This is a genomic window from Streptomyces sp. NPDC052016, assembly GCF_044548445.1.
In the GTDB taxonomy this organism is placed as follows: Bacteria; Actinomycetota; Actinomycetes; order Streptomycetales; family Streptomycetaceae; genus Streptomyces.
This window is the reverse complement of the sequence record NZ_JBIUBX010000001.1, coordinates 280,554-336,139: the sequence shown is the minus strand read 5'-3', so window position 1 is coordinate 336,139 and position 55,586 is coordinate 280,554. Positions and strand designations below refer to the sequence as shown.

Annotated in this window: 52 protein-coding genes and 3 pseudogenes (1 of these 55 only partly in view); 34 read left to right on the top strand and 21 right to left on the bottom strand. The window is 70.5% G+C overall.

The window, feature by feature from the left end:
• The first annotated feature begins 94 nt into the window (after positions 1 to 94).
• The 3 genes from ACIHAR_RS01525 to ACIHAR_RS01515 all read left to right on the top strand — a co-directional run bounded on the left by ACIHAR_RS01525 (position 95) and on the right by ACIHAR_RS01515 (position 2,910).
• Positions 95 to 997, top strand: a complete 903-nt coding sequence (locus ACIHAR_RS01525; RefSeq protein ID WP_400015832.1) for an NAD-dependent protein deacetylase — start codon at positions 95 to 97, stop codon at positions 995 to 997.
• Between the two features lie 232 nt (positions 998 to 1,229).
• Complete coding sequence (locus tag ACIHAR_RS01520; RefSeq protein WP_400015830.1) at positions 1,230 to 2,438, top strand: phosphatidylserine/phosphatidylglycerophosphate/cardiolipin synthase family protein; 1,209 nt, start codon at positions 1,230 to 1,232, stop codon at positions 2,436 to 2,438.
• Positions 2,439 to 2,781: 343 nt separating this feature from the next.
• Positions 2,782 to 2,910 (top strand): hypothetical protein, encoded by a 129-nt coding sequence (locus ACIHAR_RS01515; RefSeq protein ID WP_400015829.1) that lies wholly within the window; start codon positions 2,782 to 2,784, stop codon positions 2,908 to 2,910.
• A gap of 9 nt (positions 2,911 to 2,919) precedes the next feature.
• Here ACIHAR_RS01515 and ACIHAR_RS01510 read toward each other — a convergent pair whose 3' ends face one another.
• From ACIHAR_RS01510 to ACIHAR_RS01495, 4 genes are all read right to left on the bottom strand, one after another.
• Positions 2,920 to 3,687 (bottom strand): hypothetical protein, encoded by a 768-nt coding sequence (locus ACIHAR_RS01510; protein ID WP_400015827.1) that lies wholly within the window; start codon positions 3,685 to 3,687, stop codon positions 2,920 to 2,922.
• A gap of 126 nt (positions 3,688 to 3,813) precedes the next feature.
• Positions 3,814 to 4,707: an amidohydrolase family protein gene (locus ACIHAR_RS01505; RefSeq protein WP_400015825.1), complete on the bottom strand. Its 894-nt coding sequence runs from the start codon at positions 4,705 to 4,707 to the stop codon at positions 3,814 to 3,816.
• Between the two features lie 344 nt (positions 4,708 to 5,051).
• On the bottom strand, positions 5,052 to 6,980 hold the full coding sequence (locus tag ACIHAR_RS01500) for a lectin (RefSeq protein WP_400015824.1): 1,929 nt from the start codon (positions 6,978 to 6,980) through the stop codon (positions 5,052 to 5,054).
• Between the two features lie 340 nt (positions 6,981 to 7,320).
• The gene (locus tag ACIHAR_RS01495) at positions 7,321 to 7,842 is read right to left on the bottom strand and encodes a GNAT family N-acetyltransferase (RefSeq protein ID WP_400015823.1); all 522 of its coding nucleotides are present in this window, start codon (positions 7,840 to 7,842) and stop codon (positions 7,321 to 7,323) included.
• On the opposite strand from ACIHAR_RS01495, the gene ACIHAR_RS01490 reads away from it, so the two are divergent.
• From ACIHAR_RS01490 to ACIHAR_RS01480, 3 genes and pseudogenes are all read left to right on the top strand, one after another.
• Complete coding sequence (locus ACIHAR_RS01490) at positions 7,841 to 8,443, top strand: helix-turn-helix domain-containing protein (protein ID WP_400015821.1); 603 nt, start codon at positions 7,841 to 7,843, stop codon at positions 8,441 to 8,443. The two genes, ACIHAR_RS01495 and ACIHAR_RS01490, sit on opposite strands and share 2 nt — an antisense overlap.
• Positions 8,440 to 9,660, top strand: coding sequence for an MFS transporter (locus ACIHAR_RS01485; RefSeq protein ID WP_400015819.1), 1,221 nt, complete (start codon positions 8,440 to 8,442; stop codon positions 9,658 to 9,660). Before ACIHAR_RS01490 ends, ACIHAR_RS01485 begins: the two co-directional genes overlap by 4 nt.
• Positions 9,661 to 9,911: 251 nt before the next feature.
• Positions 9,912 to 10,142 (top strand): annotated as a pseudogene (locus ACIHAR_RS01480) (WhiB family transcriptional regulator); the annotation flags it as partial.
• A gap of 164 nt (positions 10,143 to 10,306) precedes the next feature.
• Here the strand turns inward: ACIHAR_RS01480 and ACIHAR_RS01475 are convergent.
• Entirely contained in the window at positions 10,307 to 11,176 is an 870-nt protein-coding gene (locus ACIHAR_RS01475) for a family 1 glycosylhydrolase (protein WP_400015817.1), read from the bottom strand.
• On the opposite strand from ACIHAR_RS01475, the pseudogene ACIHAR_RS01470 reads away from it, so the two are divergent.
• The 3 genes and pseudogenes from ACIHAR_RS01470 to ppk2 form a co-directional block, all read left to right on the top strand.
• Positions 11,085 to 11,675, top strand: a pseudogene (locus tag ACIHAR_RS01470) (MFS transporter); the annotation flags it as partial. The gene ACIHAR_RS01475 and the pseudogene ACIHAR_RS01470 sit on opposite strands and share 92 nt — an antisense overlap.
• A 166-nt stretch (positions 11,676 to 11,841) precedes the next feature.
• Positions 11,842 to 12,435, top strand: coding sequence for an MFS transporter (locus ACIHAR_RS01465; protein ID WP_400015815.1), 594 nt, complete (start codon positions 11,842 to 11,844; stop codon positions 12,433 to 12,435).
• A 154-nt stretch (positions 12,436 to 12,589) separates the two neighbouring features.
• Positions 12,590 to 13,579, top strand: a complete 990-nt coding sequence (gene ppk2 / locus ACIHAR_RS01460) for a polyphosphate kinase 2 (RefSeq protein ID WP_400015814.1) — start codon at positions 12,590 to 12,592, stop codon at positions 13,577 to 13,579.
• A 155-nt stretch (positions 13,580 to 13,734) separates the two neighbouring features.
• Here the strand turns inward: ppk2 and ACIHAR_RS01455 are convergent, their stop codons facing one another.
• Positions 13,735 to 14,271 (bottom strand): isochorismatase family cysteine hydrolase, encoded by a 537-nt coding sequence (locus tag ACIHAR_RS01455; RefSeq protein ID WP_365469132.1) that lies wholly within the window; start codon positions 14,269 to 14,271, stop codon positions 13,735 to 13,737.
• A 135-nt stretch (positions 14,272 to 14,406) separates the two neighbouring features.
• On the opposite strand from ACIHAR_RS01455, the gene ACIHAR_RS01450 reads away from it, so the two are divergent.
• From ACIHAR_RS01450 to ACIHAR_RS01440, 3 genes are all read left to right on the top strand, one after another.
• Positions 14,407 to 14,649, top strand: coding sequence for a DUF6411 family protein (locus ACIHAR_RS01450; protein ID WP_365469129.1), 243 nt, complete (start codon positions 14,407 to 14,409; stop codon positions 14,647 to 14,649).
• A 273-nt stretch (positions 14,650 to 14,922) separates the two neighbouring features.
• Positions 14,923 to 15,540 (top strand): ABC transporter ATP-binding protein, encoded by a 618-nt coding sequence (locus ACIHAR_RS01445; RefSeq protein WP_365469126.1) that lies wholly within the window; start codon positions 14,923 to 14,925, stop codon positions 15,538 to 15,540.
• Positions 15,537 to 16,307, top strand: a complete 771-nt coding sequence (locus ACIHAR_RS01440) for a hypothetical protein (protein WP_365469123.1) — start codon at positions 15,537 to 15,539, stop codon at positions 16,305 to 16,307. Before ACIHAR_RS01445 ends, ACIHAR_RS01440 begins: the two co-directional genes overlap by 4 nt.
• A 240-nt stretch (positions 16,308 to 16,547) precedes the next feature.
• On the opposite strand, the gene ACIHAR_RS01435 is transcribed toward ACIHAR_RS01440, so the two are convergent.
• Entirely contained in the window at positions 16,548 to 18,152 is a 1,605-nt protein-coding gene (locus tag ACIHAR_RS01435; RefSeq protein WP_400015810.1) for an FAD-binding oxidoreductase, read from the bottom strand.
• A gap of 69 nt (positions 18,153 to 18,221) precedes the next feature.
• Between ACIHAR_RS01435 and ACIHAR_RS01430 the strand changes: the two genes are divergently transcribed.
• Positions 18,222 to 18,857: a TetR/AcrR family transcriptional regulator gene (locus ACIHAR_RS01430; protein ID WP_400015808.1), complete on the top strand. Its 636-nt coding sequence runs from the start codon at positions 18,222 to 18,224 to the stop codon at positions 18,855 to 18,857.
• A 98-nt stretch (positions 18,858 to 18,955) separates the two neighbouring features.
• Here the strand turns inward: ACIHAR_RS01430 and ACIHAR_RS01425 are convergent, their stop codons facing one another.
• Positions 18,956 to 19,474: a cupin domain-containing protein gene (locus tag ACIHAR_RS01425; RefSeq protein WP_400015806.1), complete on the bottom strand. Its 519-nt coding sequence runs from the start codon at positions 19,472 to 19,474 to the stop codon at positions 18,956 to 18,958.
• A gap of 398 nt (positions 19,475 to 19,872) precedes the next feature.
• Positions 19,873 to 20,373: a PP2C family protein-serine/threonine phosphatase gene (locus ACIHAR_RS01420; protein WP_400015804.1), complete on the bottom strand. Its 501-nt coding sequence runs from the start codon at positions 20,371 to 20,373 to the stop codon at positions 19,873 to 19,875.
• Between ACIHAR_RS01420 and ACIHAR_RS01415 the strand changes: the two genes are divergently transcribed.
• The 4 genes from ACIHAR_RS01415 to ACIHAR_RS01400 all read left to right on the top strand — a co-directional run bounded on the left by ACIHAR_RS01415 (position 20,372) and on the right by ACIHAR_RS01400 (position 23,725).
• Positions 20,372 to 21,193, top strand: coding sequence for a VOC family protein (locus tag ACIHAR_RS01415; RefSeq protein ID WP_400015802.1), 822 nt, complete (start codon positions 20,372 to 20,374; stop codon positions 21,191 to 21,193). The genes ACIHAR_RS01420 and ACIHAR_RS01415 overlap by 2 nt on opposite strands.
• A 90-nt stretch (positions 21,194 to 21,283) precedes the next feature.
• Complete coding sequence (locus ACIHAR_RS01410) at positions 21,284 to 22,495, top strand: MFS transporter (RefSeq protein ID WP_400015801.1); 1,212 nt, start codon at positions 21,284 to 21,286, stop codon at positions 22,493 to 22,495.
• A gap of 80 nt (positions 22,496 to 22,575) precedes the next feature.
• Positions 22,576 to 23,157: a sugar O-acetyltransferase gene (locus ACIHAR_RS01405; RefSeq protein ID WP_400015799.1), complete on the top strand. Its 582-nt coding sequence runs from the start codon at positions 22,576 to 22,578 to the stop codon at positions 23,155 to 23,157.
• Between the two features lie 10 nt (positions 23,158 to 23,167).
• Positions 23,168 to 23,725: a TetR/AcrR family transcriptional regulator gene (locus ACIHAR_RS01400; RefSeq protein ID WP_400015797.1), complete on the top strand. Its 558-nt coding sequence runs from the start codon at positions 23,168 to 23,170 to the stop codon at positions 23,723 to 23,725.
• 163 nt (positions 23,726 to 23,888) lie between these two features.
• On the opposite strand, the gene ACIHAR_RS01395 is transcribed toward ACIHAR_RS01400, so the two are convergent.
• Complete coding sequence (locus ACIHAR_RS01395; protein ID WP_400016361.1) at positions 23,889 to 24,140, bottom strand: hypothetical protein; 252 nt, start codon at positions 24,138 to 24,140, stop codon at positions 23,889 to 23,891.
• Between the two features lie 9 nt (positions 24,141 to 24,149).
• Here ACIHAR_RS01395 and ACIHAR_RS01390 point away from each other — a divergent pair, with 9 nt between their 5' ends.
• Positions 24,150 to 25,394: a DUF4132 domain-containing protein gene (locus ACIHAR_RS01390; RefSeq protein WP_400015795.1), complete on the top strand. Its 1,245-nt coding sequence runs from the start codon at positions 24,150 to 24,152 to the stop codon at positions 25,392 to 25,394.
• 130 nt (positions 25,395 to 25,524) lie between these two features.
• On the opposite strand, the gene ACIHAR_RS01385 is transcribed toward ACIHAR_RS01390, so the two are convergent.
• On the bottom strand, positions 25,525 to 26,088 hold the full coding sequence (locus ACIHAR_RS01385) for a snapalysin family zinc-dependent metalloprotease (protein ID WP_400015793.1): 564 nt from the start codon (positions 26,086 to 26,088) through the stop codon (positions 25,525 to 25,527).
• 313 nt (positions 26,089 to 26,401) lie between these two features.
• Between ACIHAR_RS01385 and ACIHAR_RS01380 the strand changes: the two genes are divergently transcribed.
• Entirely contained in the window at positions 26,402 to 26,830 is a 429-nt protein-coding gene (locus tag ACIHAR_RS01380) for a DUF2267 domain-containing protein (RefSeq protein WP_400015792.1), read from the top strand.
• Positions 26,831 to 26,934: 104 nt separating this feature from the next.
• Here ACIHAR_RS01380 and ACIHAR_RS01375 read toward each other — a convergent pair whose 3' ends face one another.
• Entirely contained in the window at positions 26,935 to 27,417 is a 483-nt protein-coding gene (locus ACIHAR_RS01375; RefSeq protein WP_400015790.1) for an AAA family ATPase, read from the bottom strand.
• Positions 27,418 to 27,779: 362 nt separating this feature from the next.
• Between ACIHAR_RS01375 and ACIHAR_RS01370 the strand changes: the two genes are divergently transcribed.
• The 6 genes from ACIHAR_RS01370 to fmdA all read left to right on the top strand — a co-directional run bounded on the left by ACIHAR_RS01370 (position 27,780) and on the right by fmdA (position 33,816).
• Positions 27,780 to 29,192 (top strand): amino acid permease, encoded by a 1,413-nt coding sequence (locus ACIHAR_RS01370; protein ID WP_365469093.1) that lies wholly within the window; start codon positions 27,780 to 27,782, stop codon positions 29,190 to 29,192.
• Positions 29,193 to 29,420: 228 nt separating this feature from the next.
• The gene (locus tag ACIHAR_RS01365) at positions 29,421 to 30,122 is read left to right on the top strand and encodes a CPBP family intramembrane glutamic endopeptidase (RefSeq protein ID WP_365469090.1); all 702 of its coding nucleotides are present in this window, start codon (positions 29,421 to 29,423) and stop codon (positions 30,120 to 30,122) included.
• A 390-nt stretch (positions 30,123 to 30,512) separates the two neighbouring features.
• Positions 30,513 to 30,941 (top strand): hypothetical protein, encoded by a 429-nt coding sequence (locus ACIHAR_RS01360; protein WP_365469087.1) that lies wholly within the window; start codon positions 30,513 to 30,515, stop codon positions 30,939 to 30,941.
• 343 nt (positions 30,942 to 31,284) lie between these two features.
• Complete coding sequence (locus ACIHAR_RS01355) at positions 31,285 to 31,563, top strand: FmdB family zinc ribbon protein (protein ID WP_400015788.1); 279 nt, start codon at positions 31,285 to 31,287, stop codon at positions 31,561 to 31,563.
• A gap of 179 nt (positions 31,564 to 31,742) precedes the next feature.
• The gene (locus ACIHAR_RS01350) at positions 31,743 to 32,405 is read left to right on the top strand and encodes an AmiS/UreI family transporter (protein ID WP_365469082.1); all 663 of its coding nucleotides are present in this window, start codon (positions 31,743 to 31,745) and stop codon (positions 32,403 to 32,405) included.
• 163 nt (positions 32,406 to 32,568) lie between these two features.
• Positions 32,569 to 33,816 carry a formamidase gene (gene fmdA / locus ACIHAR_RS01345; protein WP_384646998.1) on the top strand — a complete coding sequence of 416 codons (1,248 nt, stop codon included), beginning with the start codon at positions 32,569 to 32,571 and terminating at the stop codon, positions 33,814 to 33,816.
• Between the two features lie 267 nt (positions 33,817 to 34,083).
• Here the strand turns inward: fmdA and ACIHAR_RS01340 are convergent, their stop codons facing one another.
• On the bottom strand, positions 34,084 to 36,129 hold the full coding sequence (locus tag ACIHAR_RS01340; RefSeq protein WP_365456164.1) for a spermidine synthase: 2,046 nt from the start codon (positions 36,127 to 36,129) through the stop codon (positions 34,084 to 34,086).
• Positions 36,130 to 36,598: 469 nt separating this feature from the next.
• Between ACIHAR_RS01340 and ACIHAR_RS01335 the strand changes: the two genes are divergently transcribed.
• From ACIHAR_RS01335 to ACIHAR_RS01325, 3 genes are all read left to right on the top strand, one after another.
• On the top strand, positions 36,599 to 37,033 hold the full coding sequence (locus ACIHAR_RS01335; RefSeq protein WP_400015785.1) for a hypothetical protein: 435 nt from the start codon (positions 36,599 to 36,601) through the stop codon (positions 37,031 to 37,033).
• Between the two features lie 318 nt (positions 37,034 to 37,351).
• Positions 37,352 to 40,483, top strand: a complete 3,132-nt coding sequence (locus ACIHAR_RS01330; RefSeq protein ID WP_400015783.1) for a glycosyl hydrolase family 95 catalytic domain-containing protein — start codon at positions 37,352 to 37,354, stop codon at positions 40,481 to 40,483.
• Between the two features lie 326 nt (positions 40,484 to 40,809).
• Complete coding sequence (locus tag ACIHAR_RS01325) at positions 40,810 to 41,283, top strand: hypothetical protein (RefSeq protein WP_400015781.1); 474 nt, start codon at positions 40,810 to 40,812, stop codon at positions 41,281 to 41,283.
• A gap of 108 nt (positions 41,284 to 41,391) precedes the next feature.
• On the opposite strand, the gene ACIHAR_RS01320 is transcribed toward ACIHAR_RS01325, so the two are convergent.
• Positions 41,392 to 42,420, bottom strand: a complete 1,029-nt coding sequence (locus tag ACIHAR_RS01320) for a saccharopine dehydrogenase family protein (protein WP_400015779.1) — start codon at positions 42,418 to 42,420, stop codon at positions 41,392 to 41,394.
• A 110-nt stretch (positions 42,421 to 42,530) separates the two neighbouring features.
• On the opposite strand from ACIHAR_RS01320, the gene ACIHAR_RS01315 reads away from it, so the two are divergent.
• Positions 42,531 to 43,517 (top strand): helix-turn-helix domain-containing protein, encoded by a 987-nt coding sequence (locus ACIHAR_RS01315; protein ID WP_400015777.1) that lies wholly within the window; start codon positions 42,531 to 42,533, stop codon positions 43,515 to 43,517.
• Here the strand turns inward: ACIHAR_RS01315 and ACIHAR_RS01310 are convergent.
• Positions 43,442 to 44,473 (bottom strand): sigma factor, encoded by a 1,032-nt coding sequence (locus tag ACIHAR_RS01310; RefSeq protein WP_400015775.1) that lies wholly within the window; start codon positions 44,471 to 44,473, stop codon positions 43,442 to 43,444. The genes ACIHAR_RS01315 and ACIHAR_RS01310 overlap by 76 nt on opposite strands.
• A gap of 150 nt (positions 44,474 to 44,623) precedes the next feature.
• The gene (locus ACIHAR_RS01305) at positions 44,624 to 47,437 is read right to left on the bottom strand and encodes an AAA family ATPase (protein ID WP_400015774.1); all 2,814 of its coding nucleotides are present in this window, start codon (positions 47,435 to 47,437) and stop codon (positions 44,624 to 44,626) included.
• 214 nt (positions 47,438 to 47,651) lie between these two features.
• Here ACIHAR_RS01305 and ACIHAR_RS01300 point away from each other — a divergent pair, with 214 nt between their 5' ends.
• The gene (locus tag ACIHAR_RS01300; RefSeq protein WP_400015772.1) at positions 47,652 to 49,385 is read left to right on the top strand and encodes an FAD-binding protein; all 1,734 of its coding nucleotides are present in this window, start codon (positions 47,652 to 47,654) and stop codon (positions 49,383 to 49,385) included.
• Positions 49,386 to 49,540: 155 nt separating this feature from the next.
• Here the strand turns inward: ACIHAR_RS01300 and ACIHAR_RS01295 are convergent, their stop codons facing one another.
• From ACIHAR_RS01295 to ACIHAR_RS01285, 3 genes are all read right to left on the bottom strand, one after another.
• Positions 49,541 to 49,792, bottom strand: a complete 252-nt coding sequence (locus ACIHAR_RS01295; protein WP_400015770.1) for a hypothetical protein — start codon at positions 49,790 to 49,792, stop codon at positions 49,541 to 49,543.
• A gap of 264 nt (positions 49,793 to 50,056) precedes the next feature.
• Positions 50,057 to 50,332 carry a hypothetical protein gene (locus ACIHAR_RS01290; RefSeq protein WP_400015768.1) on the bottom strand — a complete coding sequence of 92 codons (276 nt, stop codon included), beginning with the start codon at positions 50,330 to 50,332 and terminating at the stop codon, positions 50,057 to 50,059.
• A complete protein-coding gene (locus ACIHAR_RS01285; RefSeq protein WP_400015767.1) occupies positions 50,329 to 50,526 on the bottom strand; it encodes a hypothetical protein in 198 nt (65 codons plus the stop codon). Before ACIHAR_RS01285 ends, ACIHAR_RS01290 begins: the two co-directional genes overlap by 4 nt.
• 281 nt (positions 50,527 to 50,807) lie before the next feature.
• Between ACIHAR_RS01285 and ACIHAR_RS01280 the strand changes: the two genes are divergently transcribed.
• Together ACIHAR_RS01280 and ACIHAR_RS01275 are read left to right on the top strand one after the other, a co-directional pair.
• The gene (locus tag ACIHAR_RS01280; RefSeq protein ID WP_400015765.1) at positions 50,808 to 51,704 is read left to right on the top strand and encodes an RNA polymerase sigma-70 factor; all 897 of its coding nucleotides are present in this window, start codon (positions 50,808 to 50,810) and stop codon (positions 51,702 to 51,704) included.
• 185 nt (positions 51,705 to 51,889) lie between these two features.
• Positions 51,890 to 52,387: an Ohr family peroxiredoxin gene (locus ACIHAR_RS01275; protein ID WP_400015763.1), complete on the top strand. Its 498-nt coding sequence runs from the start codon at positions 51,890 to 51,892 to the stop codon at positions 52,385 to 52,387.
• Positions 52,388 to 52,452: 65 nt separating this feature from the next.
• Here ACIHAR_RS01275 and fdxA read toward each other — a convergent pair whose 3' ends face one another.
• Positions 52,453 to 52,839 (bottom strand): ferredoxin, encoded by a 387-nt coding sequence (fdxA, locus tag ACIHAR_RS01270; RefSeq protein WP_400015760.1) that lies wholly within the window; start codon positions 52,837 to 52,839, stop codon positions 52,453 to 52,455.
• A gap of 299 nt (positions 52,840 to 53,138) precedes the next feature.
• Between fdxA and ACIHAR_RS01265 the strand changes: the two are divergent.
• Together ACIHAR_RS01265 and ACIHAR_RS01260 are read left to right on the top strand one after the other, a co-directional pair.
• A pseudogene (locus ACIHAR_RS01265) lies at positions 53,139 to 53,667 on the top strand (SDR family oxidoreductase).
• A 389-nt stretch (positions 53,668 to 54,056) separates the two neighbouring features.
• Complete coding sequence (locus ACIHAR_RS01260; RefSeq protein WP_400015758.1) at positions 54,057 to 54,977, top strand: RNA polymerase sigma-70 factor; 921 nt, start codon at positions 54,057 to 54,059, stop codon at positions 54,975 to 54,977.
• A 17-nt stretch (positions 54,978 to 54,994) separates the two neighbouring features.
• Here ACIHAR_RS01260 and ACIHAR_RS01255 read toward each other — a convergent pair whose 3' ends face one another.
• Positions 54,995 to 55,586, bottom strand: the 3' portion of a protein-coding gene (locus tag ACIHAR_RS01255; RefSeq protein ID WP_400015756.1) for an RNA polymerase subunit sigma. It continues 308 nt past the right edge of the window; 592 of the gene's 900 nt are visible here — the last part of the coding sequence; its start codon lies off the right edge, out of view — the gene reads right to left on this strand; the stop codon is at positions 54,995 to 54,997.

Genomic DNA, 55,586 nt, shown 5'->3' with positions numbered 1-55,586 from the left:
CCGGCGGGCCGGGTCGCCACACCGGCACGGTGCTACCTCCAGCCGGTCGATGAGCCAGCCGACCGGCAGACAGCCTGTTCCGTACCCTTACGGCATGCGCATGCGCCCCACCCTGAGCTGGACCCCCAGTGAGGACCTGCCGCCGGGCACCACGGATCTGGAGCCGATCACCGAAGCGCTGAGCACCGGCGGTGTGCTGGTGCTCAGCGGGGCGGGCATCTCCACGGAGTCGGGCATCCCCGACTACCGGGGCGAGGGCGGGAGCCTGAGCCGGCACACCCCGATGACCTATCAGGACTTCACCGGCAGCGCCCAGGCCCGGCGCCGGTACTGGGCGCGCAGCCACCTCGGCTGGCGCACCTTCGGCCGTGCCCGCCCCAACGCCGGGCACCGGGCCGTGGCCGCGTTCGGGCGGCACGGCCTGCTCTCGGGTGTGATCACCCAGAACGTCGACGGTCTGCACCAGGCCGCGGGCAGCGAAGGCGTCGTGGAACTCCACGGAAGCCTGAACCAGGTCGTCTGCCTTTCCTGCGGCACCTTCAGCCCGCGCCACGAACTCGCCCGCCGGCTGGAGGAGACCAATGTGGGCTTCGAGCCGGTCGCCGCGGGAATCAACCCGGACGGTGACGCCGACCTGACCGACGAACAGGTCGCGGACTTCCGCGTGGTGCCCTGCGCGGTCTGCGGCGGCATCCTCAAACCGGACGTGGTGTTCTTCGGCGAGAACGTTCCGCCGCGGCGGGTCGAGCACTGCCGCACGCTGGTCCGTGAGGCGACCTCGCTGCTGGTCCTGGGCTCCTCGCTGACGGTGATGTCCGGACTCCGGTTCGTCCGCCAGGCGGCCCAGGCCGGGAAGCCGGTGCTGATCGTCAACCGGGACCCGACCCGTGGCGACCGGCACGCCCTCACCCGGGTCGCGCTCCCGCTGGGGACAGCCCTCACCACCGTGGCCGACCGGCTGGACATCCCCCTCGACGGTCGCGCGTCGACGGGGTGAAACGGTCACCGTGGCAGGGCCTCACCAGGGTTCGGCACACACCGGCCCCTCATGTCGATGGGAAACCGGAGGGGATGTCAGGCAGCAAGGGGCGCGTGCAGCGGACATCACACACCTCGGCCCTGTCCGCTTCCGATGCCGGGAGTGAGGCCGTGACTGCCGGGCATCCGCTGATTCGGGCTCGTCCTACGGCCCGTAACGATCTGTCTCTTGGTCCAACGGGAGAATCGGCGTGACCCTCGACGGCATACCGGCGCAGACTGCCTGTCACACGACACCTGACGCACACACCCGCAAGCAGCGCCTGCGTCGCCGCCTGGAGCGGCTGATCGGCGTGGCCGCCACCGAAGGCAATCAGCTCGTGCCCTTGCGCAACGGCGACGAGATCTTCCCCGCCATGCTCGGCGCGATCCGCTCGGCCCGGCACACGATCGACATGATGACCTTCGTGTACTGGCGCGGTCAGATCGCCCGCGACTTCGCCGCCGCCCTCGCCGATCGCGCCCGCGCGGGTGTGCGGGTGCGGCTGCTGCTCGACGGCTTCGGCGCCAAGGAGATCGAGCAACGCCTGCTGGACCTCATGGAGACGGCGGGTGTTCAGGTCGCCTGGTTCCGCAAGCCCGTCTGGCTGTCGCCGTTCAAACAGAACCACCGCTGCCACCGCAAGGCCCTCATCGTCGACGAGGACACCGCGTTCACCGGCGGTGTCGGGATCGCGGAGGAATGGTGCGGCGACGCCCGCGGTCCGGGCGAGTGGCGCGACACGCACGTCCAGGTGCGCGGTCCGGCGGTGGACGGCATCGCGGCGGCGTTCGCGCAGAACTGGGCCGAGTGCCACGACGAACTGTACGACGACCGCGACCGCTTCACCGAGCACCGTCAGGTCGGCTCGGCGGTCGTCCAGGTGGTGCGCGGCTCCGCCAGCATCGGCTGGCAGGACATGCAGACCCTGATCCGGGTCATGCTGACCTCTGCCGAGGAACGGTTCCGCCTCGCCACCGCCTACTTCGCCCCCGACACCTACTTCGTCGACCTGCTGTGCCGGACCGCCCGCCGGGGCGTGCGCGTGGAGATCCTGCTCCCCGGTCCCCATACCGACCAGCGCGCCTGCCAGCTGGCCGGCCAGCACCACTACACGCGTCTGCTGGAGGCGGGCGTGCGGATCCGGCAGTACCAGCCGACGATGATGCACGCCAAGATCATCACGGTGGACTCGGTCGCCGCCCTCATCGGATCCACCAACTTCAACCGCCGCTCCATGGACCACGACGAAGAGGTCATGCTCGCTGTCCTGGACGAGACGTTCACGGCGGCACTCGACCGCGACTACGAGGCGGACCTCGAGGACAGCGTCGACATCGAGCTCTCCCGATGGAGACGGCGAGCCGTGCTCCAGCGCGCCAAGGAGGCCGCCGTCACCCCGATCAGACGCTTCCTGTAGCGCGACCGCCCACGACCGGCTGACACCGCCCTGACTCGCCGGCCGTCCTCCTGGCGCAGGTTCAGGGTCGTCGTCAGGTGGATCCGGGCCGTCACCCCGTGCGGGGCGCCCGGACCAGTGCCGGGTTCGGCGGTCGGCGCGGCTCCCGTTTCTCCTCCGCACGGGGTCGGGTTCTGGCGGAAAACACCTCCTCGCGCTCGGCGAAAGCCACCTGGAATCGTCGCGTCCTGGACACCGCACAGCACAGGAACTCGACCGCCGCCCCGCGTCGTTCACCCCATGGACGGCCTGCCTGTGATGCCGCCGATGGCAGGAGGGAGGCGGCAGACCGGGACGCAAGGTCGTGTACTGGGCGGCTCACGCCCGAACAGACCCGAACCACCCCGCGGTGAACGAGGTCTTGGGCAACCTCCCCGACATCGACCAGGCCGTCCGCGCCGTCGTACGCCACGTCCCCGCCCGCTACTCCTGACGCACTCGGTCACCCGGAAGCCGGAGCACCGTCGGCCGCGTCGGTGGACCGCAGCAGGCGCAGGAACGCCTTCACACCCGCGATGATCTCCTGGTTGTCGGTCAGGCGGTTCACCGTGGACTCGAACTCCCGGCCCAGCGCGGCGATCCTGCGGTCCGCCTCCTCGGTCCGCTCGTGCGTGCTCATGGCGAGTGCGTCCACGGTACGGCGCAGTTCGGCGAGGGCCCGGTACTGTTCCTCCGCCTTCTCCTCCAGGAGCCGCGTCCCGGCCTCGGCACGGTCCAGCCGGGCGTGCAGTTCGACGACGTCGTCCCGCGGATACGTGACGTCCTTGAGCAGGGTGCCCAGACGCCGCCGAAGCTGGCCGAAGTAGGCGCCGGCCGGCCGGAAGAAGGTGCTCAGCAGGAAGAAGGCGCCGAACCAGTAACCTGTGAACTCGTCCGTCGCCCAGGTGAAAGCGCAGACGACCGCCGCTGTCACCACGTGGCCCGCGACCGCCGCCCGAAGCATGGTGCGGGCGATGCGCGCGGCCTCGGCATCGCGAGCCGGGGAGACCTCCATGCCTTTCTCCCGGCTCACCGCGATCTCCGCGAGCACCGCATGCGCGCGGAAGTAGAGGTTCCAGGGCAGCGTGAGCAGGAGCAGCAGCCACAGAAGGCTCAACACGCCCGCCCCGACACCGAACATCACCTCGGGCGGTGCCCCCGCCACGTAGGCGAAGACCAGTGCCGCGGCCGCCACCACCACGGCTGCCACCACCGCCAGAAATCTGCTCATGCCCCCGCCTCCGGCTCCGCCTCCTGGCCGTACGTCGACACGGACCATCGTCACCGGTCCGGTGCGGGTCGGCATGAGTAGGCGTACTCAGTGAAGCGTGGCGGTGCGGTGCGTGACGCAGGACATTCACCGTCCGAACAGCCGGGCCGCGTTGTCGTGGCACACCGCCCGCAGCCACTCCTGTCCGAGATCCAGCCGCTCCAGGGCGTGCAGTTGGTGCACATAGGGATAGGGGATGTTGGGGAAGTCGGAGCCCAGCAGGATGCGATCGCCGAGCGCGGCCAGCCGCGGGAGGGCCCGGAGCGGGAACGGCGTCAGCCGCTCGGTGAAGTCGGTGAACGCCATCGTCGTGTCCAGCCGCACCTCCCCGTACCGCTCGGCGAGGCCGAGGAACTCCTCGTACTCGGGCATCCCCATGTGCGCGATCACCAGCCGCAGCCGAGGGTGGCGCGCCAGCACCCGCGCGATCGGCTCGGGGCCGGTGTGCTTGCCGGGCGCCGGCCCCGAGCCGCAGTGGATCACCACGGGGACGCCGGCCTCGGCCAGCAAGCCCCAGGCCGGCTCCAGGAGTTCGTCGGCCGGGTCGTACGCCCCCACCTGGACATGTGCCTTGAAGACGCGCGCGCCCGCCTCGACCGCCTCCCGGACGTACGCCTCGACGCCCGGCTCGGGATAAAGAGTGGCGGTGTGCAGACAGTCGGGGGTGCGGCGGGCGAAGTCGACCGCCCAGCCGTTCAGCCAGCGGGCCATCCCGGGCTTGTGCGGGTAGAGCATCGCGGTGAAAGCACGTACGCCGAACGCCCGCAGCACCGCCGTGCGTTCCGCCTCCTCCTTCCGGTAGGTGATCGGCCACTCGAGTCCGCCGGTCAGCGGCCCGAGCGCGTCGAAGTAGCCCCAGACCTTGCGCAGGACCCGCTCGGGCATGAAGTGCGTATGGACGTCGACCAGCCCCGGAAGGCCGAGCCGACCCCAGAAACGGCGGACCTCGGCGGCCTCCTCGTCCAGCGGAACGTCACTCATGACCCCTCGCACCCCCCGGGCATCCCCGCTTCGGCGACCCGGCACAGTGCGGGAGACCTGGGCGAAGGACGGGTTCCGCGGGATCGCGGGGCTGGACGGGCGTCATGCGGTGATCGTTCATGTCGCTCACGATCAGCCCTGGTGGGGCGATGGGTCCACTCCCTTGCGGGAGGAAAACGGTGAGGTGTCCGTCACCCGTCCTCTCCGATGGCGCTTCTTTTCGCCGTCACGTCGAAGGGGCGGCTTCCCGAGACCGTCTTACCGGGAACCGGGAACCGGGAACCGGGTTGCCGGGTGCCGGGTTGCCGAGTGCCGGGCCCCGGCAGGGACCCGGGCGGGCGGGATCACGCGGTGTTCAGTGTCCATTTCTGGTTGGCGCCGCCCGTGCAGGTCCAGATCTGGGCGGGGGTGCCGTCGGCGGAATTGTTGCCGGTGATGTCGAGACACTTGTCCGCACCGGTGTTGACCACGTCGTGGGTGGTCGGGTTGTAGGACCACTGCTGCGCCGAGGTGCCGTTGCACGTGTAGAGCTGCACTCTGGCGCCGTCGGCTGTCGAGGCCCCGGCGACGTCCAGGCACTTGCCGAGCGCCCGGATGCTGCCGTCCGAGCCCACGGTCCAGCGCTGGGCCGTCGTGCCGTTGCAGGCGTAGAGCTGGACGGCGGTGCCGTCGGCCGTGCCTGCGCCCGCGACGTCCAGGCACTTCCCCGCGAGTCCGGTGAGACTGCCGGTGGTGCCGCCCGGGTTGCCCGAGGGTGTGCCGGACCAGGTGAAAGTGGCGGTGGTCCGGGCGGGCAGGCTGTAGGTGACGGACTGGCCGCCCCAGTCGATGCGGACCGAGCGGGCGGATGTGCCGCCGTTGTGGGCGATCAGCGCCTTGGAGCCGTCCGGGTTGCGCCAGGCGACGTTGGGCACCGTGGTGCCGGCGGTGGAGGCGATCCGGTGGGCACCGGGCCTGACGAACTTGGTGAGGTGTCCGGTGGTGTAGTACTCGATCGTGTAGTCCACCTGCCCTGCTCGCGGCCCGCCTTCCTGCACGGTGACGAGTCCGGTGCAGGTACCGCAACCGCCGTTGTGCGGGCCCATGTTCTGGTTGAGGGCCAGACTCCACTTGACCAGGCTGCTGCTCCAGTTGCGGGCGTAGTTGACGATGTCGGCCAGGTCTTCGTTGTGCTGGTTGCCGATCCACGTGCCGCCGGAGTGTTCGGTGCTGAACTGCCGGACGGTCGGGTACTGGTCGTGCACCTGACTGCCCACCGCCGGGTCGCCGGCGTAGCCGTGCCAGGCGATGCCGCCGAACAGCGGGTCGTTGCGCACGCCGGCGTCCGCCAGGATCGCCGCGCCCATGCCGGCGTAGTCACCGTAGTTCCAGTCGTGGATGAGGACCTTGGTGTCGATGCCCGCGGCGCGGAAGGCCGGGTAGACGTGGTTCTTCGTGAACTCGATCAGTCCCGAGGAGTTCCAGCTCATCCCCGGGTAGTTCATGGCCGTGGGGTTGCCTGCCTGGCAGCAGTTCGGCTCGTTCTGTACCGAGAGGTAGTCGATGTCCACGCCGGCGTCCTGGTAGCTCTGGATGTACTTGACCAGGTACTGGGCGTACATGGGGTAGTACTCCCACTTCAGCCACCCCATCTGGTCCATGCGGCCGTTGTCCTTCATCCAGCCGGGCGCGCTCCATGGCACGCCCTTGACGCGCAGCGCGGGGTTGAGCTGCTCGGCCTGTGCGGTCAGCAGCCGGACGTTCGTGTCGTAACCGTTGGCGCCGAAGTCGTTCAGGTCGCAGCAGGTGTCGTCCAGGGAGACGTGGCCCGGCCGGGACAGGTCCGAGGCGCCGATCGGGTTGCGGACGAAGGACAGGCCGATGCCGTCGGTCGGTGAGAACAGCCGGCGCATCACGGCGTCACGGGTGGCGGCGCTGACCGCTCCACCACGCAGCAGGTACGCGGTGGTGTCGGTGATCGAGGCACCGCCACCCTCGAACTGCTGGTACGTGGTCGTCTCGTCGACGGTGATGATCTGGTCGGCGGCGCCGCCGGACGCGCCGAAGTTCAGGGGTGCCTGCTGGGCGAGGCCGCGGGTGACGTTGCGGCCGCCGGCGTCGGAGGTGGTGGTGAGCCACACGTCGACGCGCTCCCCCGCCGCCACGGCCTGTGGTGTCGCGGCCGGGGTGACCAGGAACGCGAGGGCGAGGGCGAGCACGGCCGCCAGCGTCGCGGGGAGTCGGCGGGAGGGAGGCGTGCCGCAGAGCAGGGCCGGCCTGCGCGAGGGGGTCATGGCGTGACCTTCCGGTGGGGGGTGTCCTCACCTCCATGGCGTGCGCGCGGGGTGAGGTGAGAGGTGGCGCTCGGAGGAGTCCGGGCGCCGCTCGCGAAGGCGAGGTGCGACCGCCGTGAAGACGCCGCCCGAACGGTGGACCGACTTATCTCAAGCCATGATTGAACTAATAAGTCATGTTCCCGTCAATACACGTGCACGCGGGACCCCGGGGATGCGGTGGGTGTTTCCACTGGTCCGGAATGGCGCCGAGCCAGGTGACGAGGTCACCGTCCGGAGGGAGTGTGCGCAACCCCCGGCCGGATGCCACCGCCGCTCGGCGCGCTGCCGCAGCAGCGGCTCAGCTCAGGGGCAGCCGCATGAGCACCAGGTCGAGCCACCGGCCGAACTTCCTGCCGACCTCCGGCATGGTGCCGACGTACTGGAACCCGAACCGTTCGTGCAGCCGGATCGACGCGGCGTTCCCGGCTTCGATGCCGGCGATCACGACATGGTGGCCCGCGTCGCGCGCCGAGGCGATGAGGGCCGTCAGCAGCGCGGAGCCGATGCCGAGTCCGTGCCGGTCCTCACGGACGTAGACCGAGTCCTCGACCGTGTGGCGGTATCCGTCCAGATGCCGCCAGGGGCCGTGGACCGCGAAGCCGGCCACCTCGCCCTCAGCCTCGGCGACCAGCGCCGAGCCCCTCTCCAGGTGGGCCGCGAGCCAGGCGACTGCCTCCGCGGGTGACTGCGGGGTCTGCGTCCACAGGGCGGTGGTGTGCTCGATCGCGTGGTTGCGGATGGCGCGGATGGCCTCCGCGTCGCCGGGACGGGCTGGGCGCACCGTAACGACAGCACGGCTTCTTTCGTATATTGGATTCATGTCCAATATAGTAGACCCGCTGGTGGGGCAGATCGCCGCGCGCGTGCGCACCGAACGGGAACGGCGCCGGTGGACCCTGGCTCGGCTCGCGGACGTCTCCGGCGTGTCCCAGGCGATGATCAGCAGGATCGAGCGCGGGGAGAGCAGCCCCACCGCCGTCGTCCTGGGCAAGCTGTCGGCCGCGTTCCAGCTGAGCATCGCCTCCTTGCTCACCTCGACCGAGGGGACGCAGGACGACTCACAGGACGACGCGCAGAGCGTCGCGGGCGTGCGCCGCCGGACGGACACGGCCGAGTGGCGCGACCCCGGCACCGGTTACCGGCGCCGCCAGATCACCGGCCCCCACTTCCCCGCGGAGGTCGCCGAGATCCGCCTGCCCGCCGGCGCCCGGGTGCCTTATCCGGCCGCCGCGTTCGCCTTCGTACGACAGGTCGTCTGGGTCCTGGACGGCCGCCTGACCTTCCATGACGGCGACACGGTCCACGAACTCGACGCGGGCGACACCATCGAACTCGGCGAACCCACCGAGCGTGTCTTCGCCAACACCACCGACGCCGAGTGCCGGTACGCGGTCATCCTCACCCGCGGCAACCGGCCATGACCCGCCCCCTTCTCCGAGGCGGCACGTTCCTCCTCGCCTCCATAGCCGGAACGGCGATCGCGAACAACTACGCCATCCAGCCCGCGCTCACAGCGGTCGCCTTCGAGCTGGGCGTTCCCCTCTCCGTGGTCGGTCTCCTCCCGACCGCCGCGCTCGTCGGCTGCGTGATCGGTTTCGCCCTCCTGCTCCCCCTCACCGACCACGTCGCGCCCAACCGGCTGGTGGCCGCGCAGCTCACCACGCTGGCCGCCGCCCTCGGCGTCGCGGCGACCGCGCCCGGCGCGACGGTGCTCCTGGCTGCCTACCTGCTCATCGGCGCGGCCGCCAGTGTCGCCGCCCAGGCCGGCACCATCGCGGGCCGGCACGCCCCGTCCGGACGCCGCGGAACGGGCGTCGCCACCGTGGCCGCCGGCATGTCGGCCGGCATCCTGCTCAGCCGCCTGGCGGGAGGAACACTCACCGACATCCTCGGGTGGCGGCGGATGCTTCTCGTCTTCGCGGCTGTCGCCCTGCTCGGCGCGATCGCCGGCGCCACCCTTCTGCCCCGGCGGCGGCCGCGCTCCGACCACGGTTACCGTGCCGCCCTGACATCACTTCACGCGTTGTCGCGTCAGTTCGCGGAACTGCGCCGTGCGGTGGCCACCGGCGGGTTGTGGTACTTCGCCTTCAACCTCGTCTGGGTCTCGCTCGCGCTCACCCTGGCGAAACCGCCGTACTCCCTCGGCCCGACCGCCATCGGCCTGTACAGCCTGGCCGGGGTCCTCGGCTTCGCGGCGCTCCCCCTCACCGGACGGCTCGCCGACCGGTACACACCGACCACGGTCGTCATCGCCGGCATGCTGGCCGCCGCTGCCGGAACCATGCTGCTGGCCACCGGTCTGCACACCGCGGCGGTCACAGCACTCGGGCTCGCGCTCTTCGACGCCGGCTGTTTCGCCGCCCAGGCCGCCAACCTCAGCGGCGTCATCGCTCTCGACCCGCACCGCTCCGGCAGCCTCACCAGCGTCTACCTCGTCCTGTACTTCACCGTCGGAGCCCTCGGCACCGCCCTTGCCGCGCCCCTGATCAGCGCTGTCGGCTGGCAGGGCACCGCCCTCGCCGCCCTCGCCGCCCTGCTCCTCGCCGCCGTCCTGGCGCATACCAGTTCCCGGCAGCCCCGCCGCGAGCTGACCCACGGCACAGAGCGCCGCCTCGCACCGCGTCCGCGGACCCGGTGATCGGTCCTGCCGCGCTGCGCGGCGCCTCGCAGCGCTGGGGCCGGCGCTGCGAGGCGGCTGTCGGCGCCCGAGGCGCCGTCTCTGTCGAACACCGGCCCTACCCCATGCGACCACAGCCGGAAATCGGATGATTCTGGCGTAAACCGGAATATTTGAATAGGATGCGAAACACCTCTGCCGGGTCTGCAGCACTGTCGCGTGCTGCAGTGACTTTTGGATCACATGCGACGAGGGGCTAGCAGAGGCAGGCGATGACCGACGTTCACACACAAGCGACCAGGTACGACTGGCGCGATCAAGCGGCATGCATCGGCGAGGATCCCGAGATCTTCTTCCCCCTGTCCGATTCGATCGCTCCCGGATCAGAGGCTTCTCTGGCACGGGCGATATGCCGGCGGTGCCCCGTACTCCTTGCCTGCCGTACCTGGGCCATAGAGCACGGCGAGGACGACGGAATCTGGGGCGCCACCACGGCCGCCCAACGACGAGCCATTCGGCGCGCGACAGCGCCTCCGTACACCCTTTACCCCGCCAGGAACGACGAACGGCGCCGTTGTGATCGGTTAGCCGCGGGCGCCGGGGGACGACTCACGGCGCAGTGGTTCCGCGCACCTCCACGACCAGGTAGGCCGCCTGTCGAAGCCACTCAGCGGCGGCTCTCGGCGAGTGCGCCCCGGTGGTCCCGTATCACGGCCGCGTACGCCTTCGCGCTCGGCTTCGGGCGGCGCTGGAACGTGTCACGGTCGACCTCGTGGAGGCCGAGCCGAGCGCCGTATCCGAAGATCCACTCGAAGTTGTCCAGGAGTGTCCAGTGGCAGTAGCCGAGCACGGGCGTGCCGGCGCGTACCTCGGCCACCAGCCCCTCGACGGAGGCGGGGATGAAGGCGGCGCGTTGCGCGTCGTCGGGGGTGTGGATGCCGTGCTCGGTCACGAGGACGGGCGCCCCTGACATCTGGTGGGCGTAGTGCACCGCGCCGGCGAGTGAGCCGGGCGCGATGACCGTGCCCATGCCGTTCAGTTCGCCGGCGACCGTGACTTCGCCGTCGGGTCCGTGGACGACGCGTTCGTAGTTCTGCACGCCGATGAAGTCGTCGTGGCGCGCCTCGCGGAGCCAATGGTCGTACAAGGCGGCACGCTTGGCGTCCCGGCGCGCTTCGCCGCCGGGGATCGCCACTTCGTCGGCGATGGCGATGGAGACGCCGACGGGCAGGTCGCCGCGGCGGGCCTTGATCGCGTCGCGGGCGGCACGGTGGGCGCGGGTGAACGCCGCCTGGAACTCGTCCTGCCGGTGGGCGGGAATGACGTTCGCGCTGGCGTAGGTGTCGCTTCCGGCGGCGCGTGCGGCGGCCGCGAGCATCCGCGTCTTGAGCGTCTCCGCCTCGGGCGGCAGTTTCGCGCCCGCCTGCAGCAGTTGCTCGGGCGGCATTCTCGGCCCCAACGCCACGGCGGGCGTCGCGCAGGCCTTCCACACCACCCAGGTGGTGTGGTTCGGACTGACGCTGACCCTGGTGTCCACCCTGCTCACTCCCTTCGTCATCAAGCTGGGAGACCTGTACGGCAAGAAGCGCGTCATGCTCGCCATGACCGCACTGGGTGCTCTCGGCGAGGCCCTGGCAGCCATGGCCGGGAGCTTCTGGCTCGTCCTGGCGGGCCGGGCGATCGCCGGGTTCTACGGCCCGTTCGGCGCCCTGTCCTTCGCCGCGGTGCGCGACGTCTTTCCGCCCCGGCTGGTCAAGCAGGCCAGCGGCATCATGGGCAGCAGCGTCGGCCTGGTGGCGCTCGTCTCCCCCTTCCTCGCCGGCTGGCTGGTGGACGGCTGGGGCTACCGCGGCGCCCTGTGGTTCCTCGCCGCCGCGACCGCCGTCGCCTTCGCGCTGGTCGCGCTGCTGGTCCCGGAGACCCCGCGGCACTCGTTCGACTCCGGTTTCGACTGGATCGGCGGCCTGGTCCTGGGCGGTGGCCTGACAGCAGTGGTCTACGCCGTCGGCCAGGGGCAGAGCTGGGGCTGGTCCGACACGCGGACCCTGGGATGGCTCGGGGCGGGGATCGTCGCGCTGATCGCGTTCGTCTTCGTGGAGCGTTCCAGCGCCCACCCCATCCTTGACCTGAAGGTCCTGCGCCGCCGCCCGGTGGCCCTCGCGCTCACCGCCGGGCGGCCTCGCCCAGACGGTCGCCTTCACGATGCCGGGCCTCGCCATCCTGCTCGCCCTCTACCCCGCCGTCCCGGGTGTCTCGGCCGGCCGGGGCTGGACGGCCCACCACAACGCCGTCGTCAGCGTGAGCTGGAACGTGGTGATGTTCGGCACCGGCCTGCTCGTCAGCCGGTACCTGCGCCGCTTCGACGCCCGCCGGATCTGGTGCGCCGGCCTGGCGGTGATGGCCGTCGGCTACACACTCGTCGGCTCCTACCACGGCAACGAACTCGAACTCATCCTTACCTCGTGCGTCGCCAACATCGGCGCCGGCGTCGTCGTCGCGGGAGCGCCCGCACTCGTGGTCGGCGTGGTCTCACGCGACGAGCAGGGCCTGGGCAGCGGCATGCTGAACATGCTCATCAGCCTCTTCGGCGCCATCGTCACCGCCGGCGCCTACGCCGTCCTCGCGGCGGACAGCACCGTCGTCGACGGCACCGCCTTCTACCTCGACACCGGCTACTCCTGCATCTTCTGGCTCGGCGCCCTGGTCACCCTGGTCGCCCTGCTGCTCTCCCTGTTCATCCCACCGCTGCACGACCCGGCGGAGGAGGACGCGGCAGACGGCACCCCGCTCGCCTGACCGCGCGTGCGTCGGGGCCGTTGACGGACGGCCCCGACGCACGCGGCCCCGGCTCGCTTTCCCGTTCGTCCACGCGGTGAAAAGTGCGGCGTTTCGGGCAAGCACTTCCATGAAACCCAAAGAGATGAATGACCACGCGGGGAGCGAGGGCCGAATGGACCGCAATGAGACCGAGGCACGGTTGCTGGACGGTCTGACGGTGGACGACCGGCGACCTGAGCAACCGGTACTGCTGGACGGCGCCCGAGAACCTATCACCACCTGGCGGGAGAACTATCCGTACGACAGGAAAGTGAACCGCAAGGAGTACGAGCGGACCAAGCGGGTCCTGCAGATCGAGTTGCTCAAGCTCCAGCGGTGGATCAAAGACACCGGCGGTCGCCTGGTCGTGATCTGCGAGGGCCGGGACGCCGCAGGCAAGGGCGGCACCATCCAGCGTTTCACCGAACGCCTCAATCCCCGCGGCGCCAACATCGTGGCCCTGGACAAGCCCACGGAACGGGAGAAGGGCCAGTGGTACTTCCAGCGCTACGTCAACCATCTCCCCGGGCCGGGAGAAATCGCCTTCTTCGACCGCTCCTGGTACAACCGGGCAGGAGTCGAACGGGTCATGGGCTTCTGCACGCAGCATGAATACGAACTGTTCTTCAAACAATGTCCGGTCTTCGAGCAAATGCTGGTGGAAGACGGCATCATCCTGGTGAAGTTCTGGTTCTCCGTTTCGCGTGCGGAGCAGCGGACGCGGTTCGCGATCCGCCAGGTCGACCCGGTCCGGCAGTGGAAGCTGTCTCCCACCGACGTCCAGTCCCTCGATCTCTGGGACGAATACACCACGGCCAAGGTGGAGATGTTCCGCGCCACCGACACCGAGCACGCCCCCTGGACCGTCGTCAAGAGCAACGACAAACGACGGGCCCGCCTCGAGGCCATGCGCAGCCTCCTCCACCGGGTCGACTACGCGGCCAAGGACGTGGAAGCAGTCGGCAAGCCCGACCCCCTCATCGTCGGCGCAGCGGCCACCCTCCTGGAGCCGGGTGAAGAGGACACCGCGCTTTCCCCGACCCCTCTCATCACCCAGCAGAAAGGCCCCGGGCAGCATCCCCACCCACGGACACCCACACGTCCGAGCGAGGGCTCGCCCTAGCAGGCCCTTCGCCGGGTGCGCCGTTGCTGGGGACGGAACACGCCGCGGCGGTCACCCCGCAGCGCAGCCTGCTGCCGTGTGAGGCAGCAGGTGGGCCGCACCGCGGTCCGCTCGCGTACGGACCGCGGTCCACCGCGTACGCCCGCTCCGGTCGTTCACTGCCACAGCTCGCTGCTGTCGCACACGCGCGCACCCATGTTGCGCTCCATCATCCGCAGGGCGGCGTTCGCCAGGTCGGCATGGATGCGGGCGACGGCATCACGCGGGACGGTGACGTCGAAGTGCCGGATGTGGGCGTCGAGGCAGGAGTAGAGGACGCACTGTTCCGTCACCTGGCCGCAGAGCACGAGCTCGTCGATCCCCTGTTGCTGAAGCAGGTAGGACAACGGCGTCTCGAAGAAGATCGAATGGCGGGCCTTGACGACGAAGAGCGACGAGTCGTCGGGCCGGAGCGGGTCCACGAGGTGTGCGTGCGGTCCCGACAGGGCCTTGTCGAGGAGTTCGCCGTGGTGCGAACGCCACTCGCCGAAGTTGTCGTTGACGTAGATCACGGGTACGCCCTTGTCGCGCGCCCGCTCCAGCAGGCCGGCCACGACCGGCACGACCGACTCCGCCGAGGGCAGCAGCAAGTCGGCGTCCTTGTGGTCGTAGGTGTTGATCATGTCGATGACGATCAGCGCGGTCTTGTTCATGCTGCCACGGTATGCACCGCCCGGTGCCGGTCGTAGCGGAAGTCTTTTCGGCGGGAATGCGTGTTCACAGGCCATGCGGGCATTCGGTGTCAGACCGATACAGCGAACGCGCTGTCGAGCAGTGGGGAGTTTCTGATGGTGATCGCCGGTGTCATCGCCCTGTGCGTCGTTCTCGCCGTGCTTGCCTTTCTGATGCCACGCCTGTCCCGGCACCCGCAGAACGGTGCCCATCGCGCCATGGGCCTCGGTTCGCGGACCGGCTCCAAGGCTCCCGGCCCGCTGGGGCGCCTCCTCAGCAAGCCCTTCAGTTCCGGCTCCCGCGCGCTCGGCCGCAGCGGCTCGGCCGGCCGCCGGGCACGCGGCCGACTGCCGTTCTGACGCGGAGCCCGCATCGTCAGATCATGTTCGGAGCAGCCCATGCCGTCGCACGCACCCGCCAGTCCGACGCCGAGAACGGCCCCGCCCGGGCGCCGGAGGCTGCGCGGCGTCCTGATCGTCGGACATGACGCGTTCATGGCGTCCGCTCCCGGGGAGATCCGCGTGGCTGCACCCGACAGCCGTCATGCCGCGGTCCCCGGGGCCGGACGGCCACGGTCGGGCGACAGCGGCCTTGTCCCCTCCGGCGTTCCCGCTTCCTGAGATGTCGCGGCCATGGCCCTGACCGTCGAGCATGTCGCCAAGAGCTACGGCTCCCGGCCCGTCCTGCGTGACGCGTGCCTCGAGGTCGCCCGCGGGCGGCTCGTCGGCGTGGTCGGAGAGAACGGCGCCGGCAAGACCACGCTGCTGCGCATCCTCAGCGGCGACCTGCGCGCGGACGCCGGGACCGTCCGTCTCGACGGCACGCTGGGCTACTGCCCCCAGCACCCCGTGCTCGACGAGGAGCTGACCGTACGGCAGCACCTGCGGCTCTTCCAGATCGCTCACCGACTGCCCCGTCTCGACCGGGCCGAGAGGCTGCTCTCGACGCTCGGGCTGGCCGGCTACCACCGGCAGCCGGTCAGGACGCTCAGTGGTGGCACACGGCAGAAACTCAACCTGGTCCTCGCGCTGATGCACGATCCCGAGGTGTTGTTGCTGGACGAGCCCTACCAGGGCTTCGACTGGGAGACGTACCTGCGGTTCTGGGACATCGCCCGCGACCTGAGGGCGGCGGGCCGCACCGTGGTGATCGTCTCCCATCTCGCCTACGACAGTCAGCGCCTGGACGCCCTGTACCGGCTCAGCGACGGCCGACTGCGCCCCACCCCGACCAGCGGAGCACAGGGATGACCGGGATGATCGCCTACCGGACCGCCACCGGCTACAGCCTGCTGGCCATGGCGAAGAACCGCCTCGCCCTCGTCCTGCTGGCCTTCCTGGTGCCTCTGTGGATCACCATCGCCAAGACGGTCGCCACCCCGGATCTCTTCCCGTTCCGGCTGCGCGCCACCGGGCAGGTGCTCCATGCCGGCGGCGACAAGATCACCATGGTCAGCGGATCCCTCAACGCGGTGTCCCTGCTGGTCGGTTTCTGGGTGTTCAGCGCCGCCCGCCGCACCAGTGCCTTCGATCGGCGCCTGGCCGCGGCCGGCTACTCACGCCGCGCACTGCTGGCGGCCAAACTCACCGCTCTGCTCGTCACCGCCACCCTGGTCAGCGCGTACGCGGTGGCCTGGATGCTGCTGTACTGGACACCGCGCCAGCCCGGCCTGCTCATCCTCGCCGTGCTCGCCGCGTCCCTCATCTACGGCGCCATGGGGCTGTTCCTGTCCCTGTTCCTGCCCGGCGAGGTGGAGGGCATGGTCGCCATCATCATGGCCAGCATCATCGACCTCGCCCCGCAGAACCCCGTCGCCGCGACGACCGCCGACAGGCCGCTGGTCACCTTGCTGCCCAGCTACGGATCTCTGCAGACCGCCCTCCAGGGCGGCTTCACCCATCACTTCGCCGTCGCGCCGCTGGCCAACAGCCTGGTCTGGCTCGGCGTCCTGTCCGCCATCGCTCTCGCCGCGTTCCTGCGGCGAACGCGCGTCCACAATCTCGCCCAACCAAACTGACAGGGTCTGTTCGTCGTACCGGCCGACACGGTCTGGTCGTCGTATCGGCCCGGGTGACGGTCGTCGTACCGGCCCAGGTAAAGGTCGGCTTCGGGACTGCGGGCGGCGGGCACGTCAGCCAGGACGTACGGAGGAGACCGGCGACCACCGGCACCTCGGCTCCCATGGCCTTCCAGAGCTACTGGTCTCCGCGACAGCCCATGCGACATTTCGTGCGACGGCTCCAGCACCGCCGCCCCGTCAGTCGAGCAGGACGCCGGGGTTGAGGATGCGGTGGGGGTCCAGGGCGTCCTTGGCGGCGCGCAGTGCGAGCGCGAAGGGCTCCGGGCGCTGGAGGTCGTAGCCGGGGCGGTGGTCGCGGCCGACGGCGTGGTGGTGGGTGATGGTCGCGCGGTAGCGGTGCAGGACGTCGCTCGCGGCGGCTTTGATGTCGTCCCAGACCTCGACCTCGTCGCCGGGGCGACCTGCGACGGCCACGGTGAAGTAGGGGGCGGCGCCGTCGGGGTAGACGTGGGTCAGGCGGCAGTTGACGGTGGCCGGGTGTCCGGTCGCCTTGAGGGCGGCGGCACCGACCTCGGTGCGCACGGCGTCGATCAGGGCGGGAATCTTCTCCCAGGTGGCGGCGGTCTCGAACGTCTCGACGACGGCGCCCATGCGGGCCAGGCCGTCGCGCAGGTAGGGCATGCGCAGGAACGCCGAACGCCAGGCGCTCACGGCCGCGTCCGCCGGGGCGTCGCGGTCGGCCGTCGGCGTCTCGCCCCGGCCGCCGTGGGTGCGGGCCAGGTCCAGGGCGGTCGCGAGGTGGTCGTCGACGGGGGCGGTGGCGGACTCGAAGCCCAGGACCAGGACGGCGGAGCCGTCGCGCGTGGCGCCGGACAGTGCGGCCTCGCCGGGGTCGAGCAGCCGGCAGTTGGCCGGAGCCAGGTCGGACTGGGCGATCGCGCGCACCGCGTCCAGCGCCCGGTGGAAGTCGGCGAAGGCCACGGACGCCGAGATCTTGTGCCGGGGGCGCTCCTGCAGGCGCATCCATGCCTCGGTGATGACGCCGAGCGCGCCCTCGGAGCCGAGGAACAGGCGGTCGGGTGACGGACCGGCGCCGGACGCGGGCAGCCGCCAGGACGTGCCCGCTCCGGCGGGCGTGATCACGCGCAGGGACTGCACGAAGTCGTCGATGTGGGTGCGGACGGTGGCGTAGTGGCCTCCGGCCCTGGTGGCCAGCCAGCCGCCGAGGGTGGAGAACTCGAAGCTCTGCGGGAAGTGACGCAGGGTGAGGCCGTGGGGCCGCAGTTGCTCCTCCAGTACGGGGCCGAGCGCCCCGGCCTGGATCCGGGCCGCGCGACCGGCGGTGTCGATCTCCAGGACCCGGTCCATCGAGGTCAGGTCGAGCGACAGCACGGCGCGGTGGGCGTCGCCGCGGTACTCCACGCCTCCGACCACCGAGGACCCGCCGCCGAAGGGGATGACGGCCACGCCGTGCTCGCCGGCCCAGTCCAGCAGGTCGGCCACCTCCTGGTCGCGGGCCGGGTGGGCGACCAGGTCGGGGATCCGGCCGGGCCTGCCGCGCAGGGCCCGGATGACGTCCCGGTAGGCCTTGCCCATGGCGTGGGCGGCGCGCGTGTCGGGATCGGCGGTGACCAGATGCGCGAGGGAGGACGGCGGCGTCACGCCGGGGCGGCCGATGGGCAGGTCGGCGACCCGGGGAATCGGCAGCGGTCGGGCGAGGGTGCCCGGCAGCAGGCCGCCCGTCGCGACGCATTCGGCGTCGTCCGGGTGGGCGTCGGCGTAACCCCAGCCCCACCAGGAGCGGGCGCGAGAGGTGCCGGAGTCGGTCGCGGTCTCGGGCATGAGGGCTGCTCCCGGCGTGAGTCGACGAATTAACCCATGGGTAAATTACCGTAGGGTAAGATGGGTTGCGTGACAAGGCAGCACTCCAGGGCCGGCACCAAGGGCGTGCCGAGGGCCGCTCGCGAACAGCAGGTCCTGGCCGCGGCCACCGCGGAGTTCGGCCGCCATGGGTACGAGGCCACGACCGTGGCGGACATCGCCGCTCGCGTGGGCGTCACCAAGGCACTGGTGCACCAGTACTTCGGCAGCAAGCAGGACCTCTGTCTCGCCTGCCTCGACCCGATCGGCGACCGGTTGCTGGCAGCCATCCGCGCCGCGATGGCCGAAGGGGTCACCGGTGCGCCGCCCACTCCCCTGCGTGTGCTGCACGGCCTGTTCACCGCTCTGGACGAGCAGCGCGAGGCGTGGTTCGTCCTGTACGACGCCTCGTTGCCGCCCGGCACCGACGCCGCGCGCCGGGCGGCGTACTACCGCGATGCCATCGACGACCTCGCCGCGATCGGCACCGCCGATCTCCTGCACGCGGCCGGTTCCGGCGACCCGCTCGACGCCGACGCCCTCACGCACGCCTGGCGGGGCCTCTGCACCGCCCTGGTCCGCTGGTGGATCAACCACCCTGACCAGTCACCCGAGGCCATGACCCGCCGCTGCGCGCGGCTCTTCGCCGCCGGCCGCACCATCCTCGCCGGCGGCGACACCTCATGAGTCCGAGCGGCACGGACTCGACCCCCGCAACAGCTTGTCGCAGGCCGGAAGGACGTAGAAACCGGGAGGGGAGGCCGACGGTCCAGTGACGGGTAGGACTACTCCGCCCCGTCCTCGAAGTCCTCCACGAAGTAGCTGTCGTGCCGTATGCGGAACTGCTTGAGTTCCTCGCCACCGCGCCGCGTCATCTCCGCTACCCGCTCGAAGTATTCCTCGCGTGGGGCGCCCGGGGAGAAGAGCAGGAGCATGGACATGGGCTCGTCGGCCACGTTCCTGAAGGCGTGCAGGCCGCCGACCGGTACATAGAGGAAGTCCCCCTCTCGGCCCGTGACCCACTTCTCGCCGTTGTAGAGCTCCAGTTCGCCGGAGAGGATGTAGAAGGACTCCGACATCGCCTTGTGGAAGTGGGCCTTGGGTCCAGCGGAGCGTGCGCCCAACTCGACTCTGTACAGGCCGAACTCGCCGCCGGTCGACTCGTTGGTGGCGAGGTAGTGGGTCGAGCCGCCGGGCGAGGAGATGTCCGGTGGCGTGTCGGCCGGGCGGAAGGCCGCGTTCACTTCACCTCTGTCGCCGTGGTAGCGGGGCTCCGGGTACTCGAGGTGTTCCGGGTACGACATGATGCGCTCCTCTTCGCAGGCTCCACCACCATCGTCGCTCGCGATACCGGAGGCGACATCGGCCTCGCGGCTGATCTCCGGGCGACCCGGGTCGAGGACTGAGGATCTAGTCCTGATGCGATTCGGCGGGCCGTGGGCCCGCCGGGGCACGACTCCTCCGGGGCAGACAAACTGATCGCCTACCACAGGGCCGACCGTGGTCCGGTCTGCTACGCGACCCTGCCCTACCCCGGCGGCACCGACGAACGGTCATGACCGGGCTGAGATCGTCGAGCGGACCGGCGTACCGGCGGGGTAGCTGCCCGGAGGCGCCCCCGGTGTCGAAAGCCACCAGGGGGCCGACGTGACGCACGCACCGCCGCTGGATCCGACCCGTCTGTGGGGGGAGGGCCGGGCCGTCACCTGACAACCTTGATGAGCAGCAGCGCCATATCGTCCGTCCGCGGGCCCGTCAGCTTCGCGTGGTCGATCAGATCCGTGGCGAGCCGGTCCATGGACTGGCGGTGCGGGGCGTGGGCGAGTTGGGCGGCGATGCCGGCGATGGCGTCGTCCAGGTCGACCCCGGGGGTCTCGACGAGTCCGTCGGTGTACAGCGCGAGAACGGTGCCGCTCTCCAGCGGGATCTCGGTGGAGGGATAGTCCGCGTCGGGTGCGATGCCGAGCAGCAGCCCCGGAGGCAGGTGGAGGACCTCCGTGTGTCCGTCCGGGTGGCGCAGGATCGGCGGGGGGTGGCCGGCGGTGGCCAGGACGGCCCGGCGGCGTGCGAAGTCGAGACAGGCGTACAGGCAGCTGGCGAACGGATCCAGCTCGACCAGCCGACGGTTGGCCTGCACGAGGGCCTGCACCGGAGTGGCCCCGCCGGCGACGTGGGCGCGGATGGAGTAGCGGATGGGGCTCATGAGTGCGGCGGACGTGGTGTCCCTCGACGTCGCCGATGAGCGCGGCCACGGCAGTGTCGTCCACCCGGACCAGGTCGTAGAAGTCGCCGCCGATCTCCCTGCCTCGGACGCTGGGCAGATAACGGGCGGCCACATCCAGTCCGGGAAGGTCCGGCAGCGAGTCGGGGACCATCGTCGCTTGCAGGGCTTCCGCGAGCTCCTTGCTGGTGTCGTACAGGCGTGCCCGTTCCAGCGCCTGCGCGATCAGTCCGGCGAGTGCGGCGCCCCGGAACGTCCCCATCCCGGCGGGCACTGGCTGCGAAGCCCCGCCCGGATCGGTTGGCGAGATACGGACGCTCACCCCGGACCCACCGGGATAGAGCTCGAAGACGGCCGGCCTCTCGGCCGCGGAACCGGGCAGCAGCATCGCATGAAGCCTCGACCGCGTTTCACGTTGGCCGCGACCACTCTTGACGCGCCGAACGCCCAAGAGCTTGCGCAGTTCTACCAGGGCCTGCTCGGGTGGCCGACGCGGAAGGAGGAGCCGGGCTGGGTGGAGATCGCACCGCCCGACGGTACTGCCGGGCTGTCGTTCCAGACGGAGCCGCTCTTCACGCGCCCGCGGTGGCCCACCAGCTCGTCCGAGCAGCAGATGATGACGCATCTGGACATCGAGGTGAACGATCTGTCGTCCGCCGTCGAGCATGCCCTCGCCCTGGGGGCCACCGTGGCCGGCTTCCAACCTCAGGACGATGTGCGGGTCCTCTTCGATCCGGCGGGCCACCCCTTCTGCCTCTTCGTGCGCACCGGCCCGGCGGCCCAGTGGGTGGGCGAGGGGTGAGGCTGCGGAAGACGTCCCGGCACCGGCCGCCGACCGGGGCGCCGAAAGCAGAGTGTACGTTCGTACGCTTCCGGTTATAGGCTCCCGCGCATGACTGTTGACGTATCGCTCCGGCCGACCCGGACCGAACGGCGGGCCCGTGCGGCCGTCGCCCTGCTGTTCCTCACGAACGGCGCTCTGTTCGCCAACCTTCTTCCGCGCTACCCGCAGATCAAGGCCGACCTCGGCATCGGCAACACCACCTACGGACTGGCCGTCGCGGCCTTCCCGACGGGAGCCATCGTCGCCGGCCTGGCCGCGGGAGTGCTGGTCCGGCGGTTGGGGTCGGCGCGCGTCGCGGTGGCAGGCACCCTGCTCACCGGCGCGGGAACGCTCGCCGCCGGCCTCGCGGAGTCGGTGGCCGTGTTCGCCGGAGCGCTGTTCCTGGCCGGGGCCATGGACGCCATCACCGATGTCGCCCAGAACGCGCACGGCCTGCGGGTGCAGCGCCGCTACCGGCGCTCCATCATCAACTCCTTCCACGCCATCTGGTCCGTCGGCGCCGTCGCCGGCGGCTCGATGGCCGCCGGTGCGATCGCGCTGGGCCTCCCGCGCGGGCAGCACCTGCTGATCTCGGCGGTGCTGTTCGGGATCACTGCCTGCGTGGCCCTGCGTTACTGCCTCCCCGGGCCCGACACCGAGCCCGTCGTGCGGGAGACGGACGCCGAGGACAAGGGCCCCCGACAGCTGCGGCCCGACCGGACCGGTCTGCGCACCGGATACGTACTGGCCGCGCTCGTCGTCATCGCCACGGCCGGCACCCTCGTCGAGGACGCGGGCAACTCCTGGGCCACGCTCTACCTCTCCGACTCCCTGCACGCATCGGTCACTCTGGCGGCCTGCGGATTCATCGCCCTGGTCGGAGCCCAGTTCGTCGGCCGTCTCATCGGAGACCGGCTCGTCGACCGGTTCGGCCAGCGCGCCGTGGCCCGCGCCGGCGGGCTCATCACCGCGGCCGGCATGGGCCTGGCACTGGCCGTCCCCACGGTGTCCGGCACGATCCTCGGCTTCGCCGCGGCCGGGTTCGGCGTGGCCACCCTGGTGCCTGCCGCGATGCAGGAGGCCGACGAGCTTCCCGGCCTCAAGGCGGGATCAGGGCTCACGATCGTCTCCTGGCTCATGCGCCTGGGCTTCCTGTGCTCCCCGCCCGTGGTCGGACTCGTCGCCGACGCGACCAGCCTTCGGATGGGCCTGCTGGTGGTCCCCCTCGCGGGGCTGCTCGTGATCCTGCTCGCCGGAGTACTGCACGACCGCCGCCGGTAGGCCCGTATCGACCGGGGGCCCGGGCTGCCACCACACCCGGGAAGGTACGTTCGTACACTTTGGGGGGTAGGCTCGTCCGCATGCCGATGGACTACTTCGCCGAGGACCCGCGCACCCACCTCGAGCGCATGCAGGCGGGCGACCTCTACATCGCCGACGATCCGGAGATCGCCCGCCGGCAGCAGCAGGCGGTCCGCCTGGCCGCGCGCTACCACACCGCCTACACGGAGGACGCCGGCACCGCCCGGCCGATCCTCGCCGAACTGCTCGGCGCGCTCGGAGAGGACGCACACCTGCGGCCGCCCCTCCACGTCGACTACGGCAGCAACATCACCATCGGGGCACGCACCTTCGTCAACTACAACCTCACCGCGCTGGACGTCGCGGCCATCACCATCGGTGAGGACTGCCAGATCGGTCCGAACGTCCAACTGCTGACGCCCACGCACCCACTGGAGCCGCAACCCCGCCGCGACAAGCTGGAAGCCGCCCGACCGATCACCATCGGCGACAACGTGTGGCTCGGCGGTGGCGCCATCGTCCTGCCCGGCGTCACCATCGGGGACAACTCCGTCATCGGCGCCGGTGCCGTCGTGACCAAGGACGTCCCCGCGAACGTCGTCGCGGTCGGCAACCCCGCCCGAGTGGTGCGGAGTCTGTAAGCCTGTCGCCATGGCCACCGGACACATCGACCCCCAGCGCCGCGAACGCATCATCGCCGCCACCCTCGACCTCATCGCCGAAGAGGGCATCGCACGCGTGTCCCACCGGAAGATCGCCGCCCGCGCCGGCGTCCCCCTGGGATCGATGACCTACCACTTCAGCGGCATGGACGACCTGCTGCGCGAGGCCTTCGGCCGGTTCACCGACCACATCGTCGCCGTCTTCGACGCCCATCTCGCCGCCCCGGCAAACCCCGAGCAGGCCCGGCAGGCGGTGGCCGACCTCGTCCACGTCCTGTCCGAAGGAAGCGGGCGGGACCTCGTGCTCACCCAAGAGCTGTACACCCTCGCCGCCCGCCAGCCCGCCTACCGGGAACTCACCCACGAATGGATGCGCCGCAGCCGCGTCCACCTCGAGAAGCACTTCGATCCGGACACCGCCCGCCAACTCGACGCTCTCATCGAGGGCCTGACGCTCCACCGCGCCCTGTCCCGCCAGCCCCACGACCGCGCCCTCACCCTCGAGGCGATCGCCCGCATCACCGCAACCGGCACGCGCGCGCCCTGAACGCCCGCATCACCCGCAGCCGGCGCGCGCCCCCTGATGCCCGCCCGTACGGGACCACCGCGTCGCCCAGACGGCAAACCGCCGGACGCAGGCCCGGCACACGCTGGTGGGATGGGACGGCGGCCGGCAGCGGCAGGCGCGGGTCAAAGACCCCTCCCCCGGCTCAACAGCCGCCGCGGTCGTTGTAGAGGACGTCCCAGCGGTTGCCCTCGTCGGCGTAGACGTTGCCGAAGCCGGACTTGTACTGCGGAGCGCCGTCGCCGCGCAGGGCGAAGGGCGGGCGACGGGAACCGGGAAGAGATGTGACCGGCGTGCGTTGCTCGCCGACACCGCCGCCGCCGACGACGGCCGCCCGACTCTTCCGATGACGGCGGCGAGTTCCGTGGTCGGAGGCTTTGTCAGTGCCGCCTGGCAAGATCACCGCATGGCTGAAAGCGTGGACGAACTGCTGGCGCCCGGCAACGGCTGGGCGGACCGGATCCGGGACCGGGTGACACGTCTGCCACCGGAGCTGACCACGCTGGTGCTGCACCTCGGGCGGGCCGGAACCTTCTGGGACTGGCACTACAGAACCGACGCCGGCTGGAAGCGGCAGACCAAGGCGCTGCTGAAGGCCGCCGGCGCCCGTGAACTGGTCGCGGAGGCGATACGGGCCCTGGCGGCCGGAGGGTCCCTGCACGACTGCACGGATCCTTCCGTCACCTGGCAGGAACTGTGGGCGAAATCGGACCGGACACCCACCCGTGACCTGGCCAACGGCTTCGCTCTGGCCGCCGGGCACCTGGCCCGCGGCGCCTCGGCGACCGAGCTCGAGTCGCTGGTCGACGACCTGGTGACGGTGGCACGCAAGAACGCGTTCGTCCTCGACGGCTACTACAAACGCGACGACGACCTGTCCGGCGCCGTCTTCACCGCCCTCGCCGACCTGTCCGCCATGGAAGCCCTGTGGACGCTGCACCGGGAAGTCCAGCCCGGCGCCCACTCCCACCGGCACCTGGCCAAGATGGTCAAGAAGACCGCCACCCGCCTCGGCGTCCCGCACCACCAGTTCCAGGAGCGGACCGTGCCCACCCACGGGATCGGCGAGGACGGCACCCTGCGGCTGGGATGGATCGGCCGCGGCGCGGTCTGGCTCAACGTTCCCTACGAGGCCGTCATCACCGTCGACGACACCGGCAGGGTCACCGTGGACTGGATCGACGTCGACGAAGGCGGCACCGTCACTCGTACCACCTCACCGTTCCGCTCGCCCACCGGCTTCAAGACCAAGTACCTGCCCCACAACGTCGACGTCACCAGGCGCCTGGCCCGCAAGATCGAGGAGAGCCTGGGCGCCGAACGCGGCCGCCTGCGGGCACTGCTCCAGGAAAACCGCCTGTGGCCGCACGCCGAATGGGCCCGCTACTACCGCGACCATCCCCTCACCGGCATCCTCACCCGATCGCTGATCTGGGAGTACGAGACGGACGAGGGCACCTGGACAGCAGGCCTCCCCCACCCGGCCGGCTGCCTCACGCTCGACGGCCGCACCCTCGACATCGCGGCCACCACCCGCGTACGCCTGTGGCACCCCGCACGCGCAACGCCCGCCCGGACAACCACCGTTCGCACCTTCCTCACCGAACACCACATCCACCAGCCCTACGACCAGACAGCGGAGGCCATCTGACACCCAGACACCAACCCGCCGGTCCGGAAGCAGGCCGGGACCGCACAGGTCCACGACGCCGTCTCGCCCAGCGCGCTCGTCGCTCCAGTGAGCGTGGGGGCGGTTCGCACCGCCCCCACGCCACTGTGTGTCAGTCCACCAGCACCACCTGGCGCGGGACGTCCGCCGGACGGGCGAGCGCGGCGCCGAAGTTGTCCTCGACCTCGGCCCTCTCGGCCGCGTCGGGGTACGGGTTCTTGCACGCGACGCCGGCGCTGGATCCCGACATCAGGCTGGTGCAAGGGCCCGGCTTGCGGTCGGGAAGGCCCAGGATGTGGCCGAGTTCGTGCGCCGAGATGCGGACCGTGTCGTAGCCCTGGGTGACGGCCTGACGGCCGATGTACACGGTTCCGTTGCCGAGCGAGGTGGTCAGGGCCCGGGGCCATCCGTTGTCGGCCAGGATCCGGATGTTGGCGCGCTGTCCGGCGGCGGCCGGGCGCAGTTCGACGCTGTCCACGCTCTCGTTCCACACAGCCGCGCCCCGGTCGACGGCGGCCCTGAACTCCGCCGACGCACTGGCGTCGTACGTGACGACGCGAGCCGCGAGGGCCTGTGCATCGGCGTCCGTCGGGGCGGCGTTGGCCTGGCCACTCGCCGCGACCAGGCTCGCCGCGAAAGCGGCGGCGAGGGTAGGGATGAACGTGCGTGCGTGCAAGGTCGACCTCCTGTGGGGGAAGGTGGGCGTGCTCATGCCACGTTCTGGGCTCCCTGCCCGTGCTCGGCGGATGTGAATCCCTCAATCGACACGGCGGCAGGCTCCCGCCGTGCCGCGCTCCGCATGGACACCGGCCTCACATCGAGCCCGGGAAGCCGGCGAGGCTGGGGCAGGCCGTCCTGGGCCGCGGTCAGCGTGACCGGCGCGCGGCGGCGGCGTGACGGCGGGGCAGGAGGGGGTACGCGGCTTCTGCCCTGCAGTTCGGGTGGCAGGGACACAGGTGGGCGATCACGCATGGAAGGGAGCCGGCGCCATGCGGTACGACGAAATGATCCGGAAGGTGCAGATCCTCGCTCACCTCCCGGACCGTGAATCCGCGCAGAGCGCGATCCGGTCGGTGCTGCAGACACTGGCGGAGAGGCTGCCGGCCGGGCTGGCTGATCACCTGGCCGCGCAGCTCCCGCACGACGCGGCGGCGCACATCCGCGCAACGACCGAGTCGGTCACCTCGGAAGGACGACCCAGAGAGGTGGGTGAGCCGTTCGACCTGACGGCCTTCGCCGGACGGGTCGCGGTTCGTGCCGAAACGACGGAGGACACGGCGCTCGAATACTGCGCTGTGGTCCTGGAGGTGCTCGACGCCGCTGTCTCGCCCGAGGAGATGCGGAAGCTGACCGACGCCCTTCCGGCGGACATCCGCGAACTGTCACCCGCAGGGCGCGCCACCGAGCCCCCCTCCTGAGGGCGGAACGCGCCTGGGGACTGGTCGCGGTCTGCGGCACCCGCTGAGTCCGCTACCGGCGGACATCGTGGCGCCTCCGCGGCCGACCCGGGCACACATACGCGTCACGTCCCCTCCGGCGCCGACAGGACGCGGAACCCGCCCCGGCCGTCGAACCGCACGGCCAGGACGCGGTCGAAGCCGTCCGCCCGCGAGGGTCGGCACAGCCGGCGCGCGGTGGCGTGGACACCGATGTCGAGGACGCGGTCACGTCCCTGCCGTGCGGCGTTGCGCCGCAGGGAACCCTCCAGATCCGGCGGGAACCAGTAAGCGGTGACCTGCGCCCCGTGGGCGTGCCCGGCAGCGACGAGCGGCGTCCACTCCTCCGGGGAGGGATTGGTGTTGTCGATCGCCACGGACCTCCCCGCCGCCAGCGCCGCCTCGACCAGACGCATCTGCCGGTCCTGCTTGCGGCGGGCACCCCGCGGGAACAGACCCTTGCTCACCAGTGCGTGGCTCGCGCTCAGACACTGCGCGTAGAAAGTCGACTTGCCGGACGCCTGCAGCCCCACGAGCACGGCCACATCCTGCGTCGTCCCGATCGGCATCGGCCCTCCCACGTTCGGCGGCCACGAACTCCGTCGCGACTGCGGGCGAGACCGGGTCCGGCAGCGTCCAGGTCGCGGACCGGCTCCGCGTACCCGTATCGAGCTCCCGGCACACGAACACCCACCGCATCGCGACACGCCCTGCCCCGCGCACAGGCGGACGACATGCGTGCCGCCGGCGGCGTCGACCCGCGGTCGACCCGCGAGGTGCTCGGTCTCCCGGCCGCCCAGTGCGATCTCATCGCCCCGGCGGACTGATGCCAAAGCTCCGCGCCGTCCGTGCGTGGCGTCTTTCGCCGCGTGCTCCGCTGGGCCATCATGATCCGCCGTCAGCCTTTTGCTGATCGGAAGAGGTGAGGCACATGGCCAGGCTCCGAATGGGTGAGGGGATTCTCCGCCGCAAACCCATCGAGCACATCGAGGAGACGGAACTCGTCGAGGGCACACGGCTGGAACGGTCGCTCGGGCTGTGGCAGCTCACCGCGATCGGCGTCGGCGGCATCATCGGCGCGGGCATCTTCACCCTCGCGGGCACGGTGGCGAACGGAACCGCGGGACCGGCCGTGCTCGTCTCCTTCCTCATCGCCGGTGTCGCCAGCGCCGCAGCCGCGCTGTCCTACGCCGAGTTCGCGGGGCTCATCCCGAAGGCGGGTTCGGCGTACACGTACGGCTACGCGGTGCTCGGCGAGCTCGCGGGCTGGTTCATCGGCTGGGACCTGCTGCTGGAGTACACGGCCATCGTGGCGGTGGTGGCGATCGGCATCTCGGGCTACTTCAGCTTCCTCGTCGGCGAGATGGGCGCCGACCTGCCCAGCTGGATGCTGGGCGCGCCCGGCACCGGCGACGGGCACCGCATCGACCTGTTCGCCGCGCTGCTGTGCCTGCTCATCGCGTACCTGCTCAACCTCGGCATCAAGAACGCGGCCCGCTTCGAGACCGTGGTGGTCATCCTCAAGGTGCTGGTCGTCCTGCTGGTCATCGCGGTCGGCCTCTTCCACATCAACACCGACAACTACACCCCGTTCTTCCCGTACGGCATCGGGGGCGCGTTCACCGGTGCGGCGACCGTGTTCTTCGCAGTGTTCGGCTACGACGCCATGTCGACGGCGGCCGAGGAGTCGAAGGACGCGCAACGGCACATGCCGAAGGCGATCCTCTACTCGCTGGCGATCTCGATGGTGCTGTACGTGGCCGCCTGCCTGGTCCTCACGGGTATGCAGAACTACACGGACATCGACCCGGAGAGCGGGTTCTCCACGGCGTTCAAGTCGGTGGGGCTGACCGGACTCGCGGACGTGATCGCGGTGGGTGCCATCATCGGCATCCTGACGGTCATGTTCACCTTCATGCTCGGCGTGACCCGGGTGTGGTTCGCGATGTCCCGCGACGGGCTGCTGCCCGAGTGGTTCGCCAAGACGCACCCGACGCGGCACGTCCCGACCCGCGTCACCTGGATCGTCGGGTTCGCCTCGGCCGCCATCGCCGGCTTCCTGCCGATCGGCGAGGCAGCCGAGCTGACCAACATCGGCATCCTGCTGGCGTTCGCGGTGGTGTGCACGGCGGTGATCGTGCTGCGGTACCGGCAGCCGGACCTGCCGCGGGCGTTCCGGACGCCGTGGATGCCGTTCGTACCGGCGGTGGGTGTCGTCTTCTCCATTTGGCTGATCACGTTCCTGCAGTGGCAGACCTGGCTTCGTTTCGCCATGTGGTTCGCGCTCGGGCTCGTGATCTATTTCGGGTACTCGTACCGGCGATCGGAGATGGCCCGGCGTTAGCGGGCGCGGAGGAACCGCCGTTAGCGGGCGCGGAGGAAAGGCGAGCAGGGTCCGACCGGCCCTGTATTCCGCCATCCGACCGGCCCGGCTCTCCGCTGTCACCGGGCCGCCCGCCCCCGTGCCCGGGCCGGGCACCACGCCTTTCGGCGGCCCGACCACGCCCCTGAGCGGTGCTGACCTGGGGGGCCTCAGGACGACGGCGCCCCGACGCGGCATCCTGGAGTGAGGATGCGGTTGTTTTGTGTCGTTGTCGTCCTGGTCGCCGCGAACCTGCTCAACAACTGGCTCGTGCGGGACCCCGACGCGTACGTGCTCACCTGCGTCGCCGCAACCGCCGTCCTGCTGCTGATCGCCCGGTGGGACGGTCTCACCCCGGACGATCTGGGACTAGGCGCGGAGGGTCTGCGGCAGGGACTGCGATGGGCGCCCCTCCTGGCCGGAGCCGTTCTCGTCGTCCTCCTGCTCCTGCTTGTGGTCCCGGCCACACGAGAGGTGTTCCGGGACTCCAGGGCCGCCGATCTGTCCGCGGCGGAACTGCTGTGGCGGGTTCTGGTGCGGGTGCCCTTCGGAACCGTGCTGCTGGAGGAGACCGCCTTCCGCGGTGTCCTGTGGGCCATGATCCGCCGCCGACGCGGGACGGCGTGGGCGACCGCGGTGTCGTCACTGCTCTTCGGGCTGTGGCACCTGCTCCCCTCCCGCGGGCTGGGCGGCTCCAACGCCGCTGTCGCAGCGGCCTTCGGCAGTGGCCGCGAAGGCAGGACGGTGACCGTCATAGCGGCCATCGCGGCCACGGCCGCCGCCGGGGCGGTCCTGTGCCGGCTGCGACAGCGCTCCGGCAGTCTGCTGGCGCCCATGGCAGTGCACTGGGCGGTCAACGGCTTCGGCTACACGCTGGCCTGGGCGGCGCCCCGGTGGTGGCCTGACGGCTGACCGCCGTGCCGACACCAGCCGTGCCGACACCAACGGAAGACCCGGCGGCGACCGGACACACTGACGGCCCGCACTGCGGGCACACACTGCCGGCACACACTGTGGGACTCACTGTCGTTACACGCTGTCGGAGACAGCAAGAGGTGCGGCGCTTGTGAGGAGGTTCACTGGTGCAGGACTGGACTGGCACGCACCGCAGACTTAGCTTCCTTGGTGAGCATGCGTCCCTTATGGGCCTTTTCAGTGGCGCGGCAGACCGGTCGGAAGCAGGACGGGTCGACCGGTGACCTCGGGGCAGCCGCCGGACGGGACTTCAGGACGCATAAGAGAGATGCGGCGTACTTCCGCGCCGGCACTACCAGTGGGCGACCGGCCCCGGAAGGTGGACAAGTGAGCGAAGACGCCGTGTGGGTCAGAGGCGTGACGGGCATCCAGCTGCATCACGTGACCGATCTCCAGGACGCTCGTCGGTTCCTGGGTAACGCTGTCATGGCGCTGAAGGCCGCCCATGTACGCACGGGCGACGCCAGGTTCTCCGGTCTCGCCGACCAGCTCAAGGGGATGGTCGCCCAGACGCACGACCTGGAGGGCGAGGCTCGGGAGAGCATGCACCGGCTGCACACCACGGATCCCGAGCGGTTCGTGCGCTGCCGGGAGGGCGAGGAGCCCTGGCCGGACGAGCTCCAGGCGGGCTTCGTCCCGCGCCACACCTGCCGGGACGAGTGCCTCTACCACGACCATGAGGTGCTGGACGGCATCCTGCAGTGCACCTGCGGCAGGCCCCCGTGCCGCGCCTGTGCGATCGCGGGAGCGCCCTGACACGAAGAGTGGAGCGTTGCCGTCCCGTGCCGCCTGCGCACGGGCGGCGACGGCCCCGCCGACTCATCGTGCGCCCGAACGCGCCGATCACCGCCCAACGCCGACCGAACAGCCCGCACGCGGGATTCTCGCGTTCGGCAGCCGGAGCGGCACACGACCTCATACCCTGCCCATTCCGCACGGCGCCCGCGGGGAAACCCCAGGCCCTCTCCCTCTCGCCTTGACACGCGGCCGTCACAGGCGTTGCCTGAAATAAGAGACGGTGCCTCTCCGGTGTTCGTCGGCTCGACCAGAACCGCGCAGACGGCCTACGGCCGGAAGCGCGTAGGGGCGGAGACGACTCATGGCGACGTATGAGTATTCCTGCAACCGCTGCGGATCCTTCGACGTCAGGCTGCCGATCGGCACTGCGCCGACCGAGCAGGTCTGCCCGCAGTGCTCGAATACGGCTCGGCGGGTGTATTCGTCCCCCGCGATCGCGTTCACCTCGCCTGCCGTCGCGGGCCTGCGCGATCAGGAGGAAAAGTCCCGGGAAAGCCCCACGGTGGTCACGCGGGTGCCTCCCGGGCAGGCTGCGCCGCGGCCGGCCCATCCGGCCCTCTCCCGGCTCCCCCGGCCCTGAGCGGGTATCCGCGCCGGCCGGCAGGACCGGTCCAACGCCGCCCGCGGAGAGGGGGGATGGAGTGGTCGTGATCCCTGCCGCCTCGCCGAAGAGACCGTCCGCGCACAACAGCATCTCGGTCGCATGACCGCCCGGCGGGCCCCTCGCTCGCGGAGCGAAATTTCGGGAGGTGTGTCCCCTTGGCCAATGTCGGACTTCTCTTCGTGGGCGCGGTGCTGTTCCTGAACGGGTTGATGCTGCTGGGAAAGGTCGACAGCCGTGCGGCAGCCATATTCAATCTGTTCGTGGGCGGACTTCAGGTCCTCACACCCACCTATCTCATCATCGCCGCGAATCAGGACCCCAAACGCATTGTGCTCGCATCGGGCATCTTCCTCTTCGGTTTCACCTACCTGTATGTAGGAATCGGACTGCTCATGGGGCTCGACACGACAGGCGTGGGTTATTACTCGCTGTTCGTGGCCATCGTGGCACTGGGGTATTCGTTCATCAGTTTCCGGCTTTTCGACGATGCCCCGTTCGGAGTGATATGGCTCTACTGGGCGTTCCTCTGGTTCCTTTTCTTCCTGCTATTGGGACTGAAACTGGAGTCCTTGACGCCCTATGTCGGCTGGGTGACCGCCATCGAGGGATGGGTGACCGGTGTCATCCCGGCATTCCTGCTGCTGTCCGGTTACTGGGTCACCGAGAACTTCTACGAAATGGCGATCGCGCTCGGCGCCTTCGGCGTCCTGACCTTCGCCGCGCTGTGGTTCGTACTCAACCGGAGGCGGCCTGGCAGGCCCGCGGAGGAGTACGGCGCCCAGAGCTACCCGGCCGGCCCGGCCGGCAGCCCTGGCTAGCGACCTGCCAGACGACCGCCGCCGATCTCGCCGACGGGAGCGCCGGGGAGGTGGTTGACACGCAAGAGCCGGAGATCCCGGAAGCGACATGCGGGGTCCTCGGAATGCCCCTGGGCCTCGCGCCGCACCAGCTCATCCGTAGAGAACAGATCACGGAGTTCGCATGCCTGACGTAATCTTCAGCGTCGACCAGTCCCGGTCGATGCGCGACCAGGATGTACCTGGACACAACAGGTGGCATCCGGATGTTCCGGTCGTCGCGATGGTCCGCCCGGGGGACGAGTTCCGCGTCGAATGCCGCGAGTGGACCGACGCACAGATCGGCAACAACGACTCCGCCAACGACGTCCGCGACGTCGACCTGAAGCGCGCCCACATGCTCAGCGGGCCGATAGGGGTCGAAGGCGCGGAGCCGGGCGACCTCCTCGTCGTGGACATCCTCGATCTGGGGCCGGTACCGCAGCAGGTCGGTGACGCACCTGGTGAAGGCTGGGGCTACACCGGCGTCTTCGCCAAGGCCAACGGTGGGGGTTTCCTGACGGACTACTTCCCCGACGCCTACAAGGCGATATGGGACTTCCACGGGCAGGTGGCGACCTCCAGGCACCTACCCGGTGTCCGCTTCACCGGCATCACCCACCCGGGTCTCTTCGGCACCGCACCGTCCGAGGAGCTGCTGCAGCGGTGGAACAGGCGTGAGCAGGCCCTGATCGACACCGACCCCGACCGGATCCCGCCCCTCGGACTCACGCCCGACCCCGATCAGGCCCTCGCCGGCCAGGCGACCGGATCGGACGCCGAACGTGTCGCCCAGGACGGGGCCCGCACCGTGCCCGCTCGGGAGAACGGCGGCAACCACGACATCAAGAACTTCACTCGTGGTTCCCGCGTGTTCTATCCCGTCCACGTCGCGGACGCCAAGCTGTCGGGCGGTGATCTTCACTTCAGTCAGGGAGACGGTGAGATCACCTTCTGCGGCGCCATCGAGATGGGCGGTTACATCGACTTCCACGTCGATCTGATCAAGGGCGGCATGGAGAAGTACGGTGTCACCACCAACCCCATCTTCATGCCGGGCAACGTCGAGCCGCGGTACTCGGAGTTCCTCTCCTTCATCGGGATCTCCGTGGACCACGACACCGACACCAACTACTACCTGGACGCGACGGTCGCCTATCGCCGCGCCTGCCTCAACGCCGTCGAGTACCTGAAGAGGTTCGGTTACACCGGAGAGCAGGCGTACCTGCTCCTCGGTGCGGCCCCCATCGAGGGACGCATCAGCGGGATCGTCGACATCCCCAACGCCTGCTGCTCCCTCTACCTCCCGACCGGGATCTTCGACTTCGACGTCCGTCCCACGGCGGAGGGACCGAAGACCGCGGACCGCGGTCAGTGCGCGGTGAGCAGCTGAAACCGACCGATTCCCCGACCGGGTCCGGCACCACGGGCCGGACCCGGTCGGCACAGCCGCCCCGCTGCCGGGCCGGTCCCGGCAGCGGGGCGTTCCCACGCCCGCCCCGGCGCGCCGGGGCGGGCGTGCTCTCGTGGCGCTGCCACCGGATGAAGCGACGCCGGCACCCTGAAGGCCGACCGCGACGCCTTCCACCGCGCGCCGCCCGAAGATCGGCGGGCACCTCCAGGGCGGACCCTGGAGCCTGTGCGACACCTCTGTGCCCGGCTAGGTTCTGACGGCGGACGTCTCGCCCGGCACCCGCGTCGGCTGCCCGCCCGGCCCCCTCCCGGCGACGCGCATGGCGAGGAACGCCCCCAGGTACAGCGTGGCGACGACCAGCAGCAGCGCCTGGTAGCCCGTCACCAGGGCCAGGTACTCGAGCGCGCCTCCGGTCAGCGCGCCCAGCAGGTTCGCGCCGAACGCGGACGTCGGGTCGGGGGCGAGCGCGAGGCGGTCCGAGAAGATGAGGTTGGCACAGAAGATGGGGGCGAAGGCCAGGGCGATGGCGGCGGCGAGCCGGCCGGCGAAGGGCAGCGAGAGCACGGCCTGCGCCGGAACGAGCCAGGCTGCCGCGAGGGAGCCGAAGAGCAGGAGCTGCAGCAGCAGCTGGTTGACGCGCCGCAGCCTGCGCCGGACCTCGACCGCCGCCAGGACGGAGAGCAGGACGCCGAAGAAGACCAGGGCGTTGACCAGCCAGGTCGTGCCGAAGTAGAGGGCGAAGCCGATCACGTTCTTCGTTTCGAGCAGCATGAAGGCTGCGCCCAGCAGGAACATGTCGACGTAGCGGACCGTGCCGCGGATGCGAACCCCGGTCAGGCGCACCGCCAGGAGCGTCACCAGCAGGATCGCGCCCAGCGCTCCCAGGTAGAGCGTGGGAATGGTCGGGTGCAGGAGGTACGGGAAGGGGTGGTCGTCGCTCGCGGCCGCCGGGACCGGGCCGCTGGGCTGCCAGATCTGCTTGCAGGACTGGTCGGCGGGGGTCATCCCGGCCACGAGCACGGCCGCGTTCCGGTTGAACGTCGTCATACAGGGCGCGTGACCGTAGATGTGGTCGAGGTCGCCGGCGAAGCGGTCGACCAACCAGCTCTTGCGATAGTAGTTGTACATGGCGAACGCGCCGTTCGGCGCCAGGTGATCGCGCGCGGCCTCGAAGGCCTGCCGGGTGAAGAGGTAGCTCTCCAGCCGCAGATTGCTCGCGCCCGACACCAGCGTCAGGGAGTCCGGGAGCGCCAGGACGATGAGGTCGTACTTGGCGTTCGTCCGTTCCAGGAACGCCCGTCCGTCGTCGATGTGGACGTGCACCCTGGGGTCGTCGTACGGCCTGGCGGGGTGGAGCTGTGCGCCGATCTCCTGCAGGCGTGGGTCGATCTCGACCGCGTCCACCCGCTCCGCTCCGTGCGCCAGCGCGACCGAGACGTCGTTGCCGTTGCCGGCCCCGATGATCAGTACACGCTTGTGCGGGTTGTGCGGCGTCTGGTCGTAGGCCTGCCGGTAGGGCGAGTTCTCCCACATCAGCACCGAGAGCGGCCCGGTGCTCTGGTGCGGGACGCCGTTGGCGGAGATGTGGTAGGTCCGCGTGGTCGTCGGCGAGGCCTTGAGCTGGATCTTGTAGTAGGGCGACCAGGAGATGCCGGTCGTGGTCGTCTCCAGGAACAGTGCGCCGACCATCGCCGTGAGGGGGATGCCGTACAGCAGTGTGTTGCGGCGGCCGCCGAGGATCAGCAGGGCCGCGGCGGCGAGGACGCCCCACGCGACCGAGGGGGCGCGGAGCCAGGACAGCACGGCGAAGGAGACGGAGCCGGCGATGCTGCCGAGCAGGTCGTAGCGGTAGGCCTCGAGTGAGGGCAGCTGGCGGAAGAGATCCGCGGTGATCTTGCCGATCCCAGCCATGATCACCGCGGTCAGCAGGAAGATGGCCGGCAGTGTCACCCACTGGGGCAGGCCGGTGGCCTTCACGGCGGTGAAGTAGATGACCTCGCTGCTGCTCTGGCGTACCTGCACCGGGTACGCGCGCACAAAGACGACGAGAAGCGCGAGCGGAATCGGAGTCCAGCGTTTGAGCCACTGTCCGCGCTCGGCGGGGATCAGGAAGCCGATGCCGATGCCGAGGAACGATCCCAGCAGGATGAAGTTCGAGAAGTAGCTGAGGTGGACGACATTGGCGCCCGCCCATCTGATCAGGGCCAGCTCGACGAAGAGCATGGTGGTGCTGGCCAGCACCAGCCTCCAGCGCACCGAGCTTGCCGTTTGCCCGGTTTTGGTCATCTTCATGCGCGTTTACCGTGCCAGCTTCGGCGCGAGGAGTCGAGATGCCTTGCCGGTGGCGGCGCTGCGGATGTTCAGGAGTACGCCGTCTACGTCGACACCTTCCTCCCGCACCGGGAGACACCCGTTCTTGTGATCATGGGTCCGCGCACACGTGCCGGCGAGCGTATGGCGCGCACAGATGCCCGACAGCCCTCGCGCGCTGTCCGCTCGTCCGTCGGCGATCCGGCCGGCCGGGGAGCCGTCGGCAGGCTCCGGACGAATCCGGACAGGGCTCCGACCAGGCCGGACAGGAGCGGATCTGTCCGGGACAGCAAGTGCCGTTGCCCTGCCGGATCCCCGCCGTTCAAGCTACCGGCAGTCCGGCCGGCGGCACGGCGTCGAACGATCACACGCATTCAGCTGCGCAAGCCGGAAGCAGCCACCGGACGTCGGCCTCATGGCATCCCATCACGTGAGAAGAACGGGAGAATCAATGAAACGCACCCGTACATCCCTCATCGCGGCCACGGTCGCCGCGCTCGGCGCCCTGGCCCAACCGGCGCAGGCGGCGGCGAACTGGACGAACTGGGCCACGTTCTCGGCCTACAGTACGAACTACGCCAGCTACGGCTACCTGGACTACCGCTACGAGGCGACGGGAGGCGGCTGGTACAAGGCGGAGTTCTCCTATGCCAACATCAGCGACCTCAAGTACGGGGACGGCTGGGGCAGCGTGATCCGGGCCCGCTACGACACCCCGCAAGGGGCGCGGTGGGGCGTCGTGGCTCAGGCCGACGACGGCGACGGGGACTTCAACGTCGGAGAGACGTACTACAACGTCAAGAACATGTGGTTCGAGGTCTGCAACTGGGACATGAGCTCGGGCGCCATGTACTCCTGCGCGAGGATGTACAAGAGCTCGAGCTGACGAAGCCGGGCCCTGGGCCGGATGTCGCGGGGCATGGCGCCGGCTCCGGGACGGTAGGCCTGTGCGGGGGACACGCCTACGAGGGGCAGCCCGGCCCGTGGGCCTGTGCGGGGGCAGGCCTACGGGTCGCTGCACGTCCTCTAGACATCCGATCTATCTACCGGCAAAGATGACGGGGCTTCGACGAACGCCACGAGGCACTCCATTCTTCCCCCCAAAGAACCGATCATTGTGCCGGGAGATCTCGCCGTGACCGATGAGTCCCAACCGCAGCGAAGAAGCATCCTCAAGTTCGGTGGTGCCCTTGCCCTCGCACCGTTGATCACGCAGGTGAGCGGCGGAACGCCCGCGGGACAGGCCGTCGCCGCCGTCCCCGCCGCGCCGGCGGGAGTGCAGTGGCCCGTCCTGTCGCGCAAGGCGCTGACGTATCCGGTCCCGGCCGTCGACTGGCAGTCGCAGGCACTGCCGATCGGCAACGGACGACTCGGCGCCATGCTCTTCGCCGCCCCCGACGAGGAGCGCATCCAGTTCAACGAGCAGAGTCTGTGGGGCGGGGTCAACAACTACGACAACGCCCTCGCGGGCCAGCCGGACAACGCCTTCGACACCAGCATGACCGGCTTCGGTTCCTACCGGAACTTCGGCGACGTCGTCGTCACCTTCGCTGCCCGTGCGAAGGTCACGGCCCCGGGGGGACCGTACCGTTCGTCCTCGTCGGAAGGGCTCGACAAGTCGTACGACGGCGATCCGGGCACCAAGTGGTGCATCGAGACGCCCGGCTCGAGGGTGCAGTGGCAGGTCGAGCTCCCTGACGCCGTCGAGGTGGCGTCCTACCGTCTGACGAGTGCCAACGACGTGCCGCAGCGCGACCCTCAGGAGTGGACGCTCTCCGGTTCCACCGACGGCGTCACCTGGGCCACGCTGGACAGCCGCACTCTGGCGGCGCCCTTCGAAAGCCGCTTCCAGACGAAGGAGTTCACCTGCGCCGACACCGGGGCCTACCGCTTCTACCGGTTCGACTTCGCGCCCAGGGCAGGGGTCAGCCACTTCCAGGTGAGCGAGATCGGCCTGTCCGGCGTCGACCTCGGGGGCGGTTCCTTGTACCTGTCGTCGAAGAGCGGGCATTCCGAGGGATCCGGTGCCGGCAGCGGGTCTCGGGTCACGGACATCTCGCGCTCGATGGACGGCGATCCCGCCACGGTCTGGCGGGTCGACGCCACCGCTCCTGAGGTCGTCTGGCAGGCCGATCTGCCCCGCGCGGTCGCCGTCACCTCGTACGCGCTGACGGCGGCGCCGGACCGTCCGCAGGACGACCCCCGGCGCTGGGCGCTGGAGGCGTCGCAGGACGGGCGGGCCTGGGTGACCCTCGACACCCAGGATCCCGGCGCTCCCTTCGCCGGCCGCGGCGAGACGCGGACCTTCCGGATCACCAACACCACGGCCTACCGCGCCTACCGGCTCACGTTCACCCCGGGCGAGTCGTCCACCGGCTTCCAGATCGCGCAAGTGGCCATGGAGGGCCAGGGTTTCGACACTCGTACCCAGCGCTCGTTCGTCGACTACCAGCGCGCCCTGGACTTCGTGGAGGGCGTCCATGTCACCCGCTTCGGCACGCCGGGGCGGCGCGTCGTGCGGGAGGCCTTCGCCGGCCGGTCCGCCGACGTCATGGTCTTCCGGTACACGACGGACGACGACCAGGGCCTGTCCGGCACGCTGTCCCTGACGTCCGGTCAGGAAGGGGCCCCGACGACCGTCGACGCCGACGCCCGTCGGATCGCCTTCCGCGGTGTCATGGGCAACGGCCTCAAGCACGCGTGCACCGTCCAGGTCGTTCACACCGGCGGCGACGTCCGCGCCGACGGGTCGGTGCTCCGATTCAGCGGCTGCACGGCTCTGACCCTGCTTCTCGACGCCCGCACCGACTACAGGCTCGACGCCGCGGCCGGGTGGCGCGGAGCCGATCCGGAACCGGTCGTCGCCAGGACCCTCGACAAGGCGGCCGCCCGGTCCTACGCCGAACTGCGCGCCGAGCACACGACCGAGATGCGCGCTCTCATGAACCGTGTCTCCGTCGACTGGGGGACCTCCGAGGAGGCTGTCGCCGCCCTGCCGACCGGCGCCCGGCTGGCGCGTTACGCGGCAGGAGGGCAGGATCCGGGTCTCGAGCAGATCATGTTCGACTTCGGTCGGTACCTGCTGATCGGCTGCTCCCGCCCGAAGGGGCTGCCCGCCAACCTCCAAGGTCTGTGGAACGACAGCAACGCGCCGGCGTGGGCCTCCGACTACCACACGAACATCAATGTCCAGATGAACTACTGGGGAGCCGAGACGACGAACCTGCCGGAATGCCACGAGGCACTCGTCGAGTTCATCAGGCAGGTGGCGGTGCCCAGTCGCGTGGCCACCCGCAACGCCTTCGGCGAGGACACGCGCGGCTGGACCGCCCGCACCAGCCAGAGCATCTACGGCGGCAACGCGTGGGAGTGGAACACCGTCGCGAGCGCTTGGTACGCGCAACACCTGTACGAGCACTGGGCGTTCACCCAGGACATGGACTACCTGCGCACCGTAGCCCACCCCATGATCAAGGAGATCTGCGAGTTCTGGGAGGACCACCTCAAGGAGCGTGAGGACGGACTGCTCGTCGCGCCGAACGGCTGGTCACCCGAGCACGGGCCGCGCGAGGACGGCGTCATGTACGACCAGCAGATCATCTGGGACCTGTTCCAGAACTACCTCGACTGCGAGGCGGCACTCGAGGCCGACCCCGCCTACCGGGCCAAGGTCGCTGATATGCAGGCGCGCCTGGCGCCGAACAAGATTGGCCGGTGGGGTCAGCTTCAGGAGTGGCAGGAGGACATCGACAGTCCCACCGACATCCACCGCCACACCTCGCACCTCTTCGCGGTCTACCCGGGCCGCCAGATCACTCCGGAGACGCCCGAGTTCGCGGCCGCCGCCCTCGTGTCGCTCAAGGCACGGTGCGGTGAGAAGGAAGGCGTCCCGTTCACGGCCGCGACGGTGTCGGGCGACAGCCGCCGCTCGTGGACCTGGCCCTGGCGGGCGGCCCTCTTCGCCCGCCTCGGTGACGGCCACCGCGCCCGGATCATGCTGCGTGGCCTGCTGACCTACAACACGCTGCCCAACCTGTTCTGCGACCACCCGCCCTTCCAGATGGACGGCAACTTCGGCATCACGGGCGCCGTCGCGGAGATGCTGTTGCAGAGCCACGACGGTGTCATCCACCTGCTGCCCGCCCTGCCGGACGACTGGAAGGCCAAGGGTTCCTTCACCGGGCTCCGTGCCCGGGGCGGCTACGAGGTCAGCTGTGCGTGGCGGGACGGGAAGGTCACGTCCTACAGGATCGTGGCCGACCGGGCGCGCAACCGGAGGAACGTCACTGTGCGGGTGAACGGCGTCGACACGAAGGTGAAGCCGAGCAAACCCTGAGGTCGGGAGCGACTCGCTGCCGCCCCGCTTCAGGCCGGCGGCCGACCGCCCTCCTGAAGCGGGGCGGGGCGGTCGTCGGCACAGCGGGTCTCCCCGGCCCTGAGTCAACAACCACGAAGTGCCGTCCAGTCGGCCAGGGCGGTGTTCGCGGTCCCGTCGGGGGCAGACGACCGCCACCTGGTTCGCCCGGTTGGGAGCGGCGAACACCACCTCCGTGGACAACGCGTCCGTTGGGACCCTCGTCCCGGCCCCGTGGAGTGTCTACGCTTCGTGGAGCGGTGAGTCGTTGCCGGCGCCCCTCGGGCTCGCGGATGAGGTGACGGGTAGTGGAAGATCGACCGAGCGGCAGTGTGCCGAACCAGGACCACATCGCGGAGTTGCGGGCTCGGGCTGATGCCGGAGACCGGAACGCGGCAGGGCGGTTGGGCGAGCTGCTGGCCAAGCAGGGCGATCGGGAAGGCGCTCTGCGGGTGTGGGCCCGAGCCTATGGCGACACCTCGCCCACGACGAAGCGGTTGGCCGAGCTGCTGGTCGAGCGCGGCGATCCGGATCGTGCGGTGGAGGTGTGGAAGTTCTCGGACGCGGTGTGGCAGAACCCTGCCGGGCTCCGGGCGGAGTACCTGGCCACGCTGGACACCTGCGATCGTGCGGACGATGACGATCCCGAGGACTGGGCCTTCACCGAGGCGGAGGAGTTGGCCGGGCTGCTGGCCGAGCGAGGTGATGCGGCCGCGATCGCGGAGTTGCGGGCTCGCGCCGACGCGGGCGATGCGGCCGCGGCGAAACGACTGACCGGCTGAGCTGTTGCCCTTCGATTCCGAACCCGTTCGGACCGGCCGGCTTGTTCCCCGGCCGTCGCAGCGAGGTGGCCAGGGCCGGTCGAGCCGAAGCCGGGGGCAGGCGGGCCGCTATGGACGCAGTTCCACGGTGATGTGCGGGGACAGCGCGCGAAGGAAGTCCGGCGCGTCGAAGATCTTCCCCGCGGAGGCGACACCGACCGCATGGGTCCTTCCGGTGAGGATGCGGTCGAGCGCCTCCACCACGAGCGGCGCGGTGACGGCGTAGATGTCCTGACCGTGGGCCACGGCGCGCCGTTCATTGCCGCCCGAGCGCACGACGACGTCGACGAGGAAGGTCTGGTCGGACCGCCCACGATCGTCGACCGCGGCGGGTGTCGGTGTGTCCGGGGCGGCTATGTCGCGGGCCGCCTCGACCGTCATGTAGGTGCACACCTCCGGGACGGACAGGTGGCTGGGTACGGTCACCACGTCGGCCATCGTGAACTCTCCGATGACCGGGCGGGGGCCCATCGGTTCGGGGAAGGGCCACTGGAGGGTCGGCGGGGTGTCGTGCCGGTGCTCCAGCCGCCCGTTGGAGTAGCGGACGCGACCGCCGTCCCGTCGCCGCCGGGAGACCGCGCCCGACGTGCGCGTCCCGGCTGTGGGGTGCCAACTGCTCAGTCCGTACGCGATGTGTGCCTCGTCGGCCGCCGTCCACTCGCCCATCGCCGCGGTAACCAGCAGGTCACCAAAGCCACCGAAGAAGGCCATCGCGGGGACGATCACCGCACCCGCGTCCCGCGCCCGGTCGGCGAAGTGCGCGAAGGTGTCGACGTTGGCCTCGATCTCGGCCGCCACGTCCAGATACGGGATCCCGGTGCGCAGGGCCGCCTCGATCACGGGCGCGGCCGTCGTGGCGAAGGGCCCGGCGCAGTTGATCACGGCCGCCGCGCCGGCCAGCGCACGGTCGAGCGAGACCGGGTCGTCCACCGACGCCGGGCGGGCGTCCAGCCCGGTCTCGTGCGCCAGCGCCTTCAGCTTGTCGGCGTCGCGCCCGGAGAGGACCGGGACGAACCCACGCTCCCTCAGTTCCGCCACCACGAACCGCCCGGTGTGCCCGTACGCGCCGAACACCGCGACTGTCTGGTCCGATCCCATGGTGTCTCCCCGCAATCGAATGATCCACTGTGATCCGTCACGGACATCCTGGCGAAGGCCGATGTCCCCCCGCGAGTGTCCGGAACGCCATGCCCCATACAATTCCGGACATGGCTGACGTCGCGCTAGCCGTCACCGACGGCATGCTGCAGTTCGAACTGGCCCTCGCCTGCGAGGTCTTCGGAGCCGACATGACCGGCGTGGCCGAGCCGTGGTACCGCTTCTCGGTCTGCGGACCGAGCGCCGTACGGGTCGGCCGCTTCCGGCTGGCGCCCGACCACGGCCTCGACCGCCTCCCCCACGCCGACACCGTGATCGTTCCGGGCTGGGCCGACGTCGACCGGGACCCACCGGCCGAGCTGATCGAAGCGGTGCGCGCGGCCCATGAGGCGGGCGCGCGCGTGGCCTCCCTCTGCACGGGCGCCTTCGTCCTGGCCGCCGCCGGCCTGCTGGACGGCAGACGCGCGACCACACACTGGGCGCACGCCAAGGAGCTGGCCGAGCGCCACCCCCGGGTGACGGTGGACCCGGACGTCCTCTACGTGGACAACGGCAGCGTGCTCACCTCCGCCGGCAAGGCCGCCGCCATGGACCTGTGCCTGCACCTGGTCCGCCTCGACCACGGCTCGTCGGTCGCCAACACGCTCGCCCGCCGCCTGGTCGTACCGCCGCACCGGGACGGCGGCCAAGCCCAGTTCGTGACCGCCCCGGTCCCCGCCCCGGACAACCACCCGCTCGCCGAACTCTTCCCCTGGGTGATCCGACGCCTGGACCAGCCGCTCACCGTGGAGGACCTGGCCCGCCAGGCACGGATGAGCTCCCGCAACCTCGGCCGCCACTTCAGGTCGGTGACCGGAACCACCCCGCTGCAGTGGCTGCTCACCCAACGCATCCGCCACGCCCAGGAGTTGCTGGAGACCACCGACGACACCGTCGACAGCATCGCGGCGGCCACCGGCATGGGCACCGCCACGACGCTGCGCCGGCACTTCCAGCGGACGGTCGGTGTGCCGCCGGACACCTACCGCCGCACCTTCCGCCCCCGGACCCGACCCGGCGCGTACGACGACGGGCGACACCACCGACGCAAGTCATGAAGAGCGGGCAGCGAACGACCGGAGCCGCTCTCGCGTCGCACCGGCAGCGGCACTGGTCCTGGCCGAGGGGCCGCGGGCTGTATCTCCTGTAAGTGACTCAGCAAGCCCTCAGCCGATGACGCGGCATCAGCGGTCGTATGGTGGCCACTTGCTGCGAGTGAACCGCGCGCCGCTGACCGTGTCCTGCCGGACGGCGGTCTCCAGGAAGGAGAGGTCCTCCGCCGCAATACGGTGTCAGCCGCTGCGTTTCTCCGCGAGGAAGCCACGTCGTCCGGTCCCCGGGACGGGAACCGCCCTCTTTCGCCGGCGAGAAGCCGCACGAGGCCGTCCAGTTCCCCGGTGCCGGCCGCGGTCCGGAACGCGGCGACGAGGCGACGGTGCGACTCGGCGGGGACCGGCCGCTCGCGACCGTGCTCCAGGCGGGCCTGCGCGCGGTGGACCAGGACCCGTGCGTTCGGGGCGCTGATCCGAAGCAATTCGGAGAGATCGGCGTAGGCGTAGCCGAAGCCCTTGCGCAGCACGTAGGCGGCCAGCCGATCCGGCGTCAGCCTCGCCATGAGCAGGGCCAGGGCCCCCTCGACCGCCGCGGCCTGCTCGGCGCTCAGCACGGGATCCTGGGCGGCCCGGTCACCGAGGTCGGCCCACTGCGGATCGGCCGGAAGCTCGTGACGGAGACGCGCGGACTGGATGACGTTGATGGCCAGCCGGGTCGTGGCCGTGACCAGGAACGCGGCCGGATTGTCGATATCCGCTCGGTGGGTGAGCTGCCAGCGCAGCCACACCTCCTGAACCACGTCCTCGGCTCCCGCGACGTCGCCGAGAATGCGGTAGGCGATGCGGAACAGCCGCGTCCGCTGGGCCAGGAAGATGTCGAGGGCGATGTCCAGGTCGGCCTGGGCCGGCCGGGCGACCGGGGGTTGGGTCGGCGTCGTCGTCTCCGGGCCGGGCGCGGACATCGGGAGCTCCTCTTCGTGGACGGGCGCCCGTCGAGGGCGATGGATCCACCCTCCGTTCGTGGCGGTGCTCATCGCGCCCTTGCTCCCCGTGGTCAAGTCCGTAGGACCCCGTGGGGGTGACCCGGGGGGACCCCGGGGCCCGCACCGGCCTCAGCCGGTTCGCACCGTGTCCTCTTCCCGGATGTCCGTGGCCGGGGCGCTCGCCAGGGCACCCGGCAGCGCGCGGCGTGAGTTGATCCCCAGCTTCGTGTACACCTTGCGCAGATGCCACTCCACGGTGTGCGGGCTGATGAACAGCTCCGCGCCGATCCTCGCGTTCGTCATGCCGTCGGCGGCGAGCGTCGCGACCTGTGACTCCTGGGGGGTGAGGGCGCTCGTCGGCTTGTTCTCCCGGGCTCTGACGTGTTCGCCGGTGGCGAGCAGTTCGCGGCGGGCTCGCTCGGCGAAGGCGTGCGCCCGCATCTTGTCGAACATCTCGTGAGCCGTACGCAGGTGCTCCCGGGCCAACGACCGGCGGTTGTCGCGGCGCAGCCACTCGCCGTACAGCAGGTGGGTGCGCGCCACCTCCACGGCCACACCGCCCCGGCCGAACTCGTCGATCGCGGTCCGGTACAGACGGTCGGCCTCGTCACCGTCGGCGAGGAGAGCCTGGCTGCGGGCGCCGGCGCCACGGGCCCAACCGGAGTCGGCGGCGCGGGTGAGCTCGACCAGCCGGGCCAGGGAGGCCCGGGCCTGGTCGAGCTCACCGCACCGGGTCGCGGCCTCGACGTGTTCGACCAGCGACAGGCCGGTGAAGTTGAACCCGTCGTGCTCGATGCCCGTGCGAGCGGCCTCCAGAGCCTCCTCGTAGCGTGCCAGGCCGTTGAACAGCACGCCCTGGATGTAGCCCATGGCGCCCAGCAGGGACACCTCGCCTCGTTGTTCGGCCGTCTGCCTGGCCTCGTCGACGATGGCGGCGGCGACGTCCGCCTTGCCTCGCCACGCGGCCAGGACCAGCGTCGCGTACTTGTGCGGGGCGTGTCCCGTCGCGGCGGCGAGCGCGTCGGCTTCGTCGATCATCCGGGCGGCCTCGGCGAAGTCGCCGTAGTGGATGTGCACGCCGCCGGCGTAGATGAGGGCCGGTGGCAGCGCGCCGAGGGCGCCGATGTCGCGGGCCAGGCGCACCGCGCGGCTCGCCAGTGTGTCCCACGCGTGCAGGTCCCAGGCGTAGTGGATGAACGCCTCCAGCGCGACCGGGGCCAGCAGAAGCCAGCGCACGGCCGCCTCCCGGGTGCCGAGCTCCTCGTGCTCGAGGAGATCCAGTGCGCAGCGCAGTGCCGGGACGCCGGTCTCGTACCCGTCAGCGAGGAGCGCGGCCACACCGTCGAGGAGGAGGTCGGCGGCCTTGGAGCCCGAAGGGGGCGCCCCGGACCCGCGGGCCGCGATCGCGGCGGCGCGGGCACCTGTCGGACCGTGGACCCGGCCCGCGAAGATCGTCGCGCTGATCGCCTCCAGGTACGTCTCCCGCGCCAGCGGCGACCCGGCGGCGGTGAACTGTGCGGCGGCCTCCAGAAGCAGAGGCGCCGCCTCGTCGCTGCGGCTGCGGGCGAAGAGGATCCTGGCCCGCAGACGCGCCAGCCGGGCGCGGTCCAGCGCGCTCAGGGGGCACAGTTCGGCCACCGTGGCAAGCTCCGTGGCCCGGTCGGGCGCGGCGGCCGAGAAGTGCGCCTCGGCGGCCGCGAGGGCCCGGCGGCCCCGCGGGCGCGGGTCCGGCGTCACCTCGGCCGCGCGCTCCAGCAGGACCGCCTCGGCCGCGATGCCGCCGCGCTGCCGTGCGCGGTCGGCGGCCTGCTCCAGCCCCGCGGCGACCTCCTCGTCCGGCCCGTCGGCGGCCTGAGCGGCGTGCCAGGCGCGCCGGTCGGGGTCCAGGACCGGGTCGGTGGCCTCGGCCAGCGCCCGGTGCGCCGCCCGGCGTTCCTCGGGATCGGCTCCGTGGTAGACGGCGGAACGGACCAGTGGATGCCGGAACCGGACGGACTCGCCGAATTCGATCAGGCCGGCCGCCTTGGCCGGTGCGGCATAGGGGGTGATCTTGAGAGAGGCGGCGGCGCGGACCAGCAGGCGCGCGTCGCCGACCGGTTCCGCCGCGGCGATCAGCAGCAGTGTCCGGGTCGCCGCCGGCAGCGAACCGAGCCGGCCGGCGAAGTCTCGTTCGACACGGCTCGCCACCGGCCCCTGAACGCTCGGGTAGCTCGACGAGTCCAGGCCGTACGCCAGCTCGGCGGCGCTGCGTCCGCGGGAGAACTCGAGCAGCGCGAGCGGGTTGCCGTGCATCTCCGCCACGAACCGGTCCCGGACCCGCTTCTCCAGCCGCCCGCCGACGGCGGCCTCCAGGAGCTCGCCGGCCGCGGCGGTGTCAAGACCGTGGATCCGCAGCGCGGGCAGGCCGTTGAGCGCGGCCTGTCCCTCGGGGTCACGCACCGCGAAGGCCATGGCGACGGCCTCGGCGAGCAGTCTGCGGGCCACGAACTCCAGGGTCTGCAGGGACACCTGGTCCAGCCACTGAGCGTCGTCGACCAGAACGAGTACCGGCCGGGTCTCCGAGGCCCGGGTGAGCAGGGTGAGCACGGCGAGGCCGACCAGGAAGCGGTCGGGCGGGTCTCCGGCGGCCATCCCGAACGCAACGCGGAGGGCGTCGCGTTGGGGTTCCGGCAGCTCGTCGAGCTCGTCCAGGAACGGCGTGCACAGTTGGTGCAGGCTCGCGTAGGGCAGTTCCATGTCGGCCTCGATGCCCTGCGCCCAGGTCACCTTCACCCGTGACGCCTGCGCGGCCACGTACTTCAGAAGCACCGACTTGCCGATGCCGGCCTCGCCACGGATCACCAGCACTCGGGACCCGCCGTCGCGCAGACCGACCAGCAGGTCGTCGAGCGCCGCACACTCGCGATGCCGGCCGACCAGGTCGGGAAGCGGGCTGGCGATCATGCGACGCGGCTCCTCGGGTACCAGGGGATGAAAGGCTCCCACAACGTTGTAGAACGATCCTTGTCACGGTACCTGGAACAGTCCACACACCGTGTGTCGGATTCCTGTGAGGGTCTGCACTCCGGAAAATACTCGAAAGCTGTCACAGATGGGCCCGCTGTCCGGTCGACCACTGCCGATGATCTCGCCCGTTCGCTGTCGCAGGAGGTCCCCCATGTCTTCGCTCGGACACCAGCTCGCCACGTCCGTTCTCGTGGTGGGAGCCGGTGGGTCAGGCCTGCGGGCGGCCATCGAGGTCGCGGAGGCCGGTGTCGCGGTCATCGCGGTGGCCAAACGCACGGCCGACGATGTGCACACCGCCGTGGCAGCGCCCGGAGGTTCCGCGTGGGCGCCCGCCACCGTCGGCACCGGCGACGCCTGGGAGCGGCATGCGGCCGACACGTTGCGGGAGGGCCGCTTGCTGGCCGACCCCCGCACCGCGCAGGTCGTGGCCCGCTACGCCGGGCAGGAGTTCCACGACGTGGGGCGCTACGGCACGCGCCTCGACCGCCGGGGCCACGGTGGTCCCGACCAGCGCCGGTTCGCCGACCACCCGTACCGCCGCGGGGCGTTCGCCGACGAGTACAACGGCCCGGAGGTGCGGCGAGCGCTCCGCGCACGCGCGAAGGAGCTGGGCATTCCCGTCCTGACCGGCGTGTACGTCACCCGGCTGCTGGTCGATGACGGAACGGTGTTCGGCGCCTATGGGTTCGACCTCGTTGACGGCTCGCGCTACCTCGTGCACGCCGACTCCGTGATCCTCGCGACCGGAGGGCACACACGCATCTGGCGGCGTGCGTCCTCGCGTCGTGACGAAAGCAGCGGTGACGCCTTCCGCCTCGCCGTCGAGGCCGGTGCGCGGCTGCGTGACCCCGAGCTGGTGCAGTTCCATCCCCTGGGGCTGATCGGGCCGGAGAACGCGGCCGGCATGCTCGTCAGCGAGGCGGCCCGCGCAGCGGGCGGGGTCCTGCTCAACAACCTCGGTGAGCGGTTCATGGCGCGCTACGACGCGGAGCGCATGGAGCTCTGCAGTCGGGACAGGGTCGCGCTGGCGTCCTACACCGAGATCAAGGAAGGCCGCGGCACCCGGGCCGGCGGCGTGTGGCTCGACCTGTCCCACCTGCCGCGGGAGACCGTCCTGACGCGGCTGCCGTACCTGCACCAGACCCTGTTGGACGTGCAGAGGCTCGACATCACCCGCGACCCGGTCGAGGTCGCGCCGACCGCCCGGTACTCCATGGGCGGTGTCTGGGTCCGGCACGAGGACCACGGCACCGATGTCAACGGGCTCTTCGCGATCGGGGAGGCGGCCAGTGGTCTGCACGGCGCGAACCGGTTGGAGGAGAACGCGCTGATCGAACTCCTCGTCCACGGCCGGATCGCCGGCCGGGCCGCGGCGGAGTACTCGGCCCGGCTCACCACCCAGCAACGGTCGCCGGCGGCGGTCCGCGCCGCGGAGGCGGACGTGAACCGGCTGCTGACCGCCGACGGCGACCAGAACGTCCGCGCGCTGCTGCGGTCGGTGCGCCACCTGATGACGGAGCGCGCCGGTGTCGCGCGCGACGAGGCCGGGCTCACCGCCGGGCTCACGGAACTCGCCGAGATCGAGGCCCGTACGGCGTACGTGGGGGTGCACATCGACATCGGCGGGTTCCAGGACCTCGCGTACGCCTACGACCTCAGGTCCACCGTCCTCGCCGCTCGCGCGACACTGGAGTGCGCGCTGGAGCGGCGGGAGACACGGGGCAGTCACCACCGGTCCGACCACCCCGATGTCGACTCGGACCTGACGGTCAACCTGGTGTGGTCCCCGACGACCGGGGTGCGCCGCGAACCCGTCCCGCCCATCCCCACGGACATCGCCGAGTTGATGCGGGACGTCGCGGGCGACGCCGCGTCGCCCTCATAGGAACCGTGGCCGCCTCGGGAACGCGACCGCGCTCAACCGCCCGTCGGCTGCGGCCTGTCGGGCGTGACGGCATTCCGCCGGTGCGCGCAGGGGTTCGGGCCACGGACACGGGCCGAGCCGCGTCGGCTGGTCCCGGACGAAAAGGTGATCACGGCTCAGACGCGGCCGACGCGCTGCGAGGCCGTCGGTGTCTCCGGCCGGTGGCGGGACGCCCACCCAGCCGACTCACCGAGGACGGACATCAGCGCCGTCCCGTCCGGGGTGAGGCGGTAGCCGGCCGTGACGGGCGGGCCGGGCTCCACCTCGCGGAGGGAGAGACCGGCGGCGGACAGGTCGACCGCATGCCGCGTCCTGCTCGACGCGCTGCTGGCGGCCCCCCATCGCCAATGCAGGACGTCGGTGACCACCCGACGTCCTGGATGGCTCCGGGAGTCCCCCACGACAGTTACCTGTCGGACTGCCTGATGCGCAGCAAGGCCGTCGTCGGCGCCCCGTGACACGCGTTCAGTGCGGCATGAGCAGCATCAGGGCCGTCCGCCGTCCCCAGCGCCATCGCCCCCTCGCGCGAGTGACCGTAGGGGTCCGTCGCGGCGGCGCGGTGCGCGGCGGCCGTGGCGGACCGGAGCGACGGCATGGGGCGTGTCAACGACCTCACTGCGCAAGCCAGTGGATTAAACCGTCAGCACAGTGGTGACGACGGCAGCCGGCACCGATGGGCCCGCGGGGTGGCCGAGAGCCGCGGTGTGGTGCGCGGCCGGGACGCCTCCGGTCGGCGTCTCGTGGGAGAGGGCCACCCGGGCGAGGGGGGTCCGCAGCATACAGGCCATCGCCGCCATGCCGGCCGCGGACGGCAGCCGGGCGGCGATCGCGGCCGCGGTGTCCGCCGTGCGGCGGTGGAGGGCGGTCAGCGGGGACCACACGGCGGCGGCCGTGAAGAGGACCGTCATGGTCCGGACAGCGAGGGGCCGATGCTCCAGGGCATCGCCGCCATGGCCACGGCCATGGCGAAGTGCAGGAGATGGTCCATCCGGTCACGGCGCCCCGTTCCCGGTGACCGGACGCCCCGCCGCAGTGCGTGCACCGCCACGAGGGCGAAGAGCACCGTCAGCATGCCATGCACGAGGTCGACGGGAGTACCCATAGGGGCGTCCAGATGATGGGGCGTGGGGGAACAAAGTGGTCGTGTGCTGGCGTCCCGTTCGACACTGTGTGCGCCTTTCCGGTCCAGGACTGCTCACAGCTCTGACCAGGCGCGCGATTGATCCGTGGCATGGATCGTCCCCCGGGCATGCGGTCCTGGGCTGGATCGAGTGCCACGGTGTGTCACATGGAAGACATCGGGCGCGGTCGTGCGACCGGCCACCGACACGTCCTCCGAGGGCCGCTTGTAGCATGGTGCGCACGAAGCCAGAAGGGATTTCCGTGCACGCTGGCCCCCACCCCGGCACCCTTGATCAAGCGACGAAGGACTTCCTCTCGGCGCGCCCACGGCTCTTCGGTATCGCCTACCGCGTTCTGGGCAGTGCGGTGGAGGCTGAAGACGTCGTGCAGGAGACGTGGCTGCGGTGGCAGAACACGGACCGCTCACAGGTCAAAGAACCCGCCGCCTTCCTGACCACGGTCGCCACCCGGCTGGCGATCAATCTGGCCCAGTCCGCGCGGGTACGCCGGGAGTCCTATGTCGGGCCCTGGCTGCCCGAGCCCGTCGACACCACGCAGGATCCGCACCTGGGAGCGGAGCGGGCCGAGGCCCTGGAGATGGCGGTTCTGCTGCTTTTGGAGAAGCTGAATCCCGTGGAGCGCACCGCCTATGTCCTGCGGGAGGCGTTCGACTATCCCTACGGGCGGATCGCCGAGATCCTGGAGACGAGCGAGGCCAACGCCCGTCAGCTGGTGAGCCGCGGGCGCAGGCACCTGGCCGCCGAACGCAGGGAGCGCGCCACGCCGGCCGCGCACCGGCGGCTCCTGGAGGTGTTCCTCGCCGCGGCGCGGACGGGCGATCTGTCGGTACTGGAGGACGTCCTCACCGCCGACGTCGTCAGCTACTCGGACGGTGGCGGGATCCGCGGCGCGTCCAAGATCCCGGTGATCGGGCGGCCTCATGTCTCGCGGTACCTCGTGGCCTTCGCCCCGCGCTTCTGGGCACAGGCGGAGGTCCGGTGGGTCGAGGCGAACGGCCGGCCGGCCGTGCTGGTCTCGTCCGGCGGGGAGGCCGTCGCCCTGCTGACCGTCGATGTCTCGGCGGAGGGCATCGACCGGCTCATGTGGGTGATGAACCCGGCCAAGCTGTCGCCCTACGTGGCCTCGCTGAGCGGCTGACCGCTGTCGGCGTCCTCCCCGGCGTCCGTGGGCGGCGTCACAGGAACGGCCTTTCGTCGGTCATGCAGTAGTCCGGACCCCGGACTGCCCGCAGTTCCAAGGACAGACCGCAAACCCCAGGCCCCGTGTACGCGCTCCCGGACGTCCGCCGGGACACCGTGCCACGACGACATCGGAGTCATGCCGTGACCGAGCGGATCCCGTTGCCCACCCTGTCGACCGAGAAGGACTACGACGGGGACGAGTTCTCGCCCATCTACACGACCACCGTGACCGTCCACGGTGGTGTGGCCTCGCACGGGCGGGCCTCCGGCCGGGCACGCTCGTCCGACGGCGCCCTGGACCTCGATCTGCGCATGCCCGCCGAGCTGGGCGGTGACGGCCGGGGAACCAACCCCGAGCAGCTTTTCGCGGCCGGTTTCGCGGCGTGCTTCCATGGCGCGCTGAGCCTCCTGGCGCGGCGGGAGGCACTCGACCCCGCGGCCCTCTCCGTCGTGGCGACCGTCGCCTTCGGGCGGGATCCCGAGGACGGGGGCTATCTGCTGCGCGTCGACCTGGTGGTGCGGTGGCCCGGCGTCGCTCCCGAGACGGCCACCGTTCTGATGGAGGAGGCCGACGCGTTGTGTCCCTACGCGCGCATGGCCTGGAGGGGCACGCCGACCACCATCACGTTCGCCTCCTGACCGGCACGTCCGGCAGGCACCGGCCGCCGCCCCACGCGGCGGCCGCTTCTCGAGGGTCCGGCCGGTCAGAAGGGGAACCACAGATCCGCATCGGCGGCTTCCTCCTTGCGGACGGCGAACGTGGAGATCTCCTTCTTGTGCAGGCTCTGTCGGGGCAGGGCCGCGACTAGGGGGTGGTCGCCGGGCGAGTCGCCCCGCTGGCGCCGCTCCGGGGACGCGGCTTCGAAGAACTCAGCGTTGACGGACCGGTAGCGCGCCCAGTGCTGCGGCAGGTCGTCCTCGTGGAAGATGGCCTCCACAGGGCAGACGGGCTCACAGGCGTGGCAGTCGACGCACTCCTCCGGGTTGATGTAGAGCGTGCGTGCGCCCTCGTAGATGCAGTCCACGGGGCATTCGGTCACACACGCCCCGTCCTTGATGTCGACGCAGGGCTGCGCGATGACGTACGTCATCCCTCTCCTCCTCACCGTCGCACACGTCATGGGGCCGGCTCGTGCGGCCGTCGGGCTCGTCGTTATGACCGGGGATGCCGACGATTTGCGACATCTACGCACTGCCGCTGGTCACCGCGTCGGTGCCGGGCGGGGGCGGGCCTGCGGGCGGGCGGCGATCAAGTTTGGCCGAGGCCGGCGGCGAAGCGGCACCGAACGCCGGGAGACCGGGGACTCACGGTGACCTTGTCACAGAAAGTGTGTGTGCCCAGTCATTCCTGTCGCAGAGGACATCACACGTTGTCGAAGGGATTCCCATCATGAAGGTCGTAGTGATCGGCGGTGCCGGACTGATCGGCTCGGAGCTGGTCACCAGCTCGACGAGCACGGTCACGAGGCAGTGCCGGCCGCCCCCGACACCGGCGTCAACACCCTCACGGGCGAGGGCCTGGGCGAGGTGCTGACCGGTGCCTCGGTCGTGGTCGACGTCTCCAACTCGCCCTCCTGCGCGGACGACGCCGTCACGGAGTTCTTCCGCACCTCGACCACCAACCTCCTGAAGGCGGAGGCGGACGCCGGTGTCGCCCACCGCGTGGCGCTCTCCGGGGTCGGCACGGAGAGGCTCCAGGAGAGCGGCTACTTCCCTGCCAAGCAGGGCACAGGAGGAGCTGATCAAGGAATCGGGCATTCCGTATTCGGGCCGGCAAGGGCGACCCGCGCAAGGTCGTGACCGACGTGCGTGCGCCGTACTTCGGTGCGGAACTGCAGGAGACCACGCTGCTCCCGGGTCCGGACGCGCACATCGCGGAGACTCGTTTCACCGATTGGCTCGCGCGGCAGCAGCGCTGAGTCGCCGGGTGGCGAGCTCTGGGGAGGGTCCGCCACCCGCGGGGGCCTGTCGTCCGCGCTGCGGCACGGCAGGCCCCTTTTCTCACCTCCGGCACGGCGATCGTCGAGACGCCGACACGCCATGTCACCGACACGTGAAAACACCGAACGGTTGACACATTCGTGACACCGAGGGCGGTGCCGACCGTCCGCTCCTCGAAGGTCCGGCAAGAAATCTCCCGTGAAACTGTTACGAAGCGCTTGCGCCGTCGGTCTCTTGAGCGGAGGTGACCGCGAGACCCACCAGAAACTGCCGTACGCCGGGCCGCCGCCCTGGCGGTCCCCGGCGGACTGCCACGTGGTCGCCTCCACGAAAACACTGGCAACAGAGAAACGGAGACCAAAGGATCATGCATCCAGAGGCGTCCCCTGTGGAAGGCGACCTGAGCGAGGCCGTCTCCGTCTTCGTGGAGCTCCGGCCACGTCTCTTCGGCATCGCTTATCGCGTGTTGGGCAGTGCAGTGGAGGCCGAGGACGTCGTCCAGGAGGTGTGGCTGCGCTGGCAGCGGACCGACCGTGCCGTCGTGGTCAGCCCCGTGGCTTTCCTGTCGAGTACCACCACACGGCTGGCCATCAACGTGGCCCAGTCGGCTCGCGTCCGCCGCGAGACCTACATCGGTCCATGGCTGCCCGAGCCCGTCGACACCAGCAATGACCCGGGGGTCGGCGCAGAACGGGCGGAAGCACTGGAGCTCGCCCTGCTCCTCCTGCTGGAGAAGCTTTCCCCGGCCGAGCGCGCCGCGTACGTCCTGAGAGAAGCCTTCGACTACGCCTACCACGACATCGCGCACATCCTGCGGCTCAGCCCCGTCAACGTGCGGAAGATCGTGAGCCGGGCGCGCAAGCACCTCACCGAAGACCAGCGGGACAGCGTCGACGCCGCCGAGCACCGGAAGCTGCTCGACGCCTTCGTCGCCGCCGCCAGACAGGGAGACGTCGCCTCGCTGGAGGCACTGCTCACACCGGACGCGGTCAGTCTGTCCGACGGGAACGGCATGCGTGGCGCGGCTCGTGTCCCCGTCGTGGGCCGGGCCCGCGTGGCGAACCTGTCGACCGCCCATCCGCGGTTCTGGCCGGCGGTCGAGGTGGAACCGGTCGAGGCCAACGGACGAAGCGGGGTCATGCTCCACCGCGACGGCCGGCCCGCCACCTTCATGACCGTCGCGGCCACGTGCCGGGGCATTCACCAGGTGATGTGGGTCTTCAACCCGAGCAAGATCGCCGCCTTCATCGCCTCCCGCTCCCGCCGCGCGGCCCTAGGCACCGTCTGACACCGTGGTGCGACCTGTCAGGAGCCAGGGCGGTTCCAGGAGCGCAGTTTGTCGGGGTTGAGGACGACCCAGACCTGTACGACACGGGAGCCGGTCACGTCGAGGGTGACGACCGCGGCGACCTGGTCGTCGTAGCGGGCGACGAGACCGGTACGTCCGTTGACGGGGCAGGTGTGCAAGGTGGTGCGCGGGTGCCGGGCGAGCAGGTTCAGCAGACTCGGGGCGACCTGTCCGCTGCCGGTGACGGGCCTCGTCAGCGCACGGACCTTGCCTCCACCGTCGAAGAACGCGGTCACGTCGTGGGTCAGCAGGGACGCCAGACGACCCACGTCCTCGTCGGCGCATGCCTGTCGTACGGCGTGGGCGATCTCGTCCTGCCGACGCGGTGATGCCGGCTCTGCGCGCCGGGCCCGGAGGCTGTGACGGGCCCGGTCCGCCGGCTCGGCGCAGTCCGCCGGCTCGGCCCGGTCCGCCGGCTCGGTGCGGTCCGGCCCCGTCGGCTGTACGCTGCCCGCGACGTTGCCCCTCGCCCCTCCGAAGGCGTCGTTGAGTACGAACGCCGCCCTCTCGGCCGGTGAGAGGGTGTCCCACGTCCGCGGCAGCACCCCG

Coding starts and splice junctions, on each gene's coding strand:
- ACIHAR_RS01415 (WP_400015802.1), top strand. CDS start 20,372: ATGAGTGCGGCGGACGTGGTGTCCCTCGACGTCGCCGATGAGCGCGGC.
- ACIHAR_RS01510 (WP_400015827.1), bottom strand. CDS start 3,687: ATGAGCAGATTTCTGGCGGTGGTGGCAGCCGTGGTGGTGGCGGCCGCG.
- ACIHAR_RS01335 (WP_400015785.1), top strand. CDS start 36,599: ATGAAACGCACCCGTACATCCCTCATCGCGGCCACGGTCGCCGCGCTC.
- ACIHAR_RS01435 (WP_400015810.1), bottom strand. CDS start 18,152: ATGCCCGAGACCGCGACCGACTCCGGCACCTCTCGCGCCCGCTCCTGG.
- ACIHAR_RS01490 (WP_400015821.1), top strand. CDS start 7,841: ATGTCCAATATAGTAGACCCGCTGGTGGGGCAGATCGCCGCGCGCGTG.
- ACIHAR_RS01370 (WP_365469093.1), top strand. CDS start 27,780: ATGGCCAGGCTCCGAATGGGTGAGGGGATTCTCCGCCGCAAACCCATC.
- ACIHAR_RS01455 (WP_365469132.1), bottom strand. CDS start 14,271: ATGAACAAGACCGCGCTGATCGTCATCGACATGATCAACACCTACGAC.
- ACIHAR_RS01365 (WP_365469090.1), top strand. CDS start 29,421: ATGCGGTTGTTTTGTGTCGTTGTCGTCCTGGTCGCCGCGAACCTGCTC.
- ACIHAR_RS01450 (WP_365469129.1), top strand. CDS start 14,407: ATGGTGATCGCCGGTGTCATCGCCCTGTGCGTCGTTCTCGCCGTGCTT.
- fdxA (WP_400015760.1), bottom strand. CDS start 52,839: ATGACGTACGTCATCGCGCAGCCCTGCGTCGACATCAAGGACGGGGCG.
- ACIHAR_RS01505 (WP_400015825.1), bottom strand. CDS start 4,707: ATGAGTGACGTTCCGCTGGACGAGGAGGCCGCCGAGGTCCGCCGTTTC.
- ACIHAR_RS01400 (WP_400015797.1), top strand. CDS start 23,168: ATGGCCACCGGACACATCGACCCCCAGCGCCGCGAACGCATCATCGCC.
- ACIHAR_RS01500 (WP_400015824.1), bottom strand. CDS start 6,980: ATGACCCCCTCGCGCAGGCCGGCCCTGCTCTGCGGCACGCCTCCCTCC.
- ACIHAR_RS01355 (WP_400015788.1), top strand. CDS start 31,285: ATGGCGACGTATGAGTATTCCTGCAACCGCTGCGGATCCTTCGACGTC.
- ACIHAR_RS01315 (WP_400015777.1), top strand. CDS start 42,531: ATGGCTGACGTCGCGCTAGCCGTCACCGACGGCATGCTGCAGTTCGAA.
- ACIHAR_RS01405 (WP_400015799.1), top strand. CDS start 22,576: ATGCCGATGGACTACTTCGCCGAGGACCCGCGCACCCACCTCGAGCGC.
- ACIHAR_RS01445 (WP_365469126.1), top strand. CDS start 14,923: ATGGCCCTGACCGTCGAGCATGTCGCCAAGAGCTACGGCTCCCGGCCC.
- ACIHAR_RS01380 (WP_400015792.1), top strand. CDS start 26,402: ATGCGGTACGACGAAATGATCCGGAAGGTGCAGATCCTCGCTCACCTC.
- ACIHAR_RS01320 (WP_400015779.1), bottom strand. CDS start 42,420: ATGGGATCGGACCAGACAGTCGCGGTGTTCGGCGCGTACGGGCACACC.
- ACIHAR_RS01485 (WP_400015819.1), top strand. CDS start 8,440: ATGACCCGCCCCCTTCTCCGAGGCGGCACGTTCCTCCTCGCCTCCATA.
- ACIHAR_RS01375 (WP_400015790.1), bottom strand. CDS start 27,417: ATGCCGATCGGGACGACGCAGGATGTGGCCGTGCTCGTGGGGCTGCAG.
- ACIHAR_RS01410 (WP_400015801.1), top strand. CDS start 21,284: ATGACTGTTGACGTATCGCTCCGGCCGACCCGGACCGAACGGCGGGCC.
- ACIHAR_RS01310 (WP_400015775.1), bottom strand. CDS start 44,473: ATGTCCGCGCCCGGCCCGGAGACGACGACGCCGACCCAACCCCCGGTC.
- ACIHAR_RS01420 (WP_400015804.1), bottom strand. CDS start 20,373: ATGAGCCCCATCCGCTACTCCATCCGCGCCCACGTCGCCGGCGGGGCC.
- ACIHAR_RS01440 (WP_365469123.1), top strand. CDS start 15,537: ATGACCGGGATGATCGCCTACCGGACCGCCACCGGCTACAGCCTGCTG.
- ACIHAR_RS01300 (WP_400015772.1), top strand. CDS start 47,652: ATGTCTTCGCTCGGACACCAGCTCGCCACGTCCGTTCTCGTGGTGGGA.
- ACIHAR_RS01390 (WP_400015795.1), top strand. CDS start 24,150: ATGGCTGAAAGCGTGGACGAACTGCTGGCGCCCGGCAACGGCTGGGCG.
- ACIHAR_RS01525 (WP_400015832.1), top strand. CDS start 95: ATGCGCATGCGCCCCACCCTGAGCTGGACCCCCAGTGAGGACCTGCCG.
- ACIHAR_RS01285 (WP_400015767.1), bottom strand. CDS start 50,526: ATGGGTACTCCCGTCGACCTCGTGCATGGCATGCTGACGGTGCTCTTC.
- ACIHAR_RS01495 (WP_400015823.1), bottom strand. CDS start 7,842: ATGAATCCAATATACGAAAGAAGCCGTGCTGTCGTTACGGTGCGCCCA.
- ACIHAR_RS01290 (WP_400015768.1), bottom strand. CDS start 50,332: ATGACGGTCCTCTTCACGGCCGCCGCCGTGTGGTCCCCGCTGACCGCC.
- ACIHAR_RS01425 (WP_400015806.1), bottom strand. CDS start 19,474: ATGTCGTACCCGGAACACCTCGAGTACCCGGAGCCCCGCTACCACGGC.
- ACIHAR_RS01465 (WP_400015815.1), top strand. CDS start 11,842: ATGCCGGGCCTCGCCATCCTGCTCGCCCTCTACCCCGCCGTCCCGGGT.
- ACIHAR_RS01305 (WP_400015774.1), bottom strand. CDS start 47,437: ATGATCGCCAGCCCGCTTCCCGACCTGGTCGGCCGGCATCGCGAGTGT.
- ACIHAR_RS01260 (WP_400015758.1), top strand. CDS start 54,057: ATGCATCCAGAGGCGTCCCCTGTGGAAGGCGACCTGAGCGAGGCCGTC.
- ppk2 (WP_400015814.1), top strand. CDS start 12,590: ATGGACCGCAATGAGACCGAGGCACGGTTGCTGGACGGTCTGACGGTG.
- ACIHAR_RS01340 (WP_365456164.1), bottom strand. CDS start 36,129: ATGAAGATGACCAAAACCGGGCAAACGGCAAGCTCGGTGCGCTGGAGG.
- fmdA (WP_384646998.1), top strand. CDS start 32,569: ATGCCTGACGTAATCTTCAGCGTCGACCAGTCCCGGTCGATGCGCGAC.